This is a genomic window from Vreelandella maris (assembly GCF_013371085.1).
Lineage (GTDB): Bacteria > Pseudomonadota > Gammaproteobacteria > Pseudomonadales > Halomonadaceae > Vreelandella > Vreelandella maris.
In genome coordinates, this window is sequence record NZ_JABWCV010000011.1 from 115,344 (window position 1) to 164,979 (window position 49,636).

Annotated in this window: 47 protein-coding genes, 2 tRNA genes and 1 pseudogene (1 of these 50 running past the window's edge); 31 read left to right on the top strand and 19 right to left on the bottom strand. The window is 52.6% G+C overall.

Features of this window, described 5'->3' with window-relative positions; translation table 11 throughout:
• The 4 genes from HUO07_RS11575 to HUO07_RS11590 form a co-directional block, all read left to right on the top strand.
• Positions 1 to 908, top strand: partial view of an O-succinylhomoserine sulfhydrylase gene (locus tag HUO07_RS11575; protein ID WP_176303703.1) — the 3' portion only. The gene continues 307 nt to the left of window position 1, outside the view; only the last 908 of its 1,215 coding nucleotides appear in the window; its start codon lies off the left edge, out of view; its stop codon occupies positions 906 to 908.
• A 201-nt stretch (positions 909 to 1,109) separates the two neighbouring features.
• Positions 1,110 to 1,691, top strand: a complete 582-nt coding sequence (locus HUO07_RS11580) for a cytochrome b (RefSeq protein WP_176303704.1) — start codon at positions 1,110 to 1,112, stop codon at positions 1,689 to 1,691.
• Positions 1,692 to 1,774: 83 nt separating this feature from the next.
• A complete protein-coding gene (locus tag HUO07_RS11585) occupies positions 1,775 to 2,359 on the top strand; it encodes a YceI family protein (RefSeq protein WP_035557424.1) in 585 nt (194 codons plus the stop codon).
• A 108-nt stretch (positions 2,360 to 2,467) separates the two neighbouring features.
• Positions 2,468 to 3,802, top strand: coding sequence for an MATE family efflux transporter (locus HUO07_RS11590; RefSeq protein ID WP_176303731.1), 1,335 nt, complete (start codon positions 2,468 to 2,470; stop codon positions 3,800 to 3,802).
• Here the strand turns inward: HUO07_RS11590 and HUO07_RS11595 are convergent.
• From HUO07_RS11595 to HUO07_RS11610, 4 genes are all read right to left on the bottom strand, one after another.
• Positions 3,799 to 5,283 carry a uracil permease gene (locus HUO07_RS11595; protein WP_035557427.1) on the bottom strand — a complete coding sequence of 495 codons (1,485 nt, stop codon included), beginning with the start codon at positions 5,281 to 5,283 and terminating at the stop codon, positions 3,799 to 3,801. The genes HUO07_RS11590 and HUO07_RS11595 overlap by 4 nt on opposite strands.
• Positions 5,284 to 5,422: 139 nt before the next feature.
• Entirely contained in the window at positions 5,423 to 6,613 is a 1,191-nt protein-coding gene (locus tag HUO07_RS11600) for an amino acid aminotransferase (RefSeq protein ID WP_008956208.1), read from the bottom strand.
• Positions 6,614 to 6,952, bottom strand: coding sequence for a 4a-hydroxytetrahydrobiopterin dehydratase (locus HUO07_RS11605; protein ID WP_008956209.1), 339 nt, complete (start codon positions 6,950 to 6,952; stop codon positions 6,614 to 6,616).
• 30 nt (positions 6,953 to 6,982) lie between these two features.
• Positions 6,983 to 7,885: a GGDEF domain-containing protein gene (locus HUO07_RS11610; protein WP_176303705.1), complete on the bottom strand. Its 903-nt coding sequence runs from the start codon at positions 7,883 to 7,885 to the stop codon at positions 6,983 to 6,985.
• 267 nt (positions 7,886 to 8,152) lie between these two features.
• Here HUO07_RS11610 and cobA point away from each other — a divergent pair, with 267 nt between their 5' ends.
• From cobA to dcd, 4 genes are all read left to right on the top strand, one after another.
• On the top strand, positions 8,153 to 8,953 hold the full coding sequence (gene cobA / locus HUO07_RS11615; protein ID WP_176303706.1) for a uroporphyrinogen-III C-methyltransferase: 801 nt from the start codon (positions 8,153 to 8,155) through the stop codon (positions 8,951 to 8,953).
• Positions 8,954 to 9,139: 186 nt separating this feature from the next.
• A complete protein-coding gene (locus HUO07_RS11620) occupies positions 9,140 to 10,429 on the top strand; it encodes a coiled-coil domain-containing protein (RefSeq protein WP_035557440.1) in 1,290 nt (429 codons plus the stop codon).
• A 151-nt stretch (positions 10,430 to 10,580) separates the two neighbouring features.
• Positions 10,581 to 11,381, top strand: coding sequence for an iron-sulfur cluster carrier protein ApbC (gene apbC, locus HUO07_RS11625; RefSeq protein ID WP_176303707.1), 801 nt, complete (start codon positions 10,581 to 10,583; stop codon positions 11,379 to 11,381).
• A gap of 11 nt (positions 11,382 to 11,392) precedes the next feature.
• The gene (dcd, locus tag HUO07_RS11630; RefSeq protein ID WP_008956214.1) at positions 11,393 to 11,959 is read left to right on the top strand and encodes a dCTP deaminase; all 567 of its coding nucleotides are present in this window, start codon (positions 11,393 to 11,395) and stop codon (positions 11,957 to 11,959) included.
• 101 nt (positions 11,960 to 12,060) lie between these two features.
• Here dcd and purN read toward each other — a convergent pair whose 3' ends face one another.
• Together purN and purM are read right to left on the bottom strand one after the other, a co-directional pair.
• A complete protein-coding gene (gene purN, locus HUO07_RS11635) occupies positions 12,061 to 12,828 on the bottom strand; it encodes a phosphoribosylglycinamide formyltransferase (protein WP_035557444.1) in 768 nt (255 codons plus the stop codon).
• Positions 12,825 to 13,892 (bottom strand): phosphoribosylformylglycinamidine cyclo-ligase, encoded by a 1,068-nt coding sequence (gene purM, locus HUO07_RS11640; RefSeq protein ID WP_035557447.1) that lies wholly within the window; start codon positions 13,890 to 13,892, stop codon positions 12,825 to 12,827. Before purM ends, purN begins: the two co-directional genes overlap by 4 nt.
• Before the next feature lie 225 nt (positions 13,893 to 14,117).
• On the opposite strand from purM, the gene HUO07_RS11645 reads away from it, so the two are divergent.
• Positions 14,118 to 15,263 (top strand): AI-2E family transporter, encoded by a 1,146-nt coding sequence (locus HUO07_RS11645; RefSeq protein WP_176303708.1) that lies wholly within the window; start codon positions 14,118 to 14,120, stop codon positions 15,261 to 15,263.
• Positions 15,260 to 15,967 carry a DnaA regulatory inactivator Hda gene (hda, locus tag HUO07_RS11650; RefSeq protein WP_176303709.1) on the top strand — a complete coding sequence of 236 codons (708 nt, stop codon included), beginning with the start codon at positions 15,260 to 15,262 and terminating at the stop codon, positions 15,965 to 15,967. The genes HUO07_RS11645 and hda overlap by 4 nt, the downstream gene beginning before the upstream one ends.
• A gap of 124 nt (positions 15,968 to 16,091) precedes the next feature.
• Here hda and HUO07_RS11655 read toward each other — a convergent pair whose 3' ends face one another.
• Positions 16,092 to 16,466 carry a phasin family protein gene (locus HUO07_RS11655; RefSeq protein ID WP_008956219.1) on the bottom strand — a complete coding sequence of 125 codons (375 nt, stop codon included), beginning with the start codon at positions 16,464 to 16,466 and terminating at the stop codon, positions 16,092 to 16,094.
• A gap of 309 nt (positions 16,467 to 16,775) precedes the next feature.
• On the opposite strand from HUO07_RS11655, the gene HUO07_RS11660 reads away from it, so the two are divergent.
• Positions 16,776 to 18,152 carry a class II fumarate hydratase gene (locus HUO07_RS11660; RefSeq protein WP_176303710.1) on the top strand — a complete coding sequence of 459 codons (1,377 nt, stop codon included), beginning with the start codon at positions 16,776 to 16,778 and terminating at the stop codon, positions 18,150 to 18,152.
• Positions 18,153 to 18,172: 20 nt separating this feature from the next.
• On the opposite strand, the gene HUO07_RS11665 is transcribed toward HUO07_RS11660, so the two are convergent.
• On the bottom strand, positions 18,173 to 19,243 hold the full coding sequence (locus tag HUO07_RS11665) for an endonuclease/exonuclease/phosphatase family protein (protein WP_176303711.1): 1,071 nt from the start codon (positions 19,241 to 19,243) through the stop codon (positions 18,173 to 18,175).
• Between the two features lie 216 nt (positions 19,244 to 19,459).
• On the opposite strand from HUO07_RS11665, the gene HUO07_RS11670 reads away from it, so the two are divergent.
• Both HUO07_RS11670 and HUO07_RS11675 read left to right on the top strand, forming a co-directional pair.
• Positions 19,460 to 19,536, top strand: a tRNA-Val gene (locus tag HUO07_RS11670).
• A 23-nt stretch (positions 19,537 to 19,559) separates the two neighbouring features.
• Positions 19,560 to 19,636 (top strand) — tRNA-Val (locus HUO07_RS11675).
• Positions 19,637 to 19,712: 76 nt separating this feature from the next.
• Here HUO07_RS11675 and HUO07_RS11680 read toward each other — a convergent pair.
• The 4 genes from HUO07_RS11680 to HUO07_RS11695 form a co-directional block, all read right to left on the bottom strand.
• Positions 19,713 to 20,192, bottom strand: a complete 480-nt coding sequence (locus HUO07_RS11680) for a GAF domain-containing protein (RefSeq protein WP_176303712.1) — start codon at positions 20,190 to 20,192, stop codon at positions 19,713 to 19,715.
• Between the two features lie 101 nt (positions 20,193 to 20,293).
• Positions 20,294 to 21,085: a MetQ/NlpA family ABC transporter substrate-binding protein gene (locus HUO07_RS11685; RefSeq protein WP_008956223.1), complete on the bottom strand. Its 792-nt coding sequence runs from the start codon at positions 21,083 to 21,085 to the stop codon at positions 20,294 to 20,296.
• Positions 21,086 to 21,188: 103 nt separating this feature from the next.
• Positions 21,189 to 21,842, bottom strand: coding sequence for a methionine ABC transporter permease (locus HUO07_RS11690; protein ID WP_008956224.1), 654 nt, complete (start codon positions 21,840 to 21,842; stop codon positions 21,189 to 21,191).
• Complete coding sequence (locus tag HUO07_RS11695; RefSeq protein ID WP_176303713.1) at positions 21,823 to 22,881, bottom strand: methionine ABC transporter ATP-binding protein; 1,059 nt, start codon at positions 22,879 to 22,881, stop codon at positions 21,823 to 21,825. Before HUO07_RS11695 ends, HUO07_RS11690 begins: the two co-directional genes overlap by 20 nt.
• 574 nt (positions 22,882 to 23,455) lie before the next feature.
• On the opposite strand from HUO07_RS11695, the gene HUO07_RS11700 reads away from it, so the two are divergent.
• From HUO07_RS11700 to moaE, 10 genes are all read left to right on the top strand, one after another.
• Positions 23,456 to 24,097, top strand: coding sequence for a riboflavin synthase subunit alpha (locus HUO07_RS11700; protein ID WP_176303714.1), 642 nt, complete (start codon positions 23,456 to 23,458; stop codon positions 24,095 to 24,097).
• A 201-nt stretch (positions 24,098 to 24,298) separates the two neighbouring features.
• Positions 24,299 to 25,597 carry an NCS2 family permease gene (locus HUO07_RS11705; RefSeq protein ID WP_035557474.1) on the top strand — a complete coding sequence of 433 codons (1,299 nt, stop codon included), beginning with the start codon at positions 24,299 to 24,301 and terminating at the stop codon, positions 25,595 to 25,597.
• Between the two features lie 53 nt (positions 25,598 to 25,650).
• Entirely contained in the window at positions 25,651 to 26,196 is a 546-nt protein-coding gene (locus HUO07_RS11710) for an adenine phosphoribosyltransferase (protein ID WP_035557476.1), read from the top strand.
• A 6-nt stretch (positions 26,197 to 26,202) separates the two neighbouring features.
• On the top strand, positions 26,203 to 26,682 hold the full coding sequence (gene gpt, locus HUO07_RS11715) for a xanthine phosphoribosyltransferase (protein ID WP_008956229.1): 480 nt from the start codon (positions 26,203 to 26,205) through the stop codon (positions 26,680 to 26,682).
• 2 nt (positions 26,683 to 26,684) lie between these two features.
• Positions 26,685 to 27,368: a uracil-DNA glycosylase gene (ung, locus tag HUO07_RS11720; protein ID WP_176303732.1), complete on the top strand. Its 684-nt coding sequence runs from the start codon at positions 26,685 to 26,687 to the stop codon at positions 27,366 to 27,368.
• 93 nt (positions 27,369 to 27,461) lie between these two features.
• Positions 27,462 to 28,091 (top strand): uracil phosphoribosyltransferase, encoded by a 630-nt coding sequence (upp, locus tag HUO07_RS11725; RefSeq protein WP_176303715.1) that lies wholly within the window; start codon positions 27,462 to 27,464, stop codon positions 28,089 to 28,091.
• Between the two features lie 87 nt (positions 28,092 to 28,178).
• Positions 28,179 to 29,411 carry a uracil-xanthine permease family protein gene (locus HUO07_RS11730; protein ID WP_176303716.1) on the top strand — a complete coding sequence of 411 codons (1,233 nt, stop codon included), beginning with the start codon at positions 28,179 to 28,181 and terminating at the stop codon, positions 29,409 to 29,411.
• 58 nt (positions 29,412 to 29,469) lie between these two features.
• On the top strand, positions 29,470 to 30,033 hold the full coding sequence (mobB, locus tag HUO07_RS11735; protein ID WP_176303717.1) for a molybdopterin-guanine dinucleotide biosynthesis protein B: 564 nt from the start codon (positions 29,470 to 29,472) through the stop codon (positions 30,031 to 30,033).
• Between the two features lie 5 nt (positions 30,034 to 30,038).
• Complete coding sequence (moaC, locus tag HUO07_RS11740; RefSeq protein WP_176303718.1) at positions 30,039 to 30,836, top strand: cyclic pyranopterin monophosphate synthase MoaC; 798 nt, start codon at positions 30,039 to 30,041, stop codon at positions 30,834 to 30,836.
• Between the two features lie 2 nt (positions 30,837 to 30,838).
• On the top strand, positions 30,839 to 31,294 hold the full coding sequence (gene moaE, locus HUO07_RS11745) for a molybdopterin synthase catalytic subunit MoaE (RefSeq protein WP_176303719.1): 456 nt from the start codon (positions 30,839 to 30,841) through the stop codon (positions 31,292 to 31,294).
• A 36-nt stretch (positions 31,295 to 31,330) separates the two neighbouring features.
• On the opposite strand, the gene HUO07_RS11750 is transcribed toward moaE, so the two are convergent.
• Positions 31,331 to 32,941 (bottom strand): ribonuclease J, encoded by a 1,611-nt coding sequence (locus HUO07_RS11750; RefSeq protein ID WP_176303733.1) that lies wholly within the window; start codon positions 32,939 to 32,941, stop codon positions 31,331 to 31,333.
• A gap of 230 nt (positions 32,942 to 33,171) precedes the next feature.
• Between HUO07_RS11750 and purU the strand changes: the two genes are divergently transcribed.
• Both purU and HUO07_RS11760 read left to right on the top strand, forming a co-directional pair.
• On the top strand, positions 33,172 to 34,026 hold the full coding sequence (purU, locus tag HUO07_RS11755; protein ID WP_176303720.1) for a formyltetrahydrofolate deformylase: 855 nt from the start codon (positions 33,172 to 33,174) through the stop codon (positions 34,024 to 34,026).
• Positions 34,027 to 34,050: 24 nt separating this feature from the next.
• Positions 34,051 to 34,722, top strand: a complete 672-nt coding sequence (locus HUO07_RS11760; RefSeq protein WP_176303721.1) for an energy-coupling factor ABC transporter permease — start codon at positions 34,051 to 34,053, stop codon at positions 34,720 to 34,722.
• 9 nt (positions 34,723 to 34,731) lie between these two features.
• Here the strand turns inward: HUO07_RS11760 and lexA are convergent, their stop codons facing one another.
• Positions 34,732 to 35,412, bottom strand: a complete 681-nt coding sequence (lexA, locus tag HUO07_RS11765; protein ID WP_035557499.1) for a transcriptional repressor LexA — start codon at positions 35,410 to 35,412, stop codon at positions 34,732 to 34,734.
• A 269-nt stretch (positions 35,413 to 35,681) separates the two neighbouring features.
• Here lexA and HUO07_RS11770 point away from each other — a divergent pair, with 269 nt between their 5' ends.
• The 4 genes from HUO07_RS11770 to HUO07_RS11785 all read left to right on the top strand — a co-directional run bounded on the left by HUO07_RS11770 (position 35,682) and on the right by HUO07_RS11785 (position 38,596).
• The gene (locus HUO07_RS11770) at positions 35,682 to 36,359 is read left to right on the top strand and encodes a TetR/AcrR family transcriptional regulator (RefSeq protein WP_035557501.1); all 678 of its coding nucleotides are present in this window, start codon (positions 35,682 to 35,684) and stop codon (positions 36,357 to 36,359) included.
• A complete protein-coding gene (locus HUO07_RS11775) occupies positions 36,337 to 36,873 on the top strand; it encodes a L,D-transpeptidase (RefSeq protein WP_035557504.1) in 537 nt (178 codons plus the stop codon). The genes HUO07_RS11770 and HUO07_RS11775 overlap by 23 nt, the downstream gene beginning before the upstream one ends.
• Positions 36,874 to 36,937: 64 nt before the next feature.
• Entirely contained in the window at positions 36,938 to 37,969 is a 1,032-nt protein-coding gene (gene nagZ / locus HUO07_RS11780) for a beta-N-acetylhexosaminidase (protein ID WP_035557508.1), read from the top strand.
• A gap of 48 nt (positions 37,970 to 38,017) precedes the next feature.
• Positions 38,018 to 38,596 (top strand): hypoxanthine-guanine phosphoribosyltransferase, encoded by a 579-nt coding sequence (locus tag HUO07_RS11785; protein ID WP_007114399.1) that lies wholly within the window; start codon positions 38,018 to 38,020, stop codon positions 38,594 to 38,596.
• Between the two features lie 20 nt (positions 38,597 to 38,616).
• On the opposite strand, the gene ppsR is transcribed toward HUO07_RS11785, so the two are convergent.
• A complete protein-coding gene (ppsR, locus tag HUO07_RS11790; RefSeq protein WP_101145420.1) occupies positions 38,617 to 39,450 on the bottom strand; it encodes a posphoenolpyruvate synthetase regulatory kinase/phosphorylase PpsR in 834 nt (277 codons plus the stop codon).
• 273 nt (positions 39,451 to 39,723) lie between these two features.
• Here ppsR and ppsA point away from each other — a divergent pair, with 273 nt between their 5' ends.
• Positions 39,724 to 42,099: a phosphoenolpyruvate synthase gene (ppsA, locus tag HUO07_RS11795; protein ID WP_176303734.1), complete on the top strand. Its 2,376-nt coding sequence runs from the start codon at positions 39,724 to 39,726 to the stop codon at positions 42,097 to 42,099.
• Between the two features lie 115 nt (positions 42,100 to 42,214).
• Positions 42,215 to 44,005 carry a gamma-glutamyltransferase gene (gene ggt / locus HUO07_RS11800; RefSeq protein WP_176303722.1) on the top strand — a complete coding sequence of 597 codons (1,791 nt, stop codon included), beginning with the start codon at positions 42,215 to 42,217 and terminating at the stop codon, positions 44,003 to 44,005.
• A 5-nt stretch (positions 44,006 to 44,010) separates the two neighbouring features.
• Here ggt and HUO07_RS11805 read toward each other — a convergent pair whose 3' ends face one another.
• The 4 genes and pseudogenes from HUO07_RS11805 to HUO07_RS11820 all read right to left on the bottom strand — a co-directional run.
• Positions 44,011 to 45,954, bottom strand: coding sequence for a glycerophosphodiester phosphodiesterase family protein (locus tag HUO07_RS11805; RefSeq protein ID WP_176303723.1), 1,944 nt, complete (start codon positions 45,952 to 45,954; stop codon positions 44,011 to 44,013).
• 37 nt (positions 45,955 to 45,991) lie between these two features.
• Positions 45,992 to 46,486, bottom strand: coding sequence for a ribonuclease E activity regulator RraA (rraA, locus tag HUO07_RS11810; RefSeq protein WP_176303724.1), 495 nt, complete (start codon positions 46,484 to 46,486; stop codon positions 45,992 to 45,994).
• Positions 46,487 to 46,669: 183 nt separating this feature from the next.
• Complete coding sequence (gene acnB / locus HUO07_RS11815; RefSeq protein ID WP_176303725.1) at positions 46,670 to 49,273, bottom strand: bifunctional aconitate hydratase 2/2-methylisocitrate dehydratase; 2,604 nt, start codon at positions 49,271 to 49,273, stop codon at positions 46,670 to 46,672.
• A gap of 261 nt (positions 49,274 to 49,534) precedes the next feature.
• A pseudogene (locus HUO07_RS11820) lies at positions 49,535 to 49,636 on the bottom strand (IS5/IS1182 family transposase); the annotation flags it as partial.

Here is a 49,636-nt window from a genome sequence, read left to right on the forward strand (position 1 = left end):
CGTTGGCATTGCTTTCCGCAGGGGATGAAATTGTGGCCTCCCGGTCGCTATTTGGCTCAACGGTTAGTCTGTTCGATAAGTATTTAGGCAAGTTTGGTATTACCACGCGTTATGTCGAGCTTTCCAATGCCGCTGCATGGGAAGCGGCGATCACGCCCAAAACGCGTCTATTGTTTGCCGAAACGCCCTCGAACCCGCTGTCTGAAATTGCCGATATTCCGGCCCTGGCCGCTTTGGCCAAACGTCACGACGCGCTGCTGGCAATTGATAACTGCTTCCTCACACCGGCCCTCCAGCAGCCGTTGGCGCTAGGTGCTGACCTAGTCATCCATTCGGCGACTAAGTATTTGGATGGGCAGGGCCGTGCCATTGGCGGGGCAGTAGTGGGGAGCCATGCGCTGCTTGAAGAAGTGTTCGGTGTGGTACGTACCTGCGGCCCGTGCTTGAGCCCTTTCAATGCCTGGATATTCACCAAAGGGTTGGAAACACTATCATTGCGTATGAAAGCGCATTGTGAAAATGCCTTGATCCTTGCCCGCTGGTTAGATGCACATCCGGCGGTGAACCGCGTGTTCTATAGCGGCCTGGAGGATCATCCACAGCACGCCTTGGCCAAACAGCAGCAAAAGGGGTTCGGCGCCGTATTGGGCTTTGAAGTGAAGGGCGGTCAGGAAGGAGCGTGGCAGGTAATTGATGCGACTCGCATGCTTTCGATAACGGGTAATTTAGGTGATGTTAAAACCACGATTACCCACCCGGCCACCACTACCCATGGGCGTCTTTCTGATGACCAAAAGGCCGCTGCCGGTATCGCCCCTGGCTTGATCCGAGTCGCGGTAGGGTTAGAAAGCCAGGAAGACATTCAGCGTGATTTAGCCCGTGGACTGGATGCCCTGGCTGCGAGTTAACTAGCCGCTTGATAAGCAAAACCGGCCCAGCAGTTGGCCGTTTTTTTTCTGCGCCAATCTCAATCAGCACGCTATCTTCAAACAGTGGTTTTTACGAATGATGTGTTCTGCTTTTTTCAGCGGTTCCTAACGCGGTTACACGATATGCTTGCGTTATTAACGTATTCGCTAACGGGTAGCGACGAATAAGGGAAAACAGTGATGTGGCGTAATAGTCGTAGCGGGTGGGGGTTGATCAGTATTCTGTTTCACTGGCTAAGCGCGCTGGCTATTATCGGTCTGTTTGCGCTGGGCTGGTGGATGACGGACCTTGGCTATTATGACCCCTGGTACAATCAGGGCCCATGGGTACATCGCTCGATTGGTATGTTGCTACTATTTGCTACCCTGGCGCGATTAGTATGGCGTTTTGCTCAACCAACCCCTACGGCAGAAGGCGGCCGCCTAGAGATTATTGCTGCCCATGTGGGGCATATCGCTCTTTATGTGCTTGTATTGCTGGTCATGGTGAGCGGCTACTTAATTTCTACCGCTGACGGGAGCGGTATCACTGTCTTTGGTTGGTTTGAGATACCTGCACTGGTATATGACTTCCCCAACCAGGCAAGCTTGGCAGGTAATGTACATTGGTATAGCGCTCTGGCATTGATGATTATATCGGCAGGTCACGCGCTTGCCGCGTTTAAGCATCACTGGCTAGACCGGCACTCAACATTGGTACGTATGCTAAACCCAGCGCATAGCCGAGCTGGCGATCATAGTGCAACAAAGTCATCACGTTAGCCGTTTACACTTTTTCTAAACATCGCGCGTCAGATAATTGTCTTCCCGCGGTGCCTATTAAGTAAAGCAAGGAGCAATTCAATATGTTCAAGAAAACAGCATTTGCATCCGCGATCGCCGCTGTAGCGCTGGTACCATTGAGCCAAGCACAGGCAGCTGATTATCAAATCGATACCGAAGGCCAACACGCCTTTATTCAATTCAAAATTTCTCACTTGGGCTTCTCTTACATTTTAGGTAGCTTTGAAGAGTTTGAGGGCCAGTTCGCTTACGATCCTGAAGACCTTGAAGCATCTTCAGCAGAAATCGAAGTCCAAGTGGATAGCCTGACCAGCAACCATGCTGAGCGTGACCGTCATATCCTGAGCGGCGACTTCCTGAATGCCAGTGAATTTCCGACAGCGACCTTTACCTCTACAGGCTTTGAGTCAACGGGTGATAATGAAGGCGTGTTGACCGGTGATTTGACCCTGCACGGCGAAACTCAAGAGATTGAAATGCCGGTTACCCTGATGGGTGAAGGCGATGACCCGTGGGGCAACTACCGCGCTGGTTTTGAAGGTAGCACTACGCTGACCTTGGGCGATTATGGTATTAATATGAGTGACTTCCCTGAATCTATGCACGAACTTGAGCTATATGTGACGTTTGAAGGTATTCGTCAGTAAGAATTTACTGCGCTAAGTACGCCACTGCCCTTTAAGGGCGGTGGCGTTTTACGTTACAACCGATAAATATTTATCCATCACCTAAGGAGAGAGTGCTTGGCTGCTGTCATGCAACAAAAAGAGTTGGCGATAACCCTATGGCGTCAAACGTGGCCTATGGCCATTGGGGTGTTGGCGCTATTGGGTTTTCAACTTGTTGATAGCGCATTTATTGCTCGTTTGGGTACTGCGCCGTTGGCCGCGCAGTCATTTACCTTTCCTTTGTCGTTTCTGATTATCGGCATTCAGGTAGGGATGGGTATTGCAATTGCCGCGCTTATTTCGCGGGCATTGGGGGCGGGTGAAGAAGCCCGGGCGAGACGCTTAAGCAGTTTGGTGCTTATGGCGGGTGGCGGCGTCATCGGCCTCTTGGCGATCGCATTATGGATATTTTATGTGCCTATCTTTCGACTGCTGGGCGCGGATGAAACGACGCTTTCCTATATCCGCATTTATTGGGCGCCTCAGCTGCTATCCACATGGTTGGGGGCACTGCTTTATTTCAGCTATAGCGTTTTTCGTGCCCACGGTGACACCCGCCTACCAGGCAAAATGATGGTGCTGAGTAGTCTTGTGAACCTTGTTCTCGATCCACTGCTAATCTTTGGCATTGGTGATTGGGAAGGCTGGGGTCTACCTGGCGCAGCCTGGGCAACCGCGATTGCTTTTTCAGTAGGTCTATTGGTGACCACGCGTAAATTACTTAAACGCCAGTGGGCCGCTCAGCAGGGACTGTGGCAAGAGGCCAAACAGTCGTGGCGGCCATTTACGGGTATTGCCGCACCGGCCATGGTCAGCCAGCTGATGCCACCCTTGGCTGCGATGCTGGCAATCTCTGTTGTGGCGGGCCTGGGTGAAAGCGAAGTGGCCGCCTGGGGCTTGGCAAGCCGTTTGGAGACACTCTCACTGATGGTCATTCTGGCCATGACCATGTCGCTGCCGCCATGGTTAGGGCGTTGCTACGGGGCTGGTGATTGGGGGCAAATTCAGCAGCTGATGACGTTAGCTATTAAGGTCGCGCTATTTTGGCAGCTGGGTCTCGGCATAGTATTGGCACTGGGAGCGCCCTGGCTAGCGATGGCGTTGGCAGGCAACCCGGATGTGCAAAGCGAGCTGACGCTGCTGATTCGTTTTCTCTTGCCTAGCTATGCGGCACTAGGTGTTTGCATGCTAGTCGTCTCGGCAGGTAATGCGTTAGGTTGGCCATTACGAGCCATGCTGTTATCCAGTGCGCGGCTGTTTATTTGTTATTTGCCTTGCCTATGGTTGGGCTCGCAGTTCTTCGGTTGGTGGGGGCTGGCGGCGGGTGCGGCCGTGGGGAATCTGCTGGCAGGCTTTATGGCATGGCTCGTTATGCGGCGTATTTTATCCCGCCCGCATCGGCAGGCGGGATTCATCCATTAACGCTTGCGTGCTGCTTCCTGATAGGAAAAATACATAAACAGTAGTGCCATACCCAAGTAGCCCATGACAAACTCTGGCGCTGCATTGAAAGAGAGTTTAGGGGCGTGCATTAGTCCGAAAAACGAAAAGCCCGCCGCAATTGCCGCGAAGGCGGCTGCACGCCTAAACTGATGATCAATCACCGAGACCGTCATAGCGCCCAGTAGGATCGCCATAAACATGGCCCCTTGGCCCATTACTACGATGGCACTTGAGATATCGGTCACTACCTCGCCAGCCCCGCGATTAAAGCGCGTCATCACGTAGTTAGCAAAGTAGGGCAGCATGGCCAGCGCCACGGCAGGGTAGTAGCGCGTGTCGTTGGCTTGAAAGGCGGTCGCAATCATCGACATGCCAACAAAGACTAGAATGGGCGCTACTACAGAAACGGGAATAATTGCTGCCAGCGCAGCAATGAGACCGAACATGGTGGCTAAGGCATATACAGCGCCATTCAGCAGGCTGTATCCCCGGCCCGCGCCCATCCATTTAGCGCCTACCGTTGCGATATAAACCGTAGTTGGAAAGACGCCGCCAAATAGCGCGCCAATCATGGTGCCTGCGCCATCTACTGCCTGGCATTCGCGCACATCGTATTTGTCGCCTGCCGCCTCCATTGCTTCCACGTTGTTCATGGTTTCAATAGCGTTATACAGTGTAATGGGCAGCACCACGGTCAGCACTGCAAGCATGCTGGTCAGCAGTAGCCCCAGCCCCTCAAACCAGGCCAGATTGGGAAGTAATGGATAAAAGCCTAGGTGGGTAAAGGCATCGCTAAACCGTTCGGTGCCAGCGTCGCCAATCAAGTAGGCCATGGCGGTACCGACAATAATGGCAAATAGCGAGGTTGGAAGCTTAAAGGGCATGCTGACGCGGGCCACTAAGCCAACAATAATAATCGCTAACACCAGCAGGCCGATAATCGGCATTTCGAGTGTTTTAAACAGCATTTCTCCGGCAATAAACGTCAGTGCAACGCCGGCCACTGCGCCAAGCATAGCGGCTCTTGGTAAGTGGTATTGCACCCAGCGACCAATGACGCTAATCGCGGCTTCAATGGCACCGCTTATAAAGCAGGCGGCAACAGCCACTTTCCAAGCCATTTCCGCATCGCCGGTGAGCTGTTTGGCGGGTAGCAATACGCCGAACAGGAATACGAACATCACCGGCGTCGAGATACCGTAAGAGAGCGCTGTCACATCCGCCCGGTTTTCTTTGCGTGCCAGCCTTGCCGCGCTCCATGCATAGTAGAAGTTGCCTACCATCACCGCTACCGCTGCGCCGGGCAGCACTTGCCCATAGACAATGGAGGCAGGAAACCCCATGCCCAGCATGGTGATGGCGATAATGACAAAGTTGGCGATGTTGTTTTGGAAGAGAGCGAAGAATGCGTCAGTGTCTTCTTTTTTGTACCACGGATAGTGAGTGCTGGCAGCCGCCATGTTATGCCTCTTGATTATGGTGTGTTGTATACAAGGCTATACTGAGTGTGCCGAAGTGTTGACTAATCGGTCAAGTGCCTAATACATGAAAACGCCCAGGCGTTGCCTGGGCGTTTGTTACTGCGTTGCTGCTTGGCGATTAGTCGTTAACAGCGGCAATCGCTTTGGCCAAGTAGGGGAGATTCTCGTGGGAGAAGCCCGCTACGTTGGCGCGACCCGAGCGCACCATGTAGATACCAAACTCGTCACGCAGGCGATCGACCTGTTCCGGCGTTAAGCCGGTGTAGGAGAACATGCCACGCTGCTCAGCAACGCAGGCGTACTTCTCGTCCAGTCCGTAGGGCTTCAGTGCTTCCACAAAGTCGCGGCGCAGGGTATTGATGCGATCACGCATTTCGGTGAGTTCTTCACGCCACATCTCGGTCAGTTCGGCGTCGTGGAGAATTTCGCTGACGATAGAGCCGCCGTGAGCGGGCGGGTTCGAGTAGTTCTCACGGGCAACGATGGCGACTTGAGAGCGGATGTTGTCCATCTGCTCGTTATTTTTGGCCACCATGATCAAGCAACCGGTACGCTCGCAGTAAATACCAAAGTTTTTAGAGCATGAGCTGGTGATGATCGCTTCATCAAGGTTCTCTGCCAGCAGGCGCACGCCATAAGCATCTTCATCCAGACCTTCGCCAAAGCCTTGATAGGCGAAATCGATCAGCGGAAGCAGCTTGCGTTCACGCACGATTTCCAGCACTTCCTGCCACTGGTCATGGGAAAGATCAAAACCGGTAGGGTTATGGCAGCAGGCGTGTAGCACCACCACATCACCTTCAGGAATGCTTTTCAGCGCTGACCGCATGCCGTCAAAGTCGAGACGGTTGTCGGGGTCAACGTAAGGGTACTTGTGCAGCTCAATACCAGCTGCCGTAAAAATGCCGTGGTGGTTCGGCCATGTCGGGTCACTTACCCAGATACCCTTACCCGGCAGCTGTGTGGCAATAAAATCTGCAGCCAAGCGCAGCGCGCCGGTACCGCCTGGTGATTGGGTGGCGCTGGCACGATTGGCTTTTAAGACGGATGAATCAGCGCCAAAAACCATGGGCAGCACGACTTCGCCATAGCTAGGCGCGCCGTGAGAACCGATATAGGTTTTTGTCGTTTCGTTTTTGAGCAGGCGAGCTTCTGCTTCCTTAACAGCGCGCATTACCGGCGTATTGCCTTGGGTATCACGGTAAACACCGACACCTAAATCCACTTTTTGCGGGTTGGTATCTTTTTTGAAAGCTTCGATCAGCCCGAGAATGGCGTCTCCTGGGACTCGCTCAATATGCTCAAACATTTATTCGGCTACCTCGTCGGTTCTGGCGGCAAGAATGAAGTCATTTAGATGCAGGCCTTTAATAGCATGAGACCACCACGTGACGGTGGCTTTGCCCCACTCTGTGGTAATAACGGGGTGGTGGCCAGCCTGCTCTGCAATATCACCAACGCGTTGGGTGAATGCCAATGCGCTGGCGAAGTCGCGAAATGTAAAACTCCGTGACAGCTTCATGATGCCATCGTGCTCGACAATCTGCCACTGGCTGAGGCTTTTTAGCCGCTCTTGGGCTTCTCCTAAGCTTAGCGGCTGAGCATTTTTACCGCAGGGTTCGCAGGTAGATTCAGCGAGCGTTGCCATCTTTTTGCTCCTCTAGCGGGGTATTTCTTACTAGCGTAGAAGGCAAACGCAGTCGCGACCAATATCCTTGGCGTTATACAGCGCTTGGTCGGCCCGTTCGATCAAACTCGTAAGAGGCTCGCCACAACGAAATTCGGCAATTCCGATGCTTAGTGTTACCTGGCCAGCACCCATGCCGAAGTCGTACACACTGATGGCATGGCGTATTCGGTCGGCAAGTGTATGGCAATGCTGCAGCGATGTGAGCGGCAGCACGACCATAAACTCTTCTCCGCCCAGGCGGGCGATCATGTCTTCACAGCGCAGTAGTGACTGCGCTTGTGTCGCCAACTGTTTGAGCACGTCATCACCGTGCAAATGGCCCCAGCGGTCGTTAAGGCGTTTAAAATGATCGATATCGATCATCATGATGGAGAGCGGCGTGCCATGGCGGGTGCTAAGTGAGGCTATATTAGTTAAATGCACCATCAATTTGCGCCGATTGGGTAACTCTGTGAGCGGGTCTGTATCGCATAGCTTGCGAAGCCGCTGCTCCTCGGAGACCTGGTCGTTAATGTCCATCATTATGCCGTTCCACTGCACTCCATCCACGACCGTCTTTGGTCGTGCGCTCACCGCAATCCAGTGAGGTTTTTCTTTCGGGAACGGTAGTAGAAAGCGGGTCGTCAGCGGCAGCATCCAGCGTGCTGAACGTTCGATCGCTGACATGATTTTGGGGTGATCATTGCCCGTTAATTGCTCAACCAACTCACCAGCATTTTGTGCGAGCAGGTCTCGGTCAATATGTTTGAGAGCCACACCGCCACCCTCTATATAGGGGAAGCGCATATGACCGTTACGAGCGCGGTGTAATTGAAAGATGACGCCAGGAATGTGGGGTATCAAGTGGTCAGCGCTGATTCGCTGGGGTGCGTCTATATCATTCACGGGCATGCGTGAATCTCCAAGCATATGCCAATTTAATTTTGGTCGTGAAGATTAGCGCTATTTACGTAATCAGTATGTAAGTAATTTCAGGCAATATGGTTAAAATTTATATTTTTTAAGAATATACATATTATTTTATAAAATATAAAAAAGTTGAATTCTAAGCAATAGTCGATGCGTTATTGGCATTTAGTGATAAAATTAATTACTTTTTTGCATATTAAAAAACTTTTTTATTCCTGAGGTGGTTTCTTGGAAGAAGCACGAGAGCAAATGTCTCGCTCATATGGCTTGGTCAGTTTAGTGGGGGCAGGCCCCGGCGATCCCGAGCTATTAACGCTCAAAGCATATAAGCGGCTGCAGTCTGCTGAAGTCGTGCTATATGACCGCTTAGTCAGCGATGAGATTGTTGCGTTTATACCCGCGCAAGCGCAGCGTTTTTATGTCGGCAAAGCGCGCTCGCAGCACAGCGTTCCTCAAGATGGTATTAACCAAGCGCTAGTAAAATGGGCGCAGCAAGGTAAGCGCGTTGTTCGCCTCAAAGGCGGCGATCCGTTTATTTTTGGCCGCGGAGGCGAAGAGCTTGAGGCCCTGGTGGCGGCGCACATTAGTGTGGAAGTTATACCGGGAGTAACCGCGGCATCGGGCTGTGCGGCGTATGCGGGAATACCGCTGACCCATCGCGATCATGCCCAGTCGGTGCGCTTTGTGACCGGACATTTGCAGCAAGGCGAGTGTGATCTTGATTGGGATGCGCTCGCGCGGCCTGGGCAAACGTTGGTTTTTTACATGGGGTTGGGTAGCGTAAATGTGATTAGCCAGGCGTTGATTAAGCACGGCTTAGCGCCGGAAACACCGCTTGCCTTGATTGAGCAAGGAACAACGCGCCAACAGCAAACTCATATTGGGTGTTTGTCAGCGCTTCCAGCTACTTTCTTGGCGGGCCACATTAAACCGCCTACGCTGCTAATAGTGGGAAGTGTGGTGTCGCTGCACACGACGCTCAGTTGGTTTGATGTGCACAATGGACAAGCATCAGGCTTCTATGAGGGTAAACACCCCCCTTCAGCTTAACGTGATTTATCATAGAGGGTGGTGGTAACGTTACAGCAACATTTATATACGATTGTTACTAACAGACTGGCTAGATACAGTGAGCTGTGTATGCTGAAAGGGAGAACATCCACGGCTAGCGCATTACAAATGCAATTGATTACGTTAGCTTGGCCAACGTTAGCTTAGACCAAAGAGGAACGCATAATGTCAGAAACAAATAATACGGATCACCCGACACCGGCCAACAAGCCGGAGCCAGCCAAAAAGACAGAGCCGGCTAAAAAGACGGATATGAAAACTCTCTTTCAAGATAACCGAGTAAAAGCGATTGCAGGGATCGCTGCTATTGCGGTTGTCTGGGCGATTATGGCGCAGTCTAACGCAGGCTCTCGCCAGGATCGCGTCGATAGCTTAGAAGAGCAGCTCGCTAGCGTTGAGCAAGAAAACAGCCAAATGAGCCAGCGCATTAGCGAAATAGAGGAAGCTGAAACCAATTTAGCCGCGCTGCAAGAGGAAATGGCGTCTCTTGAGGCTCAGCAGCAAGAGGCCAATTCTTCGCTCGAGAGTGCTCAAACCAATGTCAGCGATGTGCAGTCGCGGTTAGAAGAACTTGAATCCGAGCGAAATGCGCTAGAAGAAGAAATCGCCTCTCTTAATGAGCAGATAGAGAGCGCTGACAGTGAGATGAGCGCGCTGCGTGAAGAGCGCGACGAGATCATCAGCACTCGCGATGAGGCGGAAAGTACTCTCCAGCAAGTTGAAGAAGCGCGTTCTAGCGCTGAAGAAGCTCGTCAGGAGGCTGAAGCCGCCCGTCAAGAAGCCGAGGAGCAGCGCCAACAAGCGGTTGAAGAGCTGGGCAGCATGGAAGAGGAGCTGTCAGGGCTAGAAGAGCAGATTAGCCAGTCAAATGAACAGCTAAGCGGTTTAGAAGAGGAAATCTCAACTGCCCAAAGCGAGCTTGATGAACTAAAAAGCGAGCGTGATTCCATCACTAGCGAACGCGATGAGCTGCAAAATGAAGTGGATTCGCTAACGGCGCTTCGCGAAGAGGAAGAGCAGAGCTTGAGCGACGTGCGTACCGAGCTCGATGACGTCATGGTCGCTTTAGAGATGGGCCGTGAGGAAGTGTCGAGCGTTGAGAATGATATTGAAGAGCGTGAGAGCCAACTAGAGCGCTTAGAGAGTCAGCTTGGTGAATGGCGCGATGAGCTTTCCACACTAGACAGCCGTTTGGCCGACGCTGAGGAGTCTGCTGGTGAAGCCACTTCTTCTTCCCAGAGCAGCGGTTCAGAAAGTGGCTCGTCAGAAAGCGGTTCGTCTGAAGACAGCTCTTCAGACGACGGCGCTTCAGACGATGGCTCTTCAAATAGTGGTTCTTCAAATGACAGCTCTGCACAAGAGAATTCGTCAGAAGAAGCGTCTAGCAATGGCGATGAGAGCGCCAACGATAGCGATGGTGGTAGTGAGGAAGCACAGCAAAACGCTGCTGGCTAATAGTGAAAAGCGGTAACGCTGTAGACTAGCAACACGAGAGCGGATGTCGGGCAACCGGCATCCGCTTTTTGTTTGCTGGTTTATGATTGAGCCCCCGAGGAGTATCATTCACTCAACGTTAATTAAGTGCCTAAATGAGGAGTGCCATTGAATGGATGGGGTTAAACATATTATTGCAGTGGCATCGGGTAAAGGTGGCGTGGGTAAATCCACGGTCACCGTTAACTTGGCGTTAGCCTTGTCTGCGCAAGGATATCGTGTGGGTGTTCTTGATGCAGATATTTACGGCCCCAGTCAGGCTCAGATGCTGGGTGTTAAAGAGGGTGTACGCCCTCAAGCGGCTGCCAACGATAAATTTCTGCCGCTGGAAGCGCATGGCCTTCAAGCCATGTCGATGGCGTTTATGGTTAACACTCGCGAGCCAATGGTGTGGCGTGGTCCTATGGTGGTGGGGGCGTTTCAACAGATGCTGACGCAAACCCAATGGGACAATCTCGACTTTCTGTTGATCGACATGCCGCCGGGCACTGGCGATATCCAACTGACGCTGGCGCAGAAAGTGCCGGTGGCAGGCGCTGTGATCGTCACAACGCCGCAAGATATTGCGCTTTTAGATGCCCGCAAGGGGATCGAGATGTTCCGCAAGGTTAACGTGCCGGTACTGGGCGTAGTGGAAAATATGAGCCTTTACCACTGTGAAAACTGTGGCCATGAAGCGGCTATTTTTGGTACTGGTGGCGGAGATAACATCGCTCAAGAATACGATACCCAAGTGCTTGGACGGCTACCACTCACGCTCTCCATCCGTGAACTGACGGATTCAGGGCGCCCGAGTGTCATATCTGAACCTGAGGGGACGGTGAGCCAGACCTTTGCTACTATCGCCCAAAAAGTAGCCGAAGCGGTTAATGCCAATCAAGGCGATGGACCCACTATTTCCTTTAGCGAGTGAAGAAGTAACACATGAGTATCAAATCTGATAATTGGATTCGCCGCATGGCCAAAAGCGATGCGATGATTGAGCCGTTTGAAGCCGAGCAAGTGCGTTATGTGAACGACCAACGCGTGATTTCTTACGGCACGTCAAGCTATGGCTATGACGTACGCTGCTCAGATGAATTTAAAGTCTTCACTAATATTCACTCAGCGATTGTTGATCCTAAAGCGTTTGATGCGAAAAGCTTCGTCGATATTAAAGGCGATGTTTGCGTTATACCGCCCAACTCTTTTGCACTGGCGCGTACGGTCGAGTACTTCCGGATTCCACGTAATGTGCTGACTATTTGCTTGGGAAAATCCACCTATGCGCGCTGTGGCATTATTGTCAATGTGACCCCGCTTGAGCCCGAGTGGGAAGGCCACGTGACACTAGAGTTTTCTAACACCACCAATCTGCCAGCGAAAATCTATGCCCATGAGGGTGTTGCGCAGATGTTGTTCTTAGAGTCCGATGAAGTGTGCGAAACGTCGTATAAAGACCGCGGAGGGAAGTACATGGGGCAGCGCGGTGTTACTTTGCCGCGCACCTAGCCTTACTGCTTTGCTGACAAAAAACGCCTGACGGTGGTAAAGCCGTCAGGCGTTTCTATTTCAAACTGAGTGAACAGTCATTTCCGGCTAGAAAGCATTCATTAGTCCTGCTGTTCGTCATCCAGCTCTGTGTCCCACTCCTCATCCAGCTCTTCAGCCGCGTCGGCGTGAGAAAGGCGCATTCCATGCTCGGGTAACAGATGACCGTCCATTTTGGCGCCTTCGGCGCTGAACTGCAGTCGGCCTTCCAAAAACCACTGCACTGCAATCGGGTAGAGTAGATGCTCACGGGAACGCACTTTTTCCTGCAGTGTTTCCACCGTATCGTCAGGGCTGACCTGGAGCTCAGCTTGCAGCACGACGGGCCCACCATCCAGCTCTTCGGTGACAAAGTGCACGCTGCACCCATGGCTGGTAACGCCGGCTGCCAGGGCACGGGCGTGAGTATTAAGCCCTTGGTACTCGGGGAGCAGCGAAGGGTGAATATTCAGCATGCGACCTAAGAAACGCTGAACAAAACGAGGCGTCAAAATACGCATGAAGCCTGCCAGGACGATAAGATCCGGTTCATGGCGTTCAATGACTTTGATCAACGCGCCGTCATAAGCTTCACGGCTATCGTATTCGCGGTGGGGCAGGGCGACCGCTTCAATGCCCGCTTCGTGGGCCCGCTTTAGGCCGTAAGCATCCGCCACGTTCGAAATAACGGCAACAATCTCCCCGCCGCCGAGGCGGTCATGGGACTGCGCATCTATCAATGCCTGAAGGTTGCTGCCGCTACCCGAAACCAGTACCACGATGCGGCGAGCACCCAGGGGGTCTGGGGTTATATCTTTAATGGTATCGCTTTGGTAGTCCGTATTGGTCATGCCGAGAGATTCTCCAGAATGACGGCTTCCCCTTGGCGTTTGACGATCTGGCCAAGACGATAAACGGATTCGCCTTCGCCCTGCAGATGAGCGATGGCCTGCTCGGCCTGTTGCGCAGGCACGACAACGACCATGCCAATGCCGCAGTTAAGCACACGGTGCATTTCGGTTTCGTTGACGTTGCCCTGTGCCTGCAGCCAGTCAAATACGGCAGGGCGCTGCCAACTATTAATATCAATATGAGCAGCGAGATCATCCGGTAGAACGCGGGGAATATTTTCCAGCAGACCGCCACCGGTAATGTGTGACAGTGCGTGCACAGGGATGTCACTACCGCGCATTAACGAGAGCAGTGATTTCACATAAATGCGGGTGGGCGCCATTAATGCATTACCCAGGGACTTGCCGTCGATGTCAGTAGTCAATGAAGCGTTACTGACGTCGAGTATTTTGCGAATCAGCGAATAACCGTTGGAGTGCGGTCCTGAGGATGCAAGCCCCAGGATGACATCACCTTCGGCCACTTTGCTGCCATCCAGAATGTCTGCTTTCTCAACTACGCCGACACAAAAACCAGCTAAATCGTAATCGCTGCCTTCGTACATGCCCGGCATTTCGGCCGTTTCACCACCGACCAGTGCACAGCCGGCCAGCTCGCAGCCAGCACCAATGCCGGTGACAACGTCAGCAGCAATATCCACATCAAGCTTACCCGTGGCATAGTAGTCAAGAAATAGTAATGGCTCGGCGCCAGCCACGATCAGATCGTTGACACACATCGCGACTAAGTCAATCCCAATCGTGTCGTGTTTGCCAAGATCCATCGCTAGGCGCAGTTTGGTGCCGACGCCATCGGTACCCGAGACAAGCACGGGTTGCCGATAGCCCGCCGGAATTTCACATAGCGCGCCAAAACCACCCAGCCCGCCCATGACTTCTGGGCGTGTGGTGCGTTTGGCAACGTGTTTGATGCGGTCAACCAGGGCATTACCGGCATCAATATCGACGCCTGCGTCCTTATAGCTGAGGGAAGGAGTAGCCGAAGAAGAGGAGGTCTCGGTCATGACAGATCCTGTGAAGCAATTAGCGGTGCTGGTAGTGCTGGCGACAAAGCCAGTGCTGGGCTTAACTTGAGCGGATTGTAACACTCAGCGGCTCAGGTCGCACCGCTGTGACACATGATGAAAAGCATACGAGCAGCTTTTGTTCATATGCGGCATAGTAGTGGTAAGTAAAAATAGTAGCGTTTAATGAAAATGTTGATTTAAAGCCACGTTTGAGAGGGAACTATGCGGAATTCTTGGTGGGGTGTCCTGTTTTTAGTGGTGATCGGCGGTTTGATTTATTTGCTAGATGCAGTACTGATGCCTTTTATTGCTGGGATGATTCTCGCTTATCTGGCCGATCCGCTAGCGGACCAGTTCCAACGCTGGGGAATGAATCGCCTATTAGCGGTGAGTGGCGTATTTTTGGTGTTACTCATCGTTCTCGTCGTCAGTTTACTCATATTAATTCCACTGTTGGTGCAACAGCTTAAACAGCTGGGAGAGGCTATTCCGAGCGTCTTCAACTGGGTAGAAAATATACTCGCTCCGCAAGTTCAGGAGTGGACTGGCTACGATGTAACGACAGAATTAACCAATGTCAGAGAAACACTGGCCGAAAATTGGCGTGATGCAGGAGGCTATTTAGCCCAGGCATTAGGCCAAATTGGCCGTTCCGGTATGGCGTTTGTATCCTGGATTACCTATGTGGCGCTGATCCCCGTTGTGACCTTTTATTTGCTTCTGGATTGGGATCGGCTGCTCGATAACATTGCCAACCTGATTCCGCGTCAGTGGGCAGATGATACTTTTCGCTTGGCGCGCCGCTGCGATGAAGTGCTCTCCTCGTTCTTGCGCGGACAGCTGTTAGTCATGCTGTGTTTAGGGATTATTTACGCGGTTGGTTTGACGTTGATGGGGCTGAATTTTGGTCTACTCATTGGTTTTGTGTCGGGTCTGGTCAGTATCGTGCCGTTCTTGGGCTTTATTGTTGGCTTAATCATCGCCCTCGTTGTAGCTCTTTTTCAATTCGCGACTTGGTGGGCAGTATTGGGCGTTATCCTGGTATTCAGTATTGGTCAAATGGCAGAGAGCGTCATTCTGCAACCTAAGTTATTAGGCGATAAAATTGGCCTTCACCCGGTTGCGGTTATATTCGCCGTGTTGGCAGGCGGCAACCTGTTTGGATTGACAGGCGTACTGCTAGCACTGCCGGTGGCAGCGGTTATTCTGGTGCTACTGAAAGAGGTTAAAGTTCGCTATCAGCACAGTGAGCTGTACGACGAAAATAACACCGACAAACATAACAGTATCATTGAAGTCAGTTCTTCATACCATGATGAGCCGAACCGTGATGAGCAACGTCGTAAAGATTTAGGGGAATCACCATGAGCCGAATACCGGCACAGCTTCCACTGGGGATCGGGCTGCGGGATGACGCTACTTTCGATAACTATTATGCGTCGCGGGCAAACGCACCGCTGGTTGAGCATATTACCCAGCAGTTAACCCCCACGGGGGAGCAGTTTCTTTATCTCTGGGGTGCACCTGGTGTTGGCCGTAGTCATTTACTTCAAGCCGCCTGTCACGCCGCATCGGATGCTGACAAGCGCACGCTTTATTTGCCACTAAGTGATTTAGGCCATTTTCCGCCATTAATGCTGGAAGATATCGAGCGCCTGGACCTTGTCGCCATTGATGACCTGGAGTGTGTGATTGGTCGTAAGCGTTGGGAAGAGGCGCTATTTCACGCCTTTAATCGGCTGCGTGATGCCGGTAAAAAACTGGTGATCACGGCAAGCGCCTCCCCACGCCAGCTAAATGTGGTACTGCCCGATTTGGCTTCGCGTTTGACTTGGGGGGTAACCTTTCACGTACACCCTTTAGAGAACGATGAAGAGCGTTTGACTGCTTTAAAGCTGCGCGCCAGCGTGAGAGGAATGCAGCTACCCGATGACGTCGGGCGCTATATTTTGCATCGTGGCCCGCGCGAGTTGGGCGAGCTTTGCCGCGCGGTGGAAACACTGGATAAAGCGTCTTTGTCGGCCAAGCGCAAACTAACCATTCCGTTTGTGAAATCTGCACTTAGTTGGTGAAATGAGATAGTTAATGAAGCGAGATGATTGGTGAAACGTAGATGAAAATTGGTAGCCCAGAGACTAAAACGCTACCGCTGGCAGGGCCAGCGGTGGCGTTATGGTTTACTTAAACCTTGTTGGTTTAGGCAGTTTTCGTCATTTTACTAGCGGCAGTTTGCGCCTGCTTGACGTTATCTTCAGTGATTTTCTGGCTTTTCTGGATAAAGTCCTGCTGTAGCGATACAACTTTATCTGCGTCGCCTTTAGCGCGCTCGGCTAAGTCTTTAGCAACTTTCTGCTGACCTTCCATGTAACTACGCAGGCCTTCTGCATCCTTGACATCCATCATCTGGCGCATCTGTGCAACGCCTGTGTCGAAATAGGCTTTGCTGGCATCCATTTGAGCATTAACCATTTTTTCGCTGTAATCGATGCTCAATGCCATATAAGCGCGTACTGGCGCCATAAACATGTTGTCAAATTGCTGAGTCATTTCGTTAGTGTTTAAAGTACGCATCGTCATACCCTCCAGGGTCTAGTCTTGCCAAAAGCAGCTATCCAGAGGTTGGCGCTGCTTATTGATTGGGTAGCTTTTTAAGCTATCTTGCGATGCAGCATAACAACTGTTTTTGTGCAGTGCAACATTTGGCTTTAGGCATTTTAGAATAAGCGAGCAAGTAAGTGTACGTGGACCAGGTCATGTTTACCCGCATGGCCTAACCAGCTAGCTTAAAGGGAGTTGATGCAGTTTTATGTTAGCGAACGAAAGAGAGAGTATGCGCTCAGATAAGCAGCATTATTAATTTCACTGATGGGAGTAAGAGCAATGGCCACACGGACGGAACGCGACAGCATGGGCGAACTGGAAGTGCCTTTCGATGCCCTCTACGGCGCGCAGACACAGCGGGCAATCAATAACTTTCCTGTTTCCCATACGCCTATGCCGACCGCTTTTATTCATGCGGTCACCCGCATCAAACTAGCCGCAGCACGCGCAAACCAAACCCTGGGAGGGTTAGATAGCGCACGTGGCGAAGCTATCCAAAAAGCAGCTCGTGACGTATTAACCGGCAAGCATGACCAGCATTTTCCCATCGATGTTTTTCAAACCGGTTCAGGCACTTCCACCAATATGAACGTCAACGAGGTGTTGGCGACCTTGGCGAGCCGTGAGGGCGTTGAGGTAACCCCGAACGATCACGTTAATATGGGGCAATCGAGTAATGATGTGATCCCAACGGCGATCCATCTTTCCGCGGCCATTGCTGTTCACGAATCGCTGCGCCCAGCCCTTGTTCATCTGCGCGATACTATTGATCAGCGCGCAAGCGAACTAAGCCATGTGGTAAAAACCGGCCGTACGCATCTTATGGACGCTATGCCGCTGCGCATGGATCAAGAGCTGGGCGCTTGGTCGAGCCAGATTAATCAGGCCATAGAGCGTTTTGACAGCGCAATGAAGAGGCTCTGCAGATTAGCGCAAGGCGGGACCGCTGTAGGTACCGGTGTTAACGCGCCAGCCGGTTTTGCTGAGCAGGTTGCTCAAGAGCTTAGTGAACAGACCGGGTTAATGTTCACGCCCAATGACAGCTTTTTTGCCAGCCTCTCGTCACAAGATGCGGCAGTAGAGCTGTCGGGGCAACTGAAAGGGCTCGCCTGCGTCATCATGAAAATTGCCAATGATTTGCGCTGGATGAACTCTGGCCCACTGGCAGGGCTGGGGGAAATTGAACTTGAGGCACTGCAGCCCGGTAGCTCCATTATGCCAGGAAAAGTTAACCCGGTGATTCCAGAATCAGCCGCTCAGGCTGCCGCGCAAGTGATTGGCCTGGATACGGCCATTACGGTTGCCGGGCAAAGCGGCAATTTTCAATTGAACGTGATGTTGCCGCTGGTCGCTTCCAATCTACTTACCTCCATTAGCCTGATGAGTAACACCGCCCGGCTGCTAGCGGATAGAGCAATTGCGACCTTTAAAGTGCGTGAAGAGAATTTAAAAGGGCCGCTAGCAAAGAACCCTATTTTGGTAACGGCATTAAATGGCGTGATTGGTTATAACGCTGCCGCGGCGATTGCTAAAGAGGCTTATCAAGCCGGGCGGGCGATTATTGATGTTGCTGAGGAGAGGACCGACCTGGATCGCGAAACGTTAGAGCGGCTGCTAGACCCGACCGTGCTTACCCAGGGAGGCGTCCCTGAATAAGCAATGCAGGTAGCCAGCGATCAGGTCTCTTGTTTTTCAATTTTACCTTCTTGGATCGTTTCGCTGGCCTCACTTCGCTCTTCTGTACTGGCCTCTGGGGTTTCTGCTTCATTTTTGCGCGAAGGGCGATAGCAAAACGTTGCCAACATAGGAAAATGATCAGAACCGAAGTATTTCAGCCGCTGCATACCCACCAGCGTGAAGTGTTCAGTCACAAAAATATGGTCCAGTGGCCAGCGCAATATCGGGTATTTGGCGTGGAAGGTGCTGAACAACCCGCGTCCTCGGCGTGGGTCAAGCATGCCGCCAACACGGCAAAACAGGCGTGTTGTGCGTGACCATGCCACGTCGTTAAGGTCGCCAGCGACTAGTGTCGGTTGGGGGTCTTCATGAATACGTTTGCCTACCAACAACAGCTCTGCATCGCGCCAAAGGGATTTTTCACTCTCGCTAGGTGCTGGCGGGCGAGGGTGCAGGGCAAATAGGCGAATAGAGTCACCGTTAGCCAGCGTTACTCTGGTATGAATAGACGGGATGTCATCTTGAATCAGCCATTCAACGGAGGTGTCGGTAAGCTCAAGATGAGAATAGAGGTGCATGCCATAAAGATTGTCTAGCGGGATTTTAACGCTATTGGGCCATTGCTCAGCTAACGCGGGATCCAATTGGTCTTGCCACCATTGGTCAGACTCTAGCGTTAATACGATGTCAGGCTGGTGCTGTTTGATCATATCGATTAACGGTTGAGCTTGCCGATTAGGCGTCAGCACGTTAGCAATCAGCAGGGTAATGGTTTTATCTTCGTCGTTACTTTTTGCTGTTTTAACCTGTATAGGCCATAGGCGAGTAAAAGGCATAATGTAGTAGCCTTGGATCAGAAAAGTGATGCCTGACGCAAGTAGTGCTACCCATTGCCATGGGCCAGCCTCGACCAGTATTGCCGTTGCAATGAAGGTGACTAACGCTAGGCTAATAATCTGTAGGCGTGGAAACTCAAAACTGCGAACCCACCACCAATGTAATTCTATGCGCGCCATCAGTGTCGCTATTAATAACACGATGGCTATGCTTCCTAGCAAAATACCCAGCATGGTTTATCACCCTTAATGAATATCAAGAATATTAAAATACCCAGCCTAGCGGTATAAGGATTATAAAGATAGAAATGCGCTATAAATGACGATCTATATCCCGTTGAGCGGCTCAGGGTGCATTCGCTCGTGGTGTAAAATAGCTTGCAATTCAGTGATGAAAGCGTAAAATACGCATCCGTTGCTTAGCTAGCGCCATCTGTTTCGGCGCGCAATAGGACCATAGCTCAGTTGGTTAGAGCGCCACGTTGACATCGTGGAGGTCGGCGGTTCAAATCCGCCTGGTCCTACCATTCGCTAGCCAGCCCCAATTTCTAGGACCATAGCTCAGTTGGTTAGAGCGCCACGTTGACATCGTGGAGGTCGGCGGTTCAAATCCGCCTGGTCCTACCAGCTATTATCAAAAGCACCCCGGCATTTATTGCTCGGGGTGCTTTTGTATGGGCGTTGTTAGCGTTTTATTAAGTTTCTAGCGTTCAATTAAGTCGGGCAGCGCTGTCTGACGAATAAAGGTGGCGACTAGCGCTTCAATGCCTGCTTGATCTTGGGCGGTAAAGCGCGCATGGAGAGGGCTGTCCAGGTCAAGAACGCCCCACAAATAGCCATTCGCCACGATCGGGACTACCAGTTCAGAGCGCGAGTTGGCATCGCAGGCAATGTGGTCGGCCACGGCATGCACATCGTCAACTCGCTGGGTGGTTTGCTGGCGGGCCGCCGCGCCGCATACGCCTTTACTGAATGGGATCGGATGGCAGGCAGGCTGCCCTTGGAACGGGCCTAGGCCCAAGACGTTAGGCTGGCGCTGGAGATAAAAGCCGACCCAGTTAAGGTCGCTAAGCTGCTGCTGAATAAAAGCACTGGTTTGGGCGCTGTTGGTGAGCCAGTCGCGCGTATCAAGCAGCGCTTCGAGCTGGCGATTGAGGAGGGGGTAGTCAACACTGGTTTGCATCGGATGCTCCGTTTCTACTAACGCAACAGGCCGACACTTTTGCATAGAAGTTACCTATGCGTGTCGGCCTGATGTCATCTATTGATGGCTAATTTGCGGTTTTACTCGGTCCAGCCAGGTACCGCAGCACCTTTAAATAACTCTTCCGCTTTTTCAATCACTTCGTCGCGCTGATAAGCGTCGACCAATTGGCGAATCTCTTCGCGCTCTTCATCACCACCACGCACGGCGATCAAGTTGACGTAAGGGGACTCTGGGCCTTCTTTGATCAAGGCATCGTCCAGGCTCAGGCCAGCTGGCTGCGCGAAGGTATTGTTGATGAACGCCATATCGACATCAGGCAGTACGCGAGGAAGCTGGGCAGCCTCAATTTCGCGGAAACGGAAGTCGCGGGGGTTTTCAGCGATATCAATAGGTGTTGATTCCAGAAACTCTGGGTCGTTAAGGGTGATCAGTCCTTCGTTGTGCATCAGGATCAACGCGCGGCCTTCGTTGGAAGGATCGTTGGGCAGCGCGATTTGTGCACCGTCAGGTAGATCGTCGATGCTGTCGTATTTTTCTGAGTAAGCGCCGATTGGGTAAACGAAGGTATAACCAGCAATTGCCAGGTCATAGCCGCGATCTTCTACCATCGACTGCAAGTAGGGCTCGTGCTGGTAGGCGTTGGCATCCAGGCTGCCGTCGGCCAGAGCAGCATTGGGCGTGACGTAATCAGTGAACTCAATGATTTCGACATCCAGGTCATACTCTTCTTTGGCAATGCGCGCTGCCACTTCCATTACCTCGGTTTCAGGGCCGGCAACGGTACCCATCTTGATGCTGCGCGTTTCAGCGTTAGCGACGTTAACCGCAAGGGCTAATGCGGTAAGACTACCAATAATGAGTTTTTGCATGAGGTCTCTCCAGTAACGTTGTACGTAATGGTTCAATGATGCGGTAATAAGAAGCAGTTGTCTAATGCGTTTTGGTTATATTGGATTATTCCGTTGGCCGCTTTTATTTACGATCACTCTTGCGCACCAAGTAGTCACCCAGGCTTTGGAAGCCTTGCACCATAACAACCAGAATCACTACCGTAATCAGCATGATGGTGGGGTTGAAGCGGTTGTAGCCGTAGCGAATGCCCAAGTCGCCTAGGCCGCCGCCACCGACGGCACCCGCCATGGCGGAGTAACTGACCAGCGTGACGGCGGTAATCGTTAAGCCAGTCATGATTCCGCCACGGGCTTCTGGGATCAGCACTTTGCAAATGATCTGCCACGGCGTTGCCCCCATGGCTTGGGCGGCCTCAATTAATCCTGGCGAAATTTCGTTCAGCGCTGCTTCTACCAGCCGAGCAACAAACGGAATGGCAGCAATAGTAAGCGGCACTGACGCGGCGTTAATACCAATTGAGGTGCCCACCAACATGCGCGTAAAAGGAATAATGGCCACCATCAAAATAATGAACGGAATAGAGCGGCCAATGTTGGTAATAATGCTCAGCAATTGATTGAGCACCGGCTTCGCCAATATTTGGCGTGGGCGGGTGACATACAGCATCACGCCAAGCGGTAGGCCCACTAAGGTGGAAATAAGCCCTGAAACGGCCACCATATAAAGGGTATCCAGCGTGGCCTGTAAAATAAGATCAATCATTGCGCTGGACATGGCCGAGTACCTCTACCTGTAGTTGATGAGATTCAAGATAGGTCATGGCTTGCTGAGTTTGCGTCGGCGTGCCCAGCAGCTCAGCGATCATCAGGCCCAGTGTGCGTTCCTGGATCGACTCTACCTTGGCTTGCAAAATGCTGACATCGACCCCGCACTCGCGAGCCAGGCGTGAAATCAGCGGTGTGGAGACTGCGTCGCCAGAAAACGTTAGGCGTACCACCGGATGTGTATTATCGCCAGGGGTATCAACGAGTCTTTCTATCAGCTCTTTAGGCGGCGTTAGCTGAAGAAAGTCATTGAGAAACTCACGGCCAAGCTGGGTGCGAGGGGCGGTGAAGAAGTCGCCGACTTCGGAATCCTCTACCAATTCGCCGTCTGAAATCAGGCTGACGCGGTGGCAGATCGATTTCACCACTTCCATCTCGTGGGTGATCAGTAGAATGGTGATCCCCAATTGATGATTAATGTCACGCAGCAGTTCTAATATAGAGCTGGTGGTCTGTGGATCCAGCGCGGAGGTTGCCTCATCGCACAGTAATACCTGCGGCTTGCTGGCCAGTGCCCGAGCAATCGCGACGCGCTGTTTCTGGCCGCCTGAAAGCTGGGCGGGATACTGATCCGCTTTATCTGCCAGGCCAACCATTTCCAGCAGTGGAATAACACGTTCGCGAACGGTATGACGTTTTTGTCCCATCAACTCAAGCGGTAGGGCAACATTATCGAAGACCGAGCGCGTGGTTAGCAGATTGAAATGCTGAAAAATCATACCGATGCGGTGACGTGCCCGGTTAAGGGCTGCGTTACTCAGGTTCGTCATTTCCTGGCCATCCACTGTCACGGTGCCACTAGTGGGGCGCTCTAGCAGATTAACGCAGCGAATTAGTGTCGATTTCCCCGCGCCAGACAGGCCAATGACGCCGTGAATGGTGCCTTTGGGCACGATGAGGTTGGCTTCTTTAAGCGCATGGATGGCATTGGAGCCGTTGCCTTTGTTGTTGCTGAAATAGGTTTTACTGACGTTGCTAAGTTCAATCATAGCGTCTGCCTTAACGGTAGGCCGAAGACGGAGTGCGGGGTGCAAGCATTGGGCGGGTCAGTATAGGGCGGGCCAGCAGCGAATGAGAAACAAAAAAGGCCACCCTAATGGGCGGCCATCAACGCTGGACACACCCTTTTAGCTGCACTTCACCGAGTTAGAAACTTGGTGGACGCCCGCAATCTGGGTACAAATCGGCGTCATTACATTTGCGGCAAAAGCTTAGAGATAGGTAGGTGTTTTGTCAATTATAGCCGTCTGATTTTATGTTTTAGGAGCTTAAAATAGTCTTTTATTCTATTAGAAAAGAGTGTTTAGGTTTTTAGAGCTGTCGACAGGCTTAGAGGGGCGTGTTCGACGAGAGAAAAACACGCTTACGCAAGACCCTATAAAAACGAGTGACGTAGAATAGAGGGCCTCACGTTTCATGCTCTTATGGAAATCACCATTAGATTGCACATATAGGGGACGCCAGTAGTAAGCTTGTGCCCATGATTTTGGTTATTTTTACCTCCCCGCTTTTAATACTTAGTTTTTTAATACTTAGTTTTTACCCATTAGGAGAATGAGCCATATGTTTACGGGCATTGTGCAAGGGGTCGCCAAGGTAGTAGCGGTGCGTGAGCTGGATGATTTTCGCGTACATGTTGTGGAAATGCCGCCAGCCATGCGCGAGGGGCTTGAGATTGGTGCATCTGTTGCTCATAACGGCGTTTGCTTAACGGTGACGGCCATCGATGGTGATAGCGTTAGTTTTGATTTGATGCGTGAAACGCTGAGATTGACTAATCTTGGTGCAATTGTGCCAGGGCAATGCGTCAATATAGAGCGTGCGGCGCGTTTTGGCGATGAGATTGGTGGGCACTCTATGTCGGGGCACATCATTTCCATGGCAGAGGTAGGGGCTATTGAAGAAGCGCCCAATAACCGTCGATTATGGTTTTCCCTGCCGGAAAGGCTTGGCCGATTTGTGTTCGAGAAAGGCTATATCGGGGTGGACGGTATCAGTTTGACTATTGGTGATGTACGTCAAAGCGGTAGCGGAAGCGTAGAGTTTAGCGTCAATTTAATCCCTGAAACCTTATCGCGCACTACGCTTCAGGATCGAGCGCCGGGGGATCAAGTCAATATTGAAATTGATCCGCAAACCCAGGTGATCGTTGAAACGGTAGAGCGCGTGCTCTCTCAAAAAAACGGACGCAGCAACCCTCTTTAGCTTAATCCGCCATTGAATTGACCGATCGGTTAGGTTGTGGCCTGAAGATTGCTTTGTATACAGCGGCGGGGCTGCTCTCGCTTACATGGGTCGCCATGCTGAAGCGCTCGCATCACGGTGAGCGTTTCGGTAGTATGTGCGGCTTTTCTCAGCACCAGAACGCGTGCGCGTGCTGCGTTATCGCTAAGGATAAGAAAATTCATGAAACTTCTGGATAGTTATTTCAAGCTCACTGAGCACAAAACTAATGTGAAAACAGAAGTTATCGCCGGGATCACTACGTTCCTGACGATGGCCTACATTATTTTTGTTAACCCGAGCATCCTGTCTGAAGCGGGCATGGACTACGGTGCGGTATTTGTGGCGACGTGCATAGCCGCAGCGATTGGCTGTTTCGTGATGGGCCTATGGGCCAATTATCCAATCGCCCAAGCACCAGGCATGGGGTTGAATGCCTTTTTCACCTACGGTGTTGTGTTGGGTATGGGGTATACATGGGAAGCGGCACTCGGCGCCGTCTTCTTCTCTGGTCTCTCTTTCTTCCTGTTAAGCATTTTTAGAATTCGTGAATGGATTATTAACTCTATTCCCATGACATTGCGACTCGGGATCGCTGCTGGTATCGGTCTTTTCTTGGCGATGATTGCGCTGAAAAATGCCGGTATTGTGGTTGCTAATCCCGCTACCTTTGTTTCTTTAGGTGATCTATCTCAGCCGCCCGCCTTATATGCGCTGTTAGGCTTCTTTGTGATTACCGCGCTTTCTTACCTGCGCGTCACCGGTGCGGTCATGATCGGTATTTTGGGCGTGACAGTGATTGCCATGGTGCTGGGCCATAATGAGTACGGCGGTCTAATGTCGATGCCTCCCTCGATTGCGCCTACATTTATGGCGATGGATTTAATGGGCGCGCTAGATGTAGCGATGCTCAGCGTCATTTTTGCCTTCTTGTTTGTTGATTTGTTTGACACCTCGGGCACGTTGGTGGGCGTTGCTCATCGGGGCAAACTACTGGATAAAGATGGCAAGCTGCCGCGCCTTGGCCGTGCCATGATGGCTGACAGTGCCGCGTCTATGGCGGGTGCTGCATTGGGTACTTCCACTACCACTAGCTATATTGAATCAACAGCGGGCATCGCATCCGGTGGCCGGACTGGTTTGACGGCGGTAGTCGTGGGCGGCCTATTCCTGATCAGCCTGTTCTTCGCACCGTTGGCGGGCTCCATTCCGGCCTACGCTACCGCTGGTGCGCTGCTGTATGTAGCGGTATTAATGACGGGTAGCTTGGCGCATGCTAATTGGGAAGATCCAACGGATGCTGCGCCGGTACTGATTGCTGCTTTGGCAATGCCGCTGACGTTCTCGATTGCCGAAGGAATTGCACTCGGTTTCATCAGCTACGTAGCGATCAAAACGTTATCAGGCCGTTTTAGCGACTTGAATCCGGCCGTTATTATTTTGGCGCTCCTGTTTGCGGTAAGGTATCTCTTCTTGGTTTGATCGGCCTTTTCCGCTTTCTAACTACTTAATTTTACTACTCAATGAGAGACGCGATGAGCATCTACGGCGACTACATTAAGTCCGTTATTCGCACGGTTCCAGATTGGCCTGAGAAAGGCGTGAATTTTCGCGACATCACTCCTTTGCTACAAAATAGCGCGGCCTTTCGCAAGCTGATTGATAGCTTCGTACATCGCTATCAGGAAATGAACCTGGATGCTATCGCGGCAATCGATGCGCGCGGTTTCATTATTGGCGCACCGCTCGCTTATGAGTTGGGGTGTAGCTTTGTGCCGGTGCGTAAGAAGGGCAAGCTACCGTTTAAAACCATCAGCGAGACTTATACGCTGGAGTACGGTCATTCGGAAGTTGAACTGCACTCCGATGCTTTCCAGAAAGATGACCGTATTCTGCTGATGGATGATTTGATCGCCACCGGTGGCACTATGCTGGCAGCGGCTAACCTTATCCAGCGCAGCGGTGGTCACGTAGTGGAAACGGCTACGATTATTGATCTTCCCGAACTGGGTGGGTCACAAAAAATTCGCGATGCGGGTTACAGCGTATTCGCAGTTTGTTCCTTCAACGAAGACGAGTAGCCCCCAATGAGCAGCGATCGTTATCACCAACACTTCACTGTCTCCTGGGATCAGCTTCACCGTGATGTGCGTACGCTTTGTCATCAGATGATCGAGCGTGATTTTAAGGGCATTGTGGCGATTACCCGCGGCGGTTTAATTCCGGCCGCACTAATCGCCCGTGAGCTTAATATTCGTCTGATCGATACGGTGTGTATTAAGAGCTACGACCATATGGATCAGGGTGGCCTGGATATTATGAAGGGTGTCGACCATGACGGTGATGGCTGGCTACTAGTCGATGATTTAGTCGATACTGGCAAAACTGCACGCGCAGTACGCAAAATGTTGCCTAAGGCACACTTTGTGACCATTTATGCCAAACCGGACGGTCGTCCATTGGTGGATCAATACCTAACGGAAGTAGCGCAGCAGTGCTGGATCCAGTTTCCTTGGGATATGGGTGTTGCTTACGTTGAACCACTCGTCGATCAAATGAAGAGGTAATGATGGCCAATCCACTTCCTGACGATTGGAGTCAGTGGCTGGGTGATGAGTTTAAGGCTGACTATATGCTCGCACTAAAGGAGTTTTTGGCGCAGCAGAAGGCGGCTAAAAAAACCATTTACCCCCACTCAGCGCAATGGTTTCGCGCCTTTGAGTTAACCCCTCTGCATGAAGTGAAAGTCGTTATCTTGGGGCAAGATCCTTACCACGGCCCCAACCAAGCTCATGGCTTGAGTTTCTCCGTACGGCCCGGTGTACAGGTGCCGCCTTCGCTAGCTAACATCTACAAAGAGTTGGCCAGCGATGTCGGCTTTAAACCGGTGCAGCATGGTAACTTGGATAGTTGGGCAAAGCAGGGCGTCCTGTTATTAAACACCTCGTTAACGGTTGAACAAGGGAATGCTGGTTCTCATCGCGGCAAGGGGTGGGAGGTATTCACTGACCGCGCCATTGAAGCCGTTAGCCAGCATGCGTCGCCATGTGTGTTTTTGTTATGGGGAAGTCAGGCACGCCAGAAGAAAGCGTTAATTGACCAGAGTCGCCATTTGGTGCTTGAAGCCCCGCACCCGTCGCCGCTCTCTGCGCATCGAGGGTTTTTTGGCACCCGGCACTTTTCGCAAGCAAATCAATTCCTGCAAGCGCAGGGGCGCACGCCTATCGAATGGCAATTGCCGGAAACCCCTTAACCTCCTATTAGGTTGCGGGTAGAATGTGCGCAATTTTGCGTCTAGTGACATACCCAGATTGTCATTTTGAATCCCCAGCTGTGAGGAAGTCCCATGAGTGTTTACGCCATTAACCATCCGCTTGTTCAACATAAGCTGGGACTGATGCGCGAAGTTGATCTGAGCACTAAGAGCTTTCGTGAGCTGGCAGGTGAAGTCGCTAAGCTATTGACCTATGAAGCAACCAAAGGTCTTGAGCTGGAAGATCACGAAATCCAAGGATGGAACGGCGAGCCGATTGCAACACGACGGCTTAAGGGTAAAAAAGTTACCGTGGTACCGATTTTGCGCGCAGGCTTGGGTATGTTAGAAGGTGTAACAGACTTAATTCCCAGTGCTAGAGTCAGTGTTGTTGGTCTTTACCGCGATGAAGAGACGCTTGAGCCAGTCCCGTATTTCGCCAAATTCGCTAACGATATCGAAGAGCGTATGGCAATCGTGATTGACCCTATGCTGGCCACCGGTGGTTCAATGGTGGCTACGTTGGACATGTTGCGTGAGCGTGGCTGTGTGAATATGAAGGTGATTGTGCTTGTCGCTGCCCCTGAAGGCATCAAACGGGTGCAGGAAGCGTATCCCGACATCGAAATTTACACTGCTTCGGTCGATGAACGGCTCGATGAAAATGGCTATATCGTCCCAGGGCTGGGTGACGCAGGCGATAAGATTTTCGGAACGCGCTAAGCGCCTTTTTTAAATTAGCCCCTCACGCTTCGCGTTAGGGGCATTTTTTTGCATATCTACTCTCTAATAATCACTAGGAATTCTCTAATGCGTGAAGCTACCAGCCAGGCAGAGTCGTGGCCAAAAGTAGTGTTAACCGGTGCACAAATGCTATTTGTGGCTTTTGGTGCCTTGGTATTAGTACCGCTTTTAACCGGACTTGACCCGAGTGTCGCACTGTTTACTGCTGGGGCTGGCACGTTGATATTTCATGCAGTGACGAAGCAAAGTGTGCCCGTTTTTTTGGCCTCTTCGTTTGCTTTTATCGCGCCTATTCAAGGGTCGGTAGCAAGCTTCGGTGTGCCGGCCACGATGGGCGGTCTGATGGCCTCAGGGCTGGTATATGTCGCGATCTCCCAAGCGGTGCGATTAAAAGGTACCGCTTGGCTGCACCGCTTACTCCCTGCCGTGGTGGTCGGGCCGGTAATCATGGTCATTGGCTTAGCGCTGGCGCCTGTGGCAGTCAGCATGGCAACCGGTGAAACCAGTGACAACATCGGCTATGGTCCGGCCATTTTTCTCTCAATGACCAGTTTGTTGGTGACTTTGTTGCTGGCCGTTTTTGGCCGCGGCCTGCTCCGCCTAGTGCCGATTATGGGGGGGATCGTCACGGGTTATTGCTTGGCGTTATTAATGGGGTTGGTAGATTTTACCCCGGTACGCGAAGCGGCGTGGTTTTCGGTGCCCAGCTTTACCGCACCCAGTTTTCACTGGGCCGCTATTCTATTTATGATCCCGGTCGCTATCGCCCCGACGGTAGAGCACATTGGTGACATGGTTGCTATTGGCTCGGTGACCCGAAAAAACTATTTGGAAAAGCCCGGCCTGCATCGCACCCTGTTAGGCGATGGGTTGGCGACCAGTGTGGCAGCGCTATTTGGCGGCCCCCCGAATACAACCTACTCGGAAGTCACGGGGGCGGTAACGCTGACTCGGGCGTTTAACCCCAAGTACATGATTGTTGCTGCGATTTTTGCCATTGTGCTGGCGTTTGTGTCCAAGCTTGGTGCGCTGCTGCAGACTATACCCGGTCCGGTCATGGGGGGGATTATGACATTGCTGTTTGGTTCTATTGCGGTCGTTGGTATGAACACGCTAGTGCGAGCAGGGCAGTCGCTGACGGCACCTCGCAACTTAGTAGTGGTCTCGCTCATACTGGTATTCGGAATAGGTGGTATGCAGTTCGGGAGCGGTCAATTTACCCTGCAAGGCGTGAGCTTGGCTGCACTGGTAGGTATTGCGTTGAACTGGCTATTACCCAAGGCGCAAGAGGGCGAGTAAAGTCATCCACTTTAACGCTGTAAGCATCGTATGAATGGCAAGTAGGGGGGTAGGCTGTATGAGTAACGAACTAACCGCATCCTTCCCCATTCTAGGGATTGCTGCCTGGAGCGGTACCGGCAAAACGACACTGTTAGAGAAGCTGCTGCCTCTATTAGCTGCGTATGGTTTGAAAGTAGCCGTGATTAAGCATGCTCATCACTCGTTTGAAGTCGACCAGCCTGGAAAGGATAGCTATAAACTGCGTAGTGCGGGCGCGGCCCCTGTTCTAGTCGCTTCACGGCAACGATTTGCGCTGATGCAGGAAACGCCCGACCAGGAAGAACCCGATTTAGCCAGGTTAATAACCATGATGGTGCCGCACCATCCCGACCTAGTGATTGTCGAAGGCTTTAAAGCTTGGCCGATCCCTAAGCTGGTGCTTTATCGCGATGGCGTAGGGGACTCGGCAATTTTGACCGACCCATGGGTCGAGGCGGTTGCATTAAGCGCGCCATCGCCAATTGATTTAACTTCTTGCGTAGCGCAGTTAAATCTTGATGACAGCGACGCAATCGCGCGCTGGATAGTGACCTGGATAAACGCAAAAAACCAAACTGTGGCTTCAGAAAAGGAAAGGTGACCAACATGCATCTAACCCACCTCAATACCCGGGGCGAAGCCAACATGGTGGATGTCGGCGATAAACAAGAAACGCGCCGCGAAGCCGTCGCCTCGGGGCGCATTGTAATGCTGCCTGAAACGCTGACATTGCTCAGCGAAGGGGGATTGCCGAAAGGAGATGTCCTCGCCACCGCCCGTATCGCGGGCATTCAGGCTGCAAAACGCACTCATGAATTGATTCCACTCTGCCATGCATTGGCGCTATCAAAGGTGTCGGTTGAATTCGAGATCGACATAGCCGAGTCCTGTGTGCATGTAACGTCGCTGTGTCGTTTAAATGGTCGCACCGGTGTTGAGATGGAGGCGCTTACAGCCGTTTCAGTCGCCTGCTTGACCCTCTACGATATGTGCAAAGCGGTCGATAAGGGCATGCATATTGAAGCGATCCAGCTCGACAGCAAGCAGGGCGGCCAACGCGGGGATTATCAGCGTGTGAATAGGCAGTCGCCTATCGTAACGGGCGAAGGCACCTCAGGAGAAGTAAGCCTGGGTGAGCGCTGTCCTTCCCCCTGCGTGCGGGTTAAATTTTTGGCTGAACTGCGGGAGCGGGTAGGAGAAAGCGAGGCGACTGTCGGGCTGGACCAGCTTGCTAGCCGCGATATCAGTGGTTTAAAAGAAGCGCTGGCCGAGCGCGATGATCGGTTTAAACTGCTTACTGATCAGCGCACGTTATGTGCCATTAATCAGGTAATGGCAAACGATGATGCGCTAGTAACCGATGATGACGAAGTGGCGTTTTTCCCACCGGTCACAGGGGGTTAACGTTGGATATTAAAGTAGCGGTGCAAGCAGCGCCATTCTCGATGGACTACGGCTATAGCGATGCATTAGTCGGGCGCAGCGATATTGGCGCGGTGGTGAGCTTTACCGGACTGGTGCGTGATTTCAACGAGACGCCCGATGTTACGGGGTTAACACTGGAACATTACCCCGGTATGACCGAGCGCACGCTAACGGAGATTGGCGAGCAGGCTTGTCAGCGTTGGTCGCTACAAGCGGTGCGGATAATTCATCGCGTTGGTTATCTGGGCCCTGGCGACCCCATCGTGCGGGTGCTAGTAGCTAGCGCCCACCGCCGGGAGGCATTTGAAGCCTGCGATTTTATTATGGATTTTTTAAAAACCCAGGCGCCTTTTTGGAAGAAAGAGCACTCCACTCAGGGAGAATATTGGGTCAAAGAACGCCACTCTGATCAACAAGACGCGGCACGCTGGGAGTGAGCTTGCCACGTCTTGATGTTCGGCAATGATGCACCACTAACGATTGGCAGCATTTTCCAAGGTAAGGGCTTCTGGCATTTCGGCGGCCATAATCTGAAGATGCACATCGGGCAGGTGCTGCATATGCTCCGCCAGCCAGTGTACCAAGCGAGGCTGCAATGCTTGGCGAAGGTCGGCCAGTGTGTCGGCGGCAATCTCATCAAGCTGATCATCCAGCCAATCACTAAAGCTATCTTCATCCAGCGGGCTGGCACCCGTCGCATCCAGCATCAAACGTCCAATGCGCACCCAGCCCGTATCAGTCGCGGTCACCGGCAGTGCTAGGTACAAACTGCCACGATGTGCCGTACCGGCGTCTTTTACTTCCAACCCTGGGTGAGGAACCACGCTGTTTTGGCTGACGATGCAGGGCGGCTGGGGATAGCGTGCCTCGCAGCGCAGCCCTTGGTTATCAAAGCTGATTAAATCGCCATTAACTGGCGACAACGGCGCACTGATCCCTAATTGACGGGCAATTGCCTGATGCGCCTGCTGATGCCTTGCTTCGCCGTGGACAGGCATCAGGTGCTTCGGCTTAACCCATTGATAGAGTTTGGTTAACTCATCGTGAGCGGGGTGCCCAGTAGCATGTAACTCGGGATGGTTGATTTCGTCGTAAATACGAACACCTAACTGCGCTAAACGTTTTTTTAGCTGTTCAATAGGGCGTTCGTTGCCTGGAATGGCTTTAGCCGAGAAGATGACATTATCGCCGGGCTGAAGATCAACAAAGGGGTGGCGACCCTGAGCAAGACGCTGAAGCGCGGCACGGGCCTCACCCTGGCTGCCGGTGGCAATAATAACCACTTCATCCGGGGGGAGATAACCCAGATCGTGATTGGGTACCAGCGGCGGTAAGTCATCCATATAGCCAAGCCCACGCGCAACGCTAACCATTCGCTCCATTGAGCGCCCCATTAAGCTGATGCGACGGCCACACTGATGCGCTGCGCGCCCGATAGCCAATACCCGCGCAAGGTTACTGGCAAAACAAGAGACCACCACACGGCCCTGGCAGTTGGCGAGGGTTTTTACCAATGCTCTTGCCACATCACCTTCACTGCCGGAGTGGCCTGGCATGGGGGCGTTGGTGGAATCGCCGACCACTAAATCGACCGGGGCCAGCGCTCTAAACTGTGCCGCGCTTACCGGTGAACCGATAAGCGGCTCAGGATCAAGTTTCCAGTCACCAGTATGTAAAACGCGATAACCACCAGCCATCATCATAATGGCACAGCTTTCGGGTATTGAATGCGTCAACGACAAGTAGCGCAGCGTAAACGGCCCACTTTCAAGTGCCTCACCTGGTTCGATGACATGAATCGCAGCGCTGCTAAGTTGATGTTCAGCAAATTTAAGGCGTAACAGCCCCGCGGCTAATGGCGTGGCATAAATAGGACAATTCCACATCGGCCAGAGCCAAGCGACGGCGCCTATATGGTCTTCATGGCCGTGGGTAATAAATAGTGCTTTCGGGACTATCCCTAATGCTTTTGGTGTATCAAGATTAGGCACTTGTAGCGGTGAGTTGGGGAGATCCTGGCGAATCATCATGCCGCAGTCGACGACAATCCAGTGATCGTCGTAGCCGTAGAGCGTTAGATTCATACCAATCTCACCGCATCCCCCCAGCGGCAACATGCGCAGCGGAGGACGACGACGGGGACGAATTTGAACGCGTGAAGAGTGCATCAGTTATGAAAAGCCTAAAAAGTAGTGACTCAACTATACGGGAAGGCAGGGGCGGCTAACAATCATCCTTGGCCTTCCGATACACTATGCAACCTAAGCCGTTGGTTTGTCATAATTACCTTAGAAATAAGTCAAGAGTCGCTCACATGTCCCATTATTATCGTTTAGTTGTGTCCTGCCCTGATCGGGTAGGTATTGTGGCCCGAGTATCGAGCTTTATTGCTAAGCAAGGGGGGTCTATCACTGAAGCCAGCCAGCACTCTGATTTAGAAACGGGCTGTTTTTTTATGCGTTACGAAATCTTGGCGGATTCAGTGGGGATGTCGGTAGAAGCGCTACGTGCAGCGTTCGAGCCGGTGGCAATCGAATTCGATATGCAGTGGTCATTGGTGGATACACAGCAGCGCCGCCGGGTGGTATTGATGGTCTCTAGAGAGTCACACTGCTTGGTAGATTTGCTTTATCGCTGGCAGGCGGGTGAGTTGGATTGCGATATTGTTGGCGTCATTTCCAACCATGACGATATGCGTTCATTGACCGAATGGTACGGCATTCCTTATCACTATGTGCCAGTCGACCCCGATAACAAGCAAGTGTCGTTTGCCAAGGTGCAAGCAGAAATCGATAGTGCGCGCGCTGATTGCGTCGTGCTGGCGCGTTATATGCAAATTCTGCCGCCTGACCTGTGCGCACTCTATGCAGGGCGGGTGATTAATATTCATCACAGTTTTTTACCCTCTTTCGCTGGGGCGAAGCCCTACCACCAGGCATATCAGCGCGGTGTGAAGCTGATTGGCGCCACCTGCCACTATGTTACCGAGGAACTCGACGCGGGCCCGATTATCGAACAGGATATTCATCGCGTTAGCCACTGCCATACCCCAACCGATCTAGTCCGCTTTGGGCGTGATGTTGAAAAAGCCGTTCTCGCACGCGGTTTACGCTGGCATCTTGAGGATAGGGTTTTAGTGCATGGCAACAAGACCGTGGTGTTTAGCTAACGCTCGATAATGTGAGAAACCGCTATGTCGTTCGCACAAAGTGTACTGGCGCCCTGGGCGCTGATATTCACCTCGCTACTCTCGTTAGGCGTAGTGGTGTGGGCTCTTTGGCGGCGGCCCTGGCAAGCGCTACTGGAAGACACTGCTCTTCAGCACCGTTGGTTAGGCGCAACGCTGGCAGTGGTGCTGATGTGGCAGCTACGCGCTCAGGCGGTCGACTGGCTAACGCTGCATCTCGTCTTTACGGTATTGATGACACTCGTGTTTAAAGCGCCATTAGCGCTGATCAGCAATGTACTCATTAATGTGGCAATGGTAGTTATCGGCCGCAATGAGTGGACGCTGCTGGGGGCAAATGTACTGGTAACGGGCATTGTTCCGGCTGCCATTATTGGCACAGTGTGGCGGCTGGTAGATCGCCGCCTGCCGGATAACCTGATGGTGTTTCTATTTGCCTGCGGGTTTTTTGGGGCGGCGTTGGCAACATTAGGGGCAGGGCTGGCTGCCGTGCTGCTGATTATCGTGGCAGGCACAGACCCTAACGCTATCTATCTTGCCCAGGAGTATGCACGCTTCTTACCTCTACTAATGCCTTCAGAGGCGTTTATTACCGGGATGCTGCTGAGTATTCTGCTGGTCTATCATCCTAACTGGGTGGCCACCTTTAATGACCACCGCTATATCGACATGCAGTAATGACGGTGGTTAGCCCAGTGCTTGGCCATTACCGCCACGAATAACGCCAACGCCGACACCTTCGATGTCGAGTGACTGTGAACGCAGATCGATTTCAATCGGCGCAAAGTCTGCATTTTCCGCAAATAGCGTTACTTGGTGGCCCTGACGTTTGAAGCGCTTAACGGTTACTTCATCATCCAAGCGCGCAACTACAATTTGGCCATCGCGCACCCGCTCGGTACGGTGAACTGCCAATAAATCACCTTCTAAAATACCTATATCCTTCATCGAAAGGCCCCGCACACGCAGCAGATAATCTGCTTTAGGGGTGAAGTACTCGGCTGGCAAAGGGCAGTAACGGTCAATATGCTCAGCAGCTAGGATAGGGCTCCCGGCGGCTACTTCGCCAATCACCGGCAGGCCAGCAGGCGAGGCTTCAATATTGGCAGCGGGTAACGCGCTTGCGGTGCTGTCTACTAACTCCTGGGGCTCTTGATTGGGTAGTCGAATACCGCGTGACGTATTGCGAATAATGCGAATAGCGCCTTTACGCTCAAGTGCGCGCAGGTGCTCTTCCGCGGCGTTAGGTGAGCGGAACCCCAGTGCTTTCGCAATTTCAGCACGGGTCGGAGGGTAGCCAAATTCGCCCATGGTCTTAACAATAAAATCAAATACGTGCTGTTGGCGAGCGGTTAGCGGACGCGACATACCAGACTCCAAAAATAGTGAATAGAGAGTAACAAATTAAATGTCGACTTAATCGATAAGTGGTTAAGTATACAGTATGTTCCTCTGTCCAGTACATGTCTTGTCAACCCCCTCTCTAGAAAGGCCCCCGAATTTTTCCTAATCGTTTTAAACTAAGCTTCTACTCATATAGACAGCCATATTTCATCAGAAAATCAAGCGTTGAGCCCACCAGCGATATGGCATAGTATTTTGCTATGTTTTAAACACTCGTTTCCCCGGAGAGCGGCATGGCTCAATCTGATACGGTAACTCGAATACTCGACACCGCGGAAGTGCTGTTTGCTGAGCGAGGTTTTGCTGAAACATCGCTGCGCAACATCACTAGCAAAGCGCGCGTCAATTTAGCGGCGGTGAATTACCATTTTGGTTCCAAAAAAGCCTTAATTCAGGCCGTGTTTTCACGCTATCTGGACCCGTTCACCCAGCGTTTTCATACTGCGCTTGATGAACTTGAAGCCCAGCATGCAGGGCGCGTTATTCCGTTGGAAACGCTACTCGAAACCATGGCGACCACCGTGCTGGCTGTGCCTGCCGAGCGCAACAGTTTAAAGGTGTTTATGCGCTTGCTGGGCCTGGCTTATAGCCAAGCGCAGGGGCACCTTAGGCGTCATATTCAGCAAGAGTATGGTGATGTGTTTACCCGCTTCACCGAGTTAGTGCGTCAAGCCACGCCCGACTTGCCTGACGCGGAACGCTTTTGGCGGCTACACTTTATGCTTGGTACGGTGATTTTTACGCTTTCAGGCCTTGATGCGCTGCGCGATATCGCTGAAAAGGATTATCAAGAACAGGTCACCGTGCGGGATTTGGTTAGGCGGTTGCGCCCAGTAGTGGTGGCTGCCATGAATGCACCGTTGCCCCCAGCACTTGAAGAAGGAAAATATGCGAACGCCCAAGCTCGCTGAGCTTCCCCCTGTAGAGGACATCTGGTTGGAAATCGATACCACACAGCAGCAGCTACGCTGTTGGCGAGGGCCGAAGGTGCTGTATGAGTGTGAGATATCGTCTGGCCTCGCGGGCGTTGGTGAGCACAACGGCAGTGGCAAAACACCCCATGGTTGGCACTATATAAGAGCCGCGATCGGCAACGGGATGCCTGATAATGCGGTATTTCGGGGTCGTCGCTGGACGGGGGAGGCATTCTCTCCTGCGCTAGCTGAAGCATATCCGAAGCGGGATTGGATTTTGACCCGCATCCTGTGGCTATGCGGATTAGAAAAAGGCGTGAACCGTGGTGGTCAGGTCGATTCACAGCGTCGCTATATTTATCTTCATGGCACGCCCCCTGACCAGCCCATGGGGGTTGCTGCATCCCACGGCTGTATTCGTTTACGCAATAGTGATTTGCTCTATATCTTTTCGTTAGCGTTACCAGGAACCCCCGTTTGGCTGCACGGCGGTCGTCAGTCGTTTGACTAATCTGTTTTGACACCGCTAGACGATCGTCTAGAATCACCGCCTCTTTTTTAATGGACCTATCACGATGACTCAACCGTTAGGCCCGGTCATGCTCGACCTTGAAGGCCCGAAATTAACGGCCGCAGAAAAGCGCTTGCTGCTAGAACCGGTGGTAGGGGGCGTTATTCTGTTTGCCCGCAATGTCGAGAACGGCTACCAAGTACGCCAGCTCTGCAGCGATATTCGACGTGTGCGTGCGGACTTATTGCTTGCCGTTGATCAAGAGGGTGGCCGCGTTCAGCGTATTAAAGAAGGGATGACGCGTCTTCCTGCCATGGCTCGCATTGGTGAGTGTTACAGCGCCAACCCCGATGATGGTCTTGCGCTCGCAAAAGATGCTGGCTGGCTATTGGGCATGGAAATGGCCGCCTGCGGTTTGGATCTTAGCTTTGCTCCGGTACTGGATGTCGAAAGCGGTGTCTCAAGTGTTATTGGAGACCGAAGTTTTAGCCGCGATCCGCAGCATGTGGCGCAGCTCGGCAGCGCCTTTATTCAAGGGCTCCATGAGGCTGGTATGGCCGCTGTCGGAAAGCACTTCCCCGGTCACGGCGGAGTTGCGGCAGACTCTCACGTTGCGCTGCCGGTGGATGACCGCCCGCTAGAAGTGATTAAACAACGTGACCTGGTGCCCTTTGCCCATTTGGCCGCGCCGTTAGACGGTGTAATGCCTGCGCATGTGATTTACAGTGCTTTCGATACGCGTCCTGCCGGGTTTTCCCCTCATTGGTTGGGTATGCTGCGTGAATCGTTGGGCTTCAAAGGCTGCATCTTTTCTGATGATTTAAGTATGGCGGGCGCCCACGAGGCGGGTGGGCCCAAACAGCGAGCCCAGGCAGCACTAGCGGCTGGTTGCGATATGTTGCTGGTATGCAATGATCGCGCCGCGGCACTTGAGGTGATTGAAGCCTGCCGGGGTATTGAAACCAAACGTCCCGCCAAACTGCGCTACAGCCGTGCACGGCCTGATATCGATGCCCTAAGTGCGTTGGGCAGATGGCGTCGTACCCACGCTAAGTTGGAAGCATTGGCTGATAAACCGAAACCCAATGCTGTGTAAATTCACACGATTGATGTAATTGAAGCTTTTAACCCGCCTGGAGTTTAGATGTCAAAGTTGGATAAAGAAGCCTTAGAGTCATTGGACTCAATGCGTGAATTGATGGATAACGCCGACTGCCTTATTTCTCAGCAAGAGGTAGAGCGGGCACTTGATCGTATGGCGGAAGCGATCACGCGAGATTTAGGCGACAAACTTCCGGTCTTTTACTGCGTTATGAATGGCGGCTTAATCACCACAGGGCATTTACTAACCCGACTGGGCTTTCCGCTTGAAGTGGATTACTTACATGCCACTCGATACCGCAACGAGCTGCGCGGCGGTGAGCTGTTTTGGCGTGTGTCTCCTGAGGTGCCGATGGCGGGGCGCCATGTGGTGATCGTTGACGACATCTTGGACGAAGGCGCCACGCTAGCCGCCATTTTGGCTTACTGCGAAGAAGCCCAGGCCGCCAGTGTCACGACGGCTGTACTGGTGGATAAACAGCATAACCGCAAAGCGGTGCCCGGTTTAAAGGCCGACTACTGCAGCTTGGAAGTCGCCGACCGTTATGTGTTTGGTTTTGGGATGGATTACAAAGGCTACTGGCGAAACGCGCCGGGAATTTTTGCCCCTAAAGGAATGTAAGTTAGCAGCAGAATGGATCATTAGCGGGGCGAAAAGCGCCTCGCTAAGCCCGTTTCTGCAATCATCCGCGTTGAGATCTCTTCTACCGAGAAGCGCGTCGCATCAATAAAGGGAATGTGCATGGTGCGATAAAGCGACTCCGCTTGCCCAACTTCTTGAAGACACTGATCAATGGAGCTGTAACGGCTATTCGGCCGCCGCTCATTGCGTATCGCTGATAAACGCCGCGCATCAATGGTAAGCCCAAACAGCTTTTGACGGTGGGGCGCTAGCGCCTTAGGCAGTTTTAACATGCCATCTTCGTCTAAATCATCCTCCGTCAGCGGATAGTTGGCCGCTCGAATACCAAACTGGAGTGCTAGATAGAGAGAGGTCGGGGTCTTGCCGCAGCGTGAGACGCCGACCAGGATAATATCGGCTTTATCGTATTGATGAGTGCGTGCTCCGTCATCATTATCCAGCGCAAAGTGCACCGAGTGAATCCGGTCCATATAGACGTCATCGCTACCAATTGAGTGCGTGCGCCCAACGCTATAGGAAGAGTGAGTATTAAGTTCCTGTTCCAATGGCTCTAGGAAGGTTGAAAAAATATCGACCTTGAAGCCGGATGCTTGCCGAATGACGTTGCGAATTTGTTGGTCAACGATGGTATCAATGATGATCGGACGATGACCGTCGCGGCTGGCTGTCGCTTCGATAATGGCTGCTAGCGCCTGAGCTTTTTCCAGCGTATCGATATAAGGCTTGGTTTGCATATCGATCTCAACATCGCTGAACTGGGCCAGCAGGCTGCGCCCTAAGCTTTCTGCTGTGATCCCGGTGCCATCAGAGATAAAAAAAGCCGTACGTTTCATAGTGACATCCACTGGTAAGTAACTGCGCTATTGTGTGCCGAGCCGTTTGCTAGAGCAACTCGCTATGCGTGCTGGCTAGGGAGGGGCAAAGTGACTGACTACACAAATGACCTAAAAACCCTTCGTGTTGTAAAAATCCTCCATTCCCTTCGCTATTAGACCAATGGCGAATATAGTAGCGCGGTGCTAGGGTGTCTCAATCAATAATCCATGATCCTACGTCTAAACGGCAATATTAGTGATCGTGTCGATGTCTATGAGCGAGGGGGTTACGTGGAAGAGTACATTCTGTGGTTCGATCAACTGGGCATGTCAGACGTCGAACGCGTGGGTGGTAAAAACGCCTCACTAGGTGAAATGATTTCCAATCTGTCCGGTGCTGGCGTAACGGTGCCTGGCGGGTTTGCCACTACCGCTCATGCCTACCGCGAGTTTCTCTCCCACGAAGGCCTTAACGAGCGCATTAATGCCACGCTTGCGCGCTTGGATGTGGACGATGTTAAAGCGCTCGCCGAGGCGGGCCGCACTATTCGCCAATGGATTATTGATACGCCGTTGCCGCCTAGCTTTGAGACAGCCCTTCGCGACGCTTACGGACAGCTCCAGCAACAGCATCCTCAGTTAAAAGTGGCTGTACGCAGCTCTGCTACCGCTGAAGATTTACCCGATGCTTCCTTCGCGGGTCAGCAGGAAACTTTTCTCAATATTGACGGCTTCGACAATATTAAGCGCGCCGTGCACGAAGTATTTGCCTCGCTGTTTAACGACCGCGCTATCTCCTACCGCGTCCACCGTGGCTACGCCCATGAAAATGTTGCTTTGTCGGCCGGTGTGCAGAAAATGGTGCGCTCTGAGATAGGCGCGTCGGGCGTTATGTTTACCTTGGATACCGAGTCTGGCTTCCGCGATGCGGTTTTCGTTACTGGCTCCTGGGGCTTAGGCGAAACCGTGGTGCAAGGCGCAGTCAATCCCGATGAGTTCTACGTGCATAAACCGACCCTAGCGGCGGGCCGCCCGGCAGTGCTGCGCCGTAACTTGGGTTCCAAGTTAATAAAGATGGTTTATGGCCAGGATGCCAGCGCCGGTAAATCCGTTGAAACCGTCGATGTGCCCCATCAGGATCGCGTTCGCTTCTGTATTAATGATCAACAGGTGATGGAGCTGGCTCGTCAGGCCATGACTATCGAGCAGCACTACCAGCGCCCCATGGATATTGAGTGGGCGCTAGATGGCGATGATGGTGAGCTGTATATCGTTCAGGCGCGTCCTGAAACAGTCGTTTCCCAGCAGGAAGGCGGCAAGCTTGAGCGTTTTCAGCTGCGCGAAAAAGGCCGCACATTAATCACTGGCAGAGCAATTGGCCAGCGCATTGGCCGCGGTACCGTTAAAGTGGTGCTCAGCCCTGACGATATGGACAAGATCCATGATGGCGATATTCTGGTCACCGATATGACTGACCCGGATTGGGAGCCAATAATGAAACGCGCTTCCGCCATCGTCACCAATCGTGGCGGGCGCACTTGCCATGCCGCCATTATTGCCCGTGAATTGGGCATTCCCGCGGTAGTGGGGTGTGGCGACGCAACGACTCAGCTCAAAGAGGGCATCGACGTTACGGTTTCGTGTGCGGAAGGCGATACCGGCAATGTCTACGAAGGGCTGCTGGAGTTTGACTGCAAAGTTTCCAGTGTCGACGCTATGCCGGAAATCCCCTTCAAGATCATGATGAATGTGGGCAATCCTGATCGCGCCTTTGGCTTCGCCAGCCTGCCTCATGCGGGGGTAGGCTTGGCGCGTCTCGAATTTATTATTAACCGCATGATCGGCGTTCACCCTAAAGCGCTGTTGGAGTACGACACGCTGCCGGTGGATTTGCAGCAGGTGATCGATTTACGGACGGCCGGTTATGCCGACCCCGTCAGTTTTTACGTCGATAAACTGGTTGAGGGGATTTCGACGCTGGCAGCCGCGTTCCACCCGCAGCGTGTGATCGTGCGGCTGTCAGACTTTAAGTCTAATGAATACGAAAACCTGATTGGCGGTAAGCTCTATGAGCCGGGTGAAGAGAACCCGATGCTCGGTTTTAGGGGTGCGTCGCGCTACATTTCTGAAGCGTTCCGGCCCTGCTTTGAACTTGAATGCCGTGCCCTGAAGCGGGTGCGTGAAGAGATGGGGTTCGAGAATGTGGAGATCATGGTGCCCTTCGTGCGTACCACCGACGAGGCGCGAGAGGTGGTAGAGCTGTTGGCCGCCAACGGTTTGGAGCGAGGCGGTCCGACAGGCCTGAAAGTGATTATGATGTGCGAACTGCCAGCTAACGCCCTGCTAGCCGATGAGTTCCTTGAGTACTTTGATGGGTTCTCTATCGGCTCTAACGATTTAACACAGTTAACATTGGGGTTAGATCGGGATTCGGGCATCGTTGCACATCTGTTCGACGAGCGTAATGGGGCGGTTAAAAAGCTGCTTGCGATGGCGATTCAGACGTGTAAAGCGAAGGGGAAATACGTCGGCATTTGTGGCCAGGGGCCGTCAGATCATCCCGATTTGGCGAAGTGGTTGATGGAACAAGGGATCGACTCCGTATCGCTCAATCCCGATGCGGTCCTGGAAACGTGGTTTATGCTCGCAGGCCAAAAAATTGAATAAGTTTGTTTGCTAAAACATTTAGTTTGCGCCCGGACATTGAGCCGGGCGTTGCTGTTTTTATAGACTACTCTTTTATGTGTGTTTTTGTATTTAACTTGTCGCGGAGAGCGCTGAAATGTTCACAAAATCAGCTAAGTTTGCGCTACCTGTGCTGCTGGTAACGCCGTTTTATAGTTGGGGGTTTAGCTACGAGACACCCTCCATTGCTCCTGAAAGCGAGTCTGGTTATGAAGAGAAGCCAGGCTGGGAGGCTGAGTCGTTTGCGGTGGCGGCAGCCAATCCGCTCGCAACCGATGCTGGTTATCAAGTATTGAAAGCCGGTGGTAACGCTATTGATGCGGCCATTGCAGTGCAAATGGTACTGAATTTGGTAGAGCCTCAATCCAGCGGTATCGGTGGTGGTGCTTTTCTAATGCATTACGATGGCAGTGAAGTGCGCGCCTATGATGGCCGTGAAACCGCACCGCAAGGAGTCAATGGCGAGCTGTTTTTAGAGAATGGCAAGCCGCTTGCGTTTAACGACGCGGTGGTTAGCGGCCTTTCTGTCGGTGTGCCGGGTACGCTGCGTATGCTTGAAAAAGCCCATGCAGAGCATGGCGAGCTAGCCTGGGAAGAATTGTTTACACCGGCTATCACCCTGGCCGAAGAAGGCTTTGCTGTCAGCAATCGGTTGCATACCAGCCTGACGAGTGACGAGTTTCTGCGCCAAGATCCGTTAGCCAGCCAGTTTTATTACGATAGCGAAGGTGAGGCTATCGCGGTTGGCGAAACACTCAAGAATCCGGCCTTGGCAGAGGTACTACGTCGCGTAGCAAACCAAGGCAGCGCTGCCTTGCACGAAGGTTACGTGGCGGAAGATATCGTTGAGCGGGTTCAGAATCACCCTGAGCGGCCTGGTAGTTTGTCGGTTGAAGATATGCGTGGCTACGAGGCGCTTGACCGCGAACCTTTATGCACGCCTTGGCAGCAGTGGGAAGTATGCGGCTTTCCGCCTCCCTCGTCGGGCCATCTCACCGTGATGCAGATCTTGGGCATGCTCGATCAACAGCCGCTGCTTGAAGCCCCGTTAGATAACGGCGCTCCAAGCAGCGGGTGGTTGCACCAGTTTCTGGAAGCCTCGCGGCTCGCTTTTGCTGACCGCGGTCGTTATATCGCCGACCCGGACTTTGTCGAAGCACCGGGGGGCGATTGGTCATTGATGCTGGCCCCTGACTACCTTGAGCAACGCAGTGAGCTCATTGAAGAGATGAGCATGGGCGACAGTGCTGAACCGGGCAATCCCGGCGAGCTTGCCGTTAGTTGGGCCAGCCAGCCCGATCAGCCTGAGTATGGCACTAGCCATATCAGTATTGTGGATGAGGAGGGCAATGCGGTGGCCATGACGACCACCATTGAGCAGGCGTTCGGTTCGCGCATTCTCTCGGATGGCGGAACAGGCCTAGCGGGTGGTTTCCTGCTCAATAATGAGCTCACCGATTTTTCATTTGCTCCTGAAGTGGATGGCGACCCGGTGGCGAACCGAGTCGAGCCAGGCAAGCGCCCGCGTTCCAGCATGAGCCCTACGCTGGTATTCGATCAAGAAAGCGGTGAGCTAGTGGCTAGCTTGGGTTCGCCGGGTGGTGCGGCGATCATTCATTATACGGCCCGCACTCTAATCGCGCTGCGTGACTGGGGACTGAGTGCCCAGGAAGCACTCAATCTTCCCCATGCCATTACGTTGGGCGGCGATGTTTACGTCGAAGAGGGGCGTTTTCCTGAGGAAACTATTGAGTCACTACGGGAGCGCGGCCACACGGTCAGCGAACGGGAGTTGACCAGCGGGCTACAAGCCATTAGGCGGCTAAACGATGGTACGCTGTTTGGCGGCGCTGACCCACGGCGTGAGGGTGTGGTGATGGGCGATTAGGAGCGCTACTGACGAAGCCAGTTGCGCAGTTTCACCAGCATTAGCGCCCCGTCGCTCAACTCACGGCGAATCTGAATAAGCTCTGTTAAACGATCTGGGTAGTCGGTGATGATGGCATCGACGCCCAGGTCAATCAACGTCGACATTCTGGCGCGATCATTAACCGTCCATGCGTGTATTTCGTAGCCGTAAAGCCGTGCCAGGCGAACTTCTCCTTCCGTGATGCGGTTATGGCGTAGGCCGAGTGCATCAAAGCCACGTCGATTGAGTGTGCCGGGCAGAATGAGCTGCGCCAACAAAGTAACGCGTAGTTCTGGCGCCCGGGCATTAATATGCTCGAGTAGAGACGGCGACATGGTCGCCATCCGCATATCCAACAGCGCATTGGGGAAACCGCAGGCGGTATAACCATCAAAGGCGCTTTGTTGGGTTGCCCAGCAGCGGTATCGAATGTCGCTCTCGGCATTTAAGGTATCAATAACGGCATCGGCTAACGCTTGCTCTTGACCCGGCAAGGGCTTGATATCAATCATTAACCCTGCTTTTCCGCGAACTCTTTCGAGCGCTTCGTCCAAGCCAGGAATGTTCTCGCCTTGAAACGCATCCCCAAACCAACTGCCCACATCGAATTGGCTAAGTTGGTGTCTGGTAAGCTCGCTAAACTCACGGCTGTCGCCAGTTAGCCGTGCCATGCTGCGGTCATGGTAGAGCATTACCTGCTGGTCACTGCTCAAGCGTACGTCAATTTCGATATAGTCAGCACCATCAATCAGTGACTGCTCTAATGCAGAGAGGGTGTTTTCAGGAGCCACCATGGAGCTCCCGCGGTGGGCTATCACTGCGACGTTGTCACGAATTTCGAAGCTATTCAGAATCCACCACGCTTGAAGGCCGGCAAAAACAAGCACGCTGAGCTCAACCGCCCAGGCAAGGCGCCCTGCGTTCGTATCTTCCGGTGGGGCCGCTGGGCGTGGTTCTTGATGCGCCAGCTGCATGTATAAGCACGCAGAAAGGAGGGCGTTAGTGGCAATACCCAAAAAGGTAATGGTCAGTGTAATCAGCACATAGCCCAACAGGTACGCCAACATCGCCGGTATGAGTACGGCGTTATGTTCAGGCAGCCACCACAGCAAGGGCGTAAATAGCCGGTCGAATAGCAATGTGGCCAGTAACGGCAGGCTGATAATAATCAGTAGCAAGAGCAGCACCGCTGCACCAATCGAACGTCGCCAGCCGCGCGTTAAGCTCACGCTCCGCTTCAGTGCTCGCCAGGGGTTGCAACTTTCCAGGGCCACTAAGGGCAGTGCGAGCAGCCAACGCAGATAGAGCCATGAGGCCGCCCATATCCAGGCAATGATCAGGGGGAGGGCGCAGCCAATGAAGTACCACAGTGCAGGAGGGCGCACACGCTGAAGGTAGTAAGGGTCTATGTCGCTCAGCCAGAAGTCGTAAAGCCATGTGAGGCCGGCCATAAAGGGCGCGAGCAATAATAAGTGTGTGCCTACTTGGAGTATGACAAGGCCCGCCAGGGTGTGCAGCCGACGAGTGCTCAGCCAGAGTGCTTCAAGGGCGAGCCGGTAATGGTTATCGCGCGGTCTGACGGCTACCTGCAGCATGCCTGCCTGCTGCCAGTAAATAATCAGAAAAGCGAACCCAAGCCCTATCAGCATGCCTATCAATCCCAGCGGGCTAAAGAGCAGAGCAATCAATTCATCATTGGTGACGACGGTGCGGTTGAGTTGGGCCAGCAGCCCACGCGTCACCCAGGTGATCGCTGGCAGCAGTAAGGCTGAGGCGAGCAGGGTAAAAAAGAGGTGATAGGCGATCAGAGGGCGAAGATGATCGCGCAGCGTGCGCAGTAAGGCAGAGCCAAGGTAGGTCAAAGGCTGCATCGTCACTAAACGGTAAGAATGAATCACCAGGGTGGCAGTAAGCACCACACCTGGCAAGTGGACTGTTATCAACCTTTATAGGTAGTAAAAATAGTCAGGAAAGTGACAGCTTTTGCGCAGCAACAATAATGCCGTTGTTATCTGCATATAACCATTGTCCGGGCTGAAGGGTGACGCCTGCAAAGGTGACGTCGATGTCGCGCTGACCTTCACCGTGCTTTTCACTCTTGCGGGGATGGCTTCCCAATGCCTGAACGCCAATCGGCAAGGCGGCGAGTATATCCACATCACGCACGCAGCCGTACATCACAACGCCTGCCCAGCCGTTGGCGACGGCCTGCTCTGCCAGCATATCACCCAGCATGGCGCAGCGATGCGAGCCGCCTGCATCGACCACCAGTACCGCGCCATTACCTGGCTCGGCGACCGCTTGCTTAACCATGGAGTTATCTTCAAAGCATTTAATGGTGCGAATAGGACCGTAAAAGGCTTCAAGACCACCAAAGTTAACAAACAGCGGGTCGAGTACGGCGACTTCTGGGTGCGCATCACAGAGATCGGGTGTCACAATTTGCGTTGAATTCGTCATCACACGCTCCTAATGGTAGAGGCTGTTGATATTAAATTGGTGTCCAAAGGCAGTGCAAAAAAAACGCCCCGCCCTGAAGAACAGTGGCGGGGCGTTCGGTCATCGACTCAGAAAATGCAATCTGTCACATTCTCTGCGATGGTGCGAGCATCGGCGATGGGGTGATCAGACTCAAGCGTTAAATTAAGCTTCTTGAGCGATCGGAATCACATTAGAGGCGATCTTTTGATACTCCTCTATTTCGTGAAAATTCATATAACGATAAATCTCGCCAGCCATGGCGTCAAACTCACCCATATAACGTTGATACTCTTCAACACTGGGTAGGCGTCCTTCTACTGCGGCAACAGCCGCCAGTTCCGCTGAGGCAAGGTACACATTGGCACCATCGCCCAGGCGGTTCGGGAAGTTTCGTGTAGACGTAGACACCACGGTGCTCTTGGCAGCAACGCGGGCCTGGTTACCCATACACAGTGAACAGCCCGGCATCTCCATTCGAGCGCCTGCACGGCCATAAATGCCGTAGTAGCCCTCTTCAGTCAACTGGTGTTGATCCATTTTCGTCGGTGGTGCCAGCCACAGCCGGGTTTTTAAACTACCGGCAGGCTGCTTTTCAAGCAACTTGCCCGCAGCCCGGAAGTGGCCGATGTTAGTCATGCATGAACCGATAAAGACTTCGTCGATTTTCTGGCCAGCTACTTCTGATAGCAGGCGAGCATCGTCCGGGTCGTTCGGGGCACACAGAACCGGCTCTTTAATTTCAGCCAGGTCAATTTCGATAACTTCAGTGTACTCGGCATCCTGGTCGGCACGCATCAAGCTCGGGTTAGCCAACCATGCTTCCATACCTTCAATACGGCGGCTAATGGTACGTTCGTCGCCGTAACCGTTGCCCATCATCCACTTCAATAGGGTGATGTTGGACTTCAAGTATTCGGTCACACTCTCTTCTGACAGTGTAATCGTACAGCCAGCAGCAGAACGCTCGGCAGAGGCATCGGAAAGCTCAAAGGCTTGCTCGACGGTCAGGTCTTCCAGTCCTTCAATTTCCAACACGCGGCCTGAAAAGGCGTTTTTCTTGTTGGATTTATCGACAGTCAACAAGCCCTGCTTGATGGCGTAAAGCGGAATGGCGTGAACCAAATCGCGCAGCGTAACGCCCGGCTGACGTTGGCCCTTAAAGCGAACCAGTACCGATTCCGGCATATCCAGCGGCATTACGCCGGTAGCAGCAGCAAACGCTACCAGACCTGAGCCGGCGGGGAACGAAATGCCTAGCGGGAAGCGTGTGTGCGAGTCGCCGCCGGTGCCTACTGTGTCAGGCAGCAGCATGCGGTTCAGCCAGCTGTGAATGATACCGTCGCCGGGGCGTAGTGAAACACCGCCGCGGTTCATGATGAAGTCCGGCAGAGTGTGGTGGGTATCCACGTCGACCGGCTTAGGATAAGCGGCGGTATGGCAGAAAGACTGCATGACGAGGTCGGCCTGGAAGCCTAGGCAGGCAAGGTCTTTCAGCTCATCGCGTGTCATCGGCCCGGTGGTGTCTTGAGACCCAACGGTGGTCATTTTAGGCTCGCAGTACATGCCTGGACGAACGCCGTTCAAACCACACGCTTTGCCAACCATCTTCTGCGCTAAGGTAAAACCTTTGCCAGTATCTTTGGGCTGGTCAGGTAAGCGGAATACGTCAGAGGCGGGTAGTCCCAGCGACTCACGCGCCTTGCCGGTTAGGCCACGACCAATGATAAGCGGGATACGGCCGCCAGCACGAACTTCATCCAGGATCAGCTGCGTTTTAAGCTCAAACGTAGTGATGACATCATCGGTGCCATGCTTGCAGACTTTGCCTTCATAAGGATAAACGTCGATGACGTCGCCCATGTTCAGGTTGGTGACATCCATCTCTACCGGCAGGGCGCCTGAGTCTTCCATGGTGTTGAAGAAGATAGGCGCGATTTTGCTACCAAAGCAGAAACCGCCAGCGCGCTTATTTGGGGCGTAAGGAATGTCGTCGCCAAAGAACCAGAGTACGGAGTTAGTCGCTGATTTACGCGATGAGCCAGTGCCCACGACGTCACCAACGTAAACGACCGGAAAGCCTTTTGCTTTAACGTCTTCAATCTGCTTGAGCGGGCCGGTTGTGCCTGGCACAACCGGTTCAATGCCATCACGCTCGTTTTTAAGCATCGCATTAGCGTGCAGCGGTATATCAGGGCGTGACCAGGCATCTGGCGCCGGAGACAAGTCATCCGTGTTGGTTTCGCCGGGTACTTTAAACACGCTGAGAGTGATTTTTTCAGCTAGAGCCGGTTTAGAGAGGAACCATTCAGCCTCCGCCCACGATTGAATAACGTCTTTAGCAACGCTATTGCCGTTCTTGGCGCGTGTTTCGACATCATGGAAGGCATCGAACATCAACAATGTGTGCTTGAGCTGCTCACCAGCTTCACGGGCAAGCTCTTCGTTATCGAGAAGCTCAACCATTGAAACAATGTTGTAGCCGCCCTGCATGGTGCCAAGCAGTTTAACAGCATGTACCTTGTCGATCAGCGGCGAGCTTGTTTCGCCTTTCGCGACTGCAGTTAGAAAACCCGCTTTTACATACGCGGCTTCATCAACACCGGGCGGTACGCGATTGGTGATTAAGTCGAGAATAAACTCCTCTTCACCGGCCGGTGGCGTTTTAAGCAGCTCAACCACTGACGCTACTTGTTCGGCGGTTAGGGGTTTGGGCGGGATGCCCTCAGCAGCACGTTCCTCGACATGTTGGCGGTAAGCTTCAAGCACGTTGGGGCCCTCTCATCTACGTTCTGATTTACTTAATGGTGACGGCCTACACGTAGCACCGTATTGGCTGCGCAGTGTTGGAAAGTGGACCAATCACATATGACATACGCTTGACAAACAGCATATGGTTGGATGGCTGAGATTCTACGGCAAACTGTCGACAATGTTAAGCTGGCATGGCGTGACGTCTGTTGTACTTTATGTTGATGCCACGATCTAAATGAATCAAAAAGCACCTTTTTATTAGGGTCTGTTGACGTTTCACATGGGCAGCCATAAACAACCACAAGCTAAGGCCACCATGCTTTCGTAGTTTCGCTTGAGCTTGTCGTAACGCGTCGCTATGGCGCGATACGGCTTCAA

Excerpts from the sequence above, each read along its gene's own strand:
- HUO07_RS11665 (WP_176303711.1), bottom strand. The coding sequence starts at position 19,243 with ATGCTGGGTATTTTGCTAGGAAGCATAGCCATCGTGTTATTAATAGCG.
- HUO07_RS11655 (WP_008956219.1), bottom strand. The coding sequence starts at position 16,466 with ATGCGTACTTTAAACACTAACGAAATGACTCAGCAATTTGACAACATG.
- HUO07_RS11595 (WP_035557427.1), bottom strand. The coding sequence starts at position 5,283 with ATGGCGGCTGCCAGCACTCACTATCCGTGGTACAAAAAAGAAGACACT.
- apbC (WP_176303707.1), top strand. The coding sequence starts at position 10,581 with ATGGATGGGGTTAAACATATTATTGCAGTGGCATCGGGTAAAGGTGGC.
- moaC (WP_176303718.1), top strand. The coding sequence starts at position 30,039 with ATGCATCTAACCCACCTCAATACCCGGGGCGAAGCCAACATGGTGGAT.
- purN (WP_035557444.1), bottom strand. The coding sequence starts at position 12,828 with ATGACCAATACGGACTACCAAAGCGATACCATTAAAGATATAACCCCA.
- lexA (WP_035557499.1), bottom strand. The coding sequence starts at position 35,412 with ATGTCGCGTCCGCTAACCGCTCGCCAACAGCACGTATTTGATTTTATT.
- HUO07_RS11600 (WP_008956208.1), bottom strand. The coding sequence starts at position 6,613 with ATGTTTGAGCATATTGAGCGAGTCCCAGGAGACGCCATTCTCGGGCTG.
- gpt (WP_008956229.1), top strand. The coding sequence starts at position 26,203 with ATGAGCAGCGATCGTTATCACCAACACTTCACTGTCTCCTGGGATCAG.
- HUO07_RS11580 (WP_176303704.1), top strand. The coding sequence starts at position 1,110 with ATGTGGCGTAATAGTCGTAGCGGGTGGGGGTTGATCAGTATTCTGTTT.
- HUO07_RS11620 (WP_035557440.1), top strand. The coding sequence starts at position 9,140 with ATGTCAGAAACAAATAATACGGATCACCCGACACCGGCCAACAAGCCG.
- HUO07_RS11685 (WP_008956223.1), bottom strand. The coding sequence starts at position 21,085 with ATGCAAAAACTCATTATTGGTAGTCTTACCGCATTAGCCCTTGCGGTT.
- dcd (WP_008956214.1), top strand. The coding sequence starts at position 11,393 with ATGAGTATCAAATCTGATAATTGGATTCGCCGCATGGCCAAAAGCGAT.
- HUO07_RS11760 (WP_176303721.1), top strand. The coding sequence starts at position 34,051 with ATGTCGTTCGCACAAAGTGTACTGGCGCCCTGGGCGCTGATATTCACC.
- HUO07_RS11710 (WP_035557476.1), top strand. The coding sequence starts at position 25,651 with ATGAGCATCTACGGCGACTACATTAAGTCCGTTATTCGCACGGTTCCA.
- HUO07_RS11605 (WP_008956209.1), bottom strand. The coding sequence starts at position 6,952 with ATGGCAACGCTCGCTGAATCTACCTGCGAACCCTGCGGTAAAAATGCT.
- rraA (WP_176303724.1), bottom strand. The coding sequence starts at position 46,486 with ATGACGAATTCAACGCAAATTGTGACACCCGATCTCTGTGATGCGCAC.
- ppsR (WP_101145420.1), bottom strand. The coding sequence starts at position 39,450 with ATGAAACGTACGGCTTTTTTTATCTCTGATGGCACCGGGATCACAGCA.
- HUO07_RS11660 (WP_176303710.1), top strand. The coding sequence starts at position 16,776 with ATGGCCACACGGACGGAACGCGACAGCATGGGCGAACTGGAAGTGCCT.
- HUO07_RS11585 (WP_035557424.1), top strand. The coding sequence starts at position 1,775 with ATGTTCAAGAAAACAGCATTTGCATCCGCGATCGCCGCTGTAGCGCTG.
- HUO07_RS11785 (WP_007114399.1), top strand. The coding sequence starts at position 38,018 with ATGTCAAAGTTGGATAAAGAAGCCTTAGAGTCATTGGACTCAATGCGT.
- mobB (WP_176303717.1), top strand. The coding sequence starts at position 29,470 with ATGAGTAACGAACTAACCGCATCCTTCCCCATTCTAGGGATTGCTGCC.
- cobA (WP_176303706.1), top strand. The coding sequence starts at position 8,153 with ATGTCTCGCTCATATGGCTTGGTCAGTTTAGTGGGGGCAGGCCCCGGC.
- HUO07_RS11590 (WP_176303731.1), top strand. The coding sequence starts at position 2,468 with ATGCAACAAAAAGAGTTGGCGATAACCCTATGGCGTCAAACGTGGCCT.
- purM (WP_035557447.1), bottom strand. The coding sequence starts at position 13,892 with ATGACCGAGACCTCCTCTTCTTCGGCTACTCCTTCCCTCAGCTATAAG.
- HUO07_RS11770 (WP_035557501.1), top strand. The coding sequence starts at position 35,682 with ATGGCTCAATCTGATACGGTAACTCGAATACTCGACACCGCGGAAGTG.
- HUO07_RS11680 (WP_176303712.1), bottom strand. The coding sequence starts at position 20,192 with ATGCAAACCAGTGTTGACTACCCCCTCCTCAATCGCCAGCTCGAAGCG.
- HUO07_RS11695 (WP_176303713.1), bottom strand. The coding sequence starts at position 22,881 with ATGATTGAACTTAGCAACGTCAGTAAAACCTATTTCAGCAACAACAAA.
- HUO07_RS11645 (WP_176303708.1), top strand. The coding sequence starts at position 14,118 with ATGCGGAATTCTTGGTGGGGTGTCCTGTTTTTAGTGGTGATCGGCGGT.
- HUO07_RS11705 (WP_035557474.1), top strand. The coding sequence starts at position 24,299 with ATGAAACTTCTGGATAGTTATTTCAAGCTCACTGAGCACAAAACTAAT.
- upp (WP_176303715.1), top strand. The coding sequence starts at position 27,462 with ATGAGTGTTTACGCCATTAACCATCCGCTTGTTCAACATAAGCTGGGA.
- HUO07_RS11700 (WP_176303714.1), top strand. The coding sequence starts at position 23,456 with ATGTTTACGGGCATTGTGCAAGGGGTCGCCAAGGTAGTAGCGGTGCGT.
- HUO07_RS11610 (WP_176303705.1), bottom strand. The coding sequence starts at position 7,885 with ATGCCCGTGAATGATATAGACGCACCCCAGCGAATCAGCGCTGACCAC.
- HUO07_RS11750 (WP_176303733.1), bottom strand. The coding sequence starts at position 32,941 with ATGAATCTAACGCTCTACGGCTACGACGATCACTGGATTGTCGTCGAC.
- hda (WP_176303709.1), top strand. The coding sequence starts at position 15,260 with ATGAGCCGAATACCGGCACAGCTTCCACTGGGGATCGGGCTGCGGGAT.
- HUO07_RS11690 (WP_008956224.1), bottom strand. The coding sequence starts at position 21,842 with ATGTCCAGCGCAATGATTGATCTTATTTTACAGGCCACGCTGGATACC.
- purU (WP_176303720.1), top strand. The coding sequence starts at position 33,172 with ATGTCCCATTATTATCGTTTAGTTGTGTCCTGCCCTGATCGGGTAGGT.
- ung (WP_176303732.1), top strand. The coding sequence starts at position 26,685 with ATGGCCAATCCACTTCCTGACGATTGGAGTCAGTGGCTGGGTGATGAG.
- nagZ (WP_035557508.1), top strand. The coding sequence starts at position 36,938 with ATGACTCAACCGTTAGGCCCGGTCATGCTCGACCTTGAAGGCCCGAAA.
- ggt (WP_176303722.1), top strand. The coding sequence starts at position 42,215 with ATGTTCACAAAATCAGCTAAGTTTGCGCTACCTGTGCTGCTGGTAACG.
- HUO07_RS11730 (WP_176303716.1), top strand. The coding sequence starts at position 28,179 with ATGCGTGAAGCTACCAGCCAGGCAGAGTCGTGGCCAAAAGTAGTGTTA.
- HUO07_RS11775 (WP_035557504.1), top strand. The coding sequence starts at position 36,337 with ATGCGAACGCCCAAGCTCGCTGAGCTTCCCCCTGTAGAGGACATCTGG.